Below are 57,671 nucleotides of genomic sequence, written 5' to 3'. Positions count from 1 at the left end.
AATGGCGTGAAACGATGGAATTTGCTTTCTCACAAGAAAACAAAGGTGGATACTATGCTGGTCCATTTGAAGGACTTGGGTCCGTTCATACACCCCATAAATGGCCACTCGGTGATGGACAAGAATTATTGTATGCAGAGCTGATAAATGACGAGCAACGAAAAGAAAATGTGGAAACCAAGCTGAGAAAAACAGTACAATGGGATGGAATGTTCTCTGAAGCTGTGTTTGAGGAAACGGGTGAAGTAGCATCAAGACATTGGTTCTCATGGCCAGGAGCATTTATTTCATACGTCTTCATCATGTTAGAAAACAGCAAATAACATATGAAAATGAAAGGGAGTGCTTCGTATGGGGGACTATACAATTGGCATTGATCTAGGTGGAACGAATCTTCGTGTGGCATTGGTCGATAAACATGGAACCATTCTACAAGAACTAGAGCGCAGCACCGAGCCTGAAAAAGGACCGGAATTTGTGGTCAGTAACATGGTTGAGATGATTCAATCTGTAAAAGGGGACCATCCTGTGGATAGCATTGGAATTGGGTCGCCGGGTCCGTTGAACCCCAAAACAGGTGTCATTATTGAACCACCTAACTTAACAGGTTGGTCTAACGTACATATCGTTGAGATGCTTCAGAAAGCCATAAATATACAAGTAACTCTTGATAATGACGCAAATGCAGCAGCGTTAGCAGAAGCAACAATTGGAGCAGGTGCTGGACATGAAAGTGTCTTTTACATCACGGTTAGTACTGGAATTGGCGGAGGCTATATTATAGAGAATAAAGTAGTCCAAGGTGCACAGGGATATGCAGGAGAGATTGGGAATATGATTGTTGTTCCAAATGGACGAAAGCATTCCAATCTAAACCCTGGAGCACTTGAAGCACTGGCGAGCGGCACAGCAATTGCTCATATTGCTGAAGAAAAAGGAATCAAAGGTGGGACTGCAGAGGTGTTTCGACTTGCTGAAGAAGGAAACAGTAAGGCTCGAGAAATCATCGATGACGCTCTTACCTATCTTGCAATAGGAATAGCAAACCTAGCACATGCTGTTAATCCGGATATATTTGTACTCGGTGGCGGTGTGATGAAATCCGAAAAACAGGTACTTGAACCTCTAAGAGAAAAAGTGGCGAACCTTCTTTACCCGGGATTACGGGATTCTATTAAAATTGTACCGGCTGGATTAGGTTCAAAAGCAGGAGTAGTAGGTGCAGCCCTTTTGCCAAGACAATAATTTCAAACAAGTGGACCAATGCATTGGTCCGCTTATTTGATTATCTGGACTAATATTTGATATAGTTTCTGTGGAGAATGACAATCAAGATCTAATCAGAAGGAAGTGCTCAATTTGAAAGAACCAATCTTTTTAACACCGCTTTTTCAAGAACGAATTTGGGGTGGAACAAAATTACGTACTGAATTTGGATACAATATTGAATCTGATCTAACGGGCGAGTGCTGGGCAGTTTCTGCGCATCCAAATGGACAAAGTGTCGTCAGCAATGGCCAATATAAAGGTAAGACATTAGGTGAACTTTGGGCAGAACATCGCGAGCTTTTCGGTAACCTGGAAGGAGACGTATTCCCTCTCTTAACCAAAATCCTAGACGCAAACAATGATCTATCTGTACAGGTGCATCCGAACGATGAATACGCAGGCAAGCATGAAAATGGTGAGCTTGGTAAAACAGAATGCTGGTATGTGATTGATGCAGAAGAAGGTGCCGAAATCATCTTCGGGCATAACGCGCAAACAAAAGAACAGTTTGCAGAGATGATTGAGCGTGGCGAATGGAATGAACTTTTACGCCGTGTAAAAGTAAAAGCTGGTGATTTCTTCTATGTACCAAGTGGAACAATCCATGCTCTATGTTCAGGAGTATTAATTTTAGAAACTCAACAAAGCTCAGACACTACATACCGTTTGTATGACTATGACCGTACAGACCAAAGCGGCCAAAAACGTGAATTACATATTCAAAAATCAATTGATGTATCAACTGTTCCACACGAGGACTTCCCGGTAGCACCAAAGACTGAAAGTATTGTAGGTGCAACCATCACAACCTTTGTAAAAGAAGAATATTTCTCTGTTTACAAATGGGACGTAACAGGTTCAGCTGAATTTACCCAGGACAAGCCATTCCTAATCGGCAGTGTCTTAAAAGGAGCGGGTGAAATCGTCGTTGAAGGTGAAAGCTTTCCAGTTGAGAAAGGCACACACTTTATCTTACCGAGTAACCTAGGTGAATTCCGCGTTAAAGGTGAGCTAGAATTAATTGTGTCACATCCATAAAAATGAAAGAAGCCAGCTAGTAGTTTAGCTGGCTTTTGCGTTTTAAAAGTGAAATCCCAAATACCACGCCATATTGCATATTTCCCCCATAGATAGTTTACGCTAAGACAAATAGCATTTTTCTTCAAGGCTTCAATAAATCTCATTAGGATGGTATTTACATGAATATAGTTCGTTGGGAAGTAAATCAAGAGAATGATGAAACGATTGTTACGCTTTATCTTGATTCAAATTCTACAGAGTTTGCAGAGGAATTTCTCCATACGAAGAAAGGAGAGCCTGAGAATTTTCAAGAGAAAATTAAAAAGCTAATAAAGAGCAAAATGCCTTCTCTACATCAGGCGACCGTTAAAGTTGTGGTTGGAACGACATTGATTGCAACCCTTGTAAACTTGCCAATCGAAAAGAAAGCATATGCCCATGAGACCGATTTTAATATGTCTTATTTGTATTTCGGAAGTACGAGCTCATTTTTAAAGCAGGTAAATCAGACCCAGGGAAATCTAAGTGTTGCATCTCCGAGTTATTTTGACTTGAATGCGGATGGCTCGTTAAAGCTTACGTATCAATTAGATAATTACTTCGTAAGTCAAATGCATGCGCAGGATATTAAGGTCGTCCCGTTCCTCAGTAATCACTGGGATCGTGAAGTGGGGAGAGCTGCGCTTAATAACCGCGAACAGTTATCCACAGAGATTGCAAATGCTGTTGAAAAGTACAATCTTGATGGGGTAAATGTGGATATTGAAAACGTAAGTGATGTCGACCGTGACAAATACACTGATTTAGTTAGGCTGCTGAGAGAAAAAATTCCAAAGCATAAGGAAGTATCTGTTGCAGTGGCAGCAAATCCGAATGGATGGACAAAAGGCTGGCATGGGTCATACGACTATAAAAAGTTATCTGAGTATAGCGATTATCTTATGATTATGGCCTATGATGAAAGCTACCAAGGTGGGCCAGAGGGGCCGGTAGCAAGCTATCCGTGGGTAAAAAGGTCAATAGAATATGCGATCAACCAGGGAGTTCCGCGAGACAAAATTGTATTAGGTTTACCTTTTTTCGGACGGTATTGGCAGGAAGGAAAGGCAACAGGTGGTCAGGGAATATCCAAGAATCGTGTTGAAGAAATGATCGCGAAATATGAATCAACGGTTATTTACGATGAAAAGGCAAAGTCTCCGAAAGCAATTATCAAAATTAAGGATACCGATGAACCATTTCGTTTTTCAAATACAACGCTTGGCCCAGGAACGTATCATATTTGGTTTGAAAATGAAGAGTCACTGAAAGCGAAAGTTGGACTTGTTCATGAATTTGATATTAAAGGAACAGGCAGCTGGAGTTTAGGGCAGGAAAATCCAGTGATATGGAATGACTTTGGTGTATGGTTGAAAGGACACGGAGCTGTACAAGAAGATAATACAAACATATGGACACCTCCAACTGCTACCACTACTTCCTATACTGTTGTGTCCGGGGACTCACTTTCAAGAATTGCAAAAAATTATTCAACGACTGTGGATTCAATTAAGGCACTCAATAATTTAACCTCAGACACAATATATGTCGGTCAAAAATTGCAGGTGCCTACCCTTAAAACCACTGTGCCAGAATATACTACTCCGGTTAGATCTGAGGCAACCCAAAAAGCGGGCTGGGTCAGAGAGGGAACAAAGTGGTATTTTTATAATGAAAATGGCCAACTGAAAAAGGGCTGGTTACAAAATGCAGGTGCATGGTACTACTTAGACCAAGATACTGGGGCTATGAAAACAGGCTGGCTTTACGATAACGGAAAGTGGTACTTCTTAGAAGATAGCGGTGCAATGAAAAAGGGCTGGCTATTAGACAAAAATAAATGGTATTTCTTAGAAGATAGTGGTGCGATGAAAACAGGCTGGGTGCAGGACCAAAATCAGTGGTATTTCCTTGATGCAAGTGGTGCCATGAAGACAGGTTGGGTGCTTGACCAGAACAAATGGTACTACATGGGATCAGGTGGTACCATGGTAAAAGGCTGGAAAGTGATTAATAACAAGTGGTATTACTTCTACAATAGTGGTGAAATGGCCGCCAACACAACCATCGGAGGGTACAAAATTGGTAGTGATGGAGCATGGATCCGATAACCAAAGTCAAATGCGACTTTGGTTTTTTTTAAATGAAGAAACAAACTCAGAATATCCATATTTTTCAAAAAATAAATCGTCCTTTTTCAACTACATCTGCTATAATCTAGTAGAATATGGAAATCTACTATAGTAAAAGGGGAAACATATATGAAAAAGAGCGCTTTTGGGTATTGGTTGTTTTTAGTAGTTCTGGTAGCTATGATTCTACCTGTTTCATCTGTTGGCGCTGAATTGAGAGATTCACAGCCACAAAAGGTTGCAGGTGTAACAAATGAGGAAAACGTGTATCTCGATGTTATCTACCTAGGAGCTCAGGATACGTTACTTAAAGTATTCATTTATGCAGAAGGTGATTTGGTTGAGACTGAGGATGTTGAGGTTCATATTTTACTAGATGGAGAGCTTTATGACCAATATCCATATAAAGAAGTATTCATGCAACTTTACTATTTTGAAGGTTTAACTCCTGAGACAGAATACGATATAGAAGTACGTATTGTTCGCAATGGGGAGACATTAGCAAGTAAGCAGCTCCAAGAGTTACGTACATATGCAGAACCGACTTATTTTGAGGATGCTGCCTTAGAACATGTCGTGAGACAGTCATATAGTATATATGATCGTCAGATAACGGTTAGTGACTTGCAAAACATAACTGATTTGCATGCATATGATTATGCGATTGCGTCTTTAGCTGGACTTGAAGAGGCAACAAACATGACAACTTTGTATTTAATGAATAATGATATTAGTGACATAACTCCATTGTCGAATCTTACAAGTTTAGAAATAGTAAATTTAGGGACAAATGTAATAAAAGATATAACCCCACTCGAAAATTTAACGAACCTGACGTATCTTGGGTTAGGGGGTAACGCGATTGAAGATTTTTCACCTCTACAAAAATTAACGAATTTAAATCATCTATCTTTAACTAATACAGGTATTTCCGATTTATCGGTATTAACTAATCTTACTAAACTAACTAACCTAGAACTACATTGGAATACAATTTCTGATATATCGATACTTGGTAATTTGAAAGAACTAGAATATCTAGGACTGTACGGAAACAATATTTCGAATATCAATGTATTGCTCTCTTTACCTAAGCTTAATGAGGTTCATTTGCTAGACAATCCCCTCGACGCTTCAGCATCGGAGATAATAAAGAAGTTAAGAGCAAATGGCACACAAGTATTTACTGACGAAGAGAACCTTGATTACACTTGGAAACTAGTAAACGGTAAGTGGTACTACGAGGACCAAAACGGAAACAAGAAAACCGGCTGGGTCGAAGATGGTGCTTGGTACTGGCTAAATAAAGATGGTGTAATGGTAGAAAATGATTGGGCAAACGTAGGTGGCTTATGGTATTACCTAGGTAAAGGCGGGGCTATGGTAACCAATCAATGGGTGCTCGATGACGGTGCCTGGTACTACATTGGTGCAGACGGAGTAATGCTTGAAAACAAATGGGTAAAAAGTGCAGGTGCCTGGTACTTCCTTAGTAAGGGCGGCGCGATGGAAACGAATAATTGGGTTTTTGACAAAGTATGGTACTACATGGACGCTAACGGGGTTATGGTTACTAACAAATGGATTTATAGCAATGGCAATTGGTTTTATCTAGGGAATACAGGCGGAATGCTATCAAATAACTGGTTGTATGACAACGGCTGGTATTACCTTGGCGAACATGGTGACATGAAAAAGGGCTGGAAGCTTGTCTCAAATAAATGGTATTACTTCTATGAAAGTGGAAGAATGGCAGCCAACACAACGATTGGCGGGTACAAGCTAGGCTCTGATGGTGCGTGGATTCAATGATTTAATAGCCAAAGTCGATTTTGACTTTGGTTTTTTCTACTTTTTGCTTTTTCTAAAAATATGGGGGGATACGATGAGAGAACTAGTAAATACAATAAAGCGTATTGGTGTAAAAGCGGGTGTAATTGAAATACATCACGGGATTACTGGAATTGAACCTGTAATAATCCTTGATTTTTATGATGAAGATACAGGTGTTGATTGCGGGCTAGATACTATTTCTTTAGCGGAGTACTCTCCAATTAAAGAATCCTATGTGATTTGGGAATTTAATTTAAGCAGTCTTAAGGGTCATGAAGTCGAGTCTGTAAAAAAGTTAATCTTAAAAAGGAGCAAAGAACTAGAACCAAAGGTAATTACCAGGGCAAACGAACTTGCAAAAGAAATACACGAGCTAACAGGTATACAGGTAAAAGTGAATCCAAGAATCCAAGGCAGACCCGAAGTATATACAGAGTTTGAGCTGAATATGTGGCATGCTGGCGAAGTATTACAAGGGATTGATGATGATTATTAGAGGAAGAAGGTGCCTCCTTTGATCATTGTATTTTTAACGATTTTAGTAGCGGGTCCACTGATTGTCCTGATTCATGAATTAGGACATGCTATTGCAGTTCTGGTATGTTCGAAATCGTTTGCGAGGATATTTATAGGCGATATTTCAAGTAGTATTAAAGAAAATTTCAAAATAGGACGGTTATCCTTTCATTTTCAATGGGCGTATTTTGGGCTTTGTGCGTGGGATAAAGAGTTAAAGAAGTGGCAAAAAATTGTAGCCTTGGCAGGAGGGCCGATTGCATCATTACTAGTAACATGCCTGTTTGCTTGGCTAATGGGAAGAACTCCTGAAGGTGATTTACACAATATGTTACATGTCATTATGATTGGGAATCTTGGGATGTTCTTACTATCGGCATTCCCGATGTTCTATCCAAAAGGATCTGGAGGTATTACCGGAATGCCATCGGATGGATTAAAAATTTGGAAATTAGTAAAAGGTGAAGTACATTGAAGCTGAATCAACAAAATTTATTGCAAAAAATAGTAGTCTACAAAACTAAACGCAAGCGGTGCTTGAGCGAAATAGAGTATTGAAAAAAGCGGACTCAGTAGGGTCCGCTTTTTAGCAGCTAGGAAAGTATAAAATTTTTTCCTAGCTGCATAAGTGCAACTACGGCTCTGATGTCGCCTAAAGGCTCGGCAATCGCCGAGTTTTCTAATACTCTCATTTAGTTTATCCAAGCTCCATCAGATCCTAATTTGTATCCACCAATGGTTGTATTTGTAGCCATTACACCTGAGCTGTATAAATAGTACCATTTACCACCTGTTGAAACCCAACCAGTTTTCATAGCACCATTGCTGTCAAGGAAGTACCATGCCCCAGCGTTTTTCAACCAGCCAGATTTCATCGCGCCACTGCCATCTAGGAAGTACCACGTACCAGCAGATTGAAGCCAACCAGTTTTCATAGCACCACTTCCGTCAAAATAGTACCATGTACCATTTACTTGGGCCCAGCCAGACGTCATAACTCCTTTGTCAGTAAGGTAATACCAAGCGCCGTTTGATTGCAACCAACCTGTTTTCATAGCGCCACTATCAGCCATGAAGTACCACGCCCCAGCGGACTGAACCCAGCCTTTTTGCATGACGCCATCACGGTCAAAGTAATACCATGAGCCGCCTACAAATGCCCATCCGGTTTTCATCGCACCACTATTGTCTAAATAGTACCAAGCTCCTGCAGTTTGTAGCCAACCTTTTTTCATGACACCATTACCATCAAGGAAATACCAAGCGCCATCGGCTAGTACCCAGCCGGTAGCTTTATATCCGCCTTTGTAATAATACCAATTCCCATTTTCATATGCCCAGCCATTTTTAGAAGAACCAGGAGATTCGATGGTAGTAAAGCCATAACCATCTACACTATACACGAGTAGTTGATTTTGATAGATGTCAAAATACCATGTTCCAGTACGTTTATATACGAAATTGCTAGTATAGGAGGTTGGTAGGAGATATCCAAATGCCCAACCGCTTGTAGCACTGTCCCAATGGCCGTACCAAAGGTTTCCGTTTCCATCTACTACTTGATTAAACAATTCGTAGTGTTGCTTCAGTTCAGTTAGTTTGCCATCTTTCATTTGGAATACGCCAGTATACTGCATTCGGTTGGAAGAGTAATCTGCGTAAACGATGTTTCCGTTGATAATTGCAGGTTCGTTAAAACCCATTGCATACTGATTCGAATAGGTAAAAGCTGTTTCATTTCCTTTGCTGTCAATCTTGTTAAAGGAATTCGCTTGTCCATTTTCATTTACGTAATAAAAATTGCCTTCACGGTCGCTGCTGATTCTGCTATCTACTCGACTATCAAAATAAGTAGAGCCACCTGAAGATACTTCAACATCCTCATATGCTTTGACGATTCCAGCACTGTTATGTAAAACGATACTGATACCTGGAACTTCTTTGCTTAACTCATCGTCATATCTTGGACTTTTATGAGCGACAACCCACATTACACTACTATCTTGGTGAGTTGTGAACTCAAAGCTAAATTCTCCTGAAGAGTATCCACCGTTCTCCAGCATTTGATAATAAGGTACATAAAACTCATCAATACTCAACTTTTGATACTGATATGTATCCTTATTTAGTAGAACAACAGTTTCGATATTATAACTGTCTTCGTGGCTGCCAAGAATTAAATGGCTCTTAGTTTCACCAATGATAAAAGGCATATCCGGGTTAGTAGGATTTGTATTAAATACAGATGCAGGAACAACGACTTGTCGGTTAGCGCCATTCGTAACGACAACTTGGACCTGAACATCAGACATATTGCTCTTACGCTCTCCACCTACTAAAAAAGCCTTATCTTTATACATAATTGCTTCAGAAACATAATAGGAATGATTCAATTGAAGCTCTTTTAACTCTGCTGCTCCTACTTGTTTTGTAGGTAGGATAGTAATAACTAGTGCAGCTAGTAGAATGAAAAATAATAATTTTCTCTGTCTGTTCATGCTCGTCCTCCAATATGTAATTTTAACAATTTATTATTATATGAATATATTCTGGAAATTGCTAGAAAAAAGTCTTGGTTAAAACGAGAAGGTAATTCAATCATAGCAGTTTCCTATACAAAATCTGACATACTCACATAAAAACTATTACGTTAACCCCTCGAATTTTGTATAATTTAGTAGATAAATGGAACTAATTCATTTATTTACTAATAGGGGGGCATTATTTTGCAAAAGTTTACGTTTATCAATTTACTAGCAACATTTGCTTTACTTGTAACAGTATTGTTGCCAGTAACATCAGTTGCAGCGGAAAAGAATACTGCTGTAACGAAGCAAGCTGTAATGACAGCAACACAGAAGGTTGAGGCAAGTATGCAGGCTCAATCTGTAAAAGTAAGCAACGCTGTATGTGATAGTAGTGATCCAACATGTGATACATATCAGAAGTATGCGCTCGGAGTGAAACTAAATCATGCATTGGACACTTCTATTAGTGTTGGTGCTTACTATTATTTATACAATGTAGATACGAATGGTATCGAGTTTCATTTTTATTTAAATGGTGTTCTTAAGGGGATTGTTCCTTATGATGAATCCCAGAACGAAGAGGTAAATTACGAGATTAATAATCTACAACCAGAGACTGAATATGATGTAGAAATACGAATGGTTCAAAACGGAGTTGCAATAGAGAGCCAAAGCTTTCCTGTAGCTACAATTGCTTCACCATTATACTTTGAGGATGCAGGGTTAGAACAAGCGGTCAAAGATTCTCTAGGAGTGTATGAACGTCCACTTGAACTAAGTGATATTCAAGGAATAGTAGATTTATATGCAAGCGGATACGGAATTAAATCAATTGATGGACTTGAAGATGCAACAAGCTTATTGCATTTAGATATAGAAGGTAACTTAATTACTGATCTAAGTCCTATCGCGAAGCTTGCGCAACTGCAATACTTATTTGCAAGTTATAATCAAATTACAGATATTTCCCCGATAGATAATCTAGATAACTTAGTGGTTTTACTTTTAAATGGGAATAAGATTGATGACTTTACTCCTATTGCAGCAAAGGAAAAACTAGTTTCTTTAGGAATAAGTACAACAGGTGTGACTGATGTATGGTTTGTTACTCAATTAAAAAATCTACAAACATTATCGGCATGGGGGAATAATATTTGGGATATTTCTTCTATGGTGGAGTTAGACCAATTAGTTCACCTGGATATCTCGGATAACAAAATCTCTGAACTTGCTATATTAACAGCACTATCAAATTTAGATTTCGTTGATATTTCAAACAACCCGTTAAATGAAAATGCTGAGGAAGTTATTAACCAACTGTTAGCCAAAGGGGTAGAGGTTTGGAACTTTGTATATGAAGATGAAGATCCAACCCCAGCACCTTCTGTCTACGACTGGGTATATGAAAATAACAAATGGTATTACGAAGATCAGTATGGAAACAGAAAAACCGGCTGGGTACAAGATGGCGTTTGGTATTACCTAGATAAAAACGGTGCAATGGTTGAAAATGGCTGGGCACAAGACGGTGGTCTATGGTACTACCTAGGTAAAGGCGGCGCAATGGTAACCAACAACTGGGTAAAATCTGGTGCTACATGGTACTATGTTGACGCTAAAGGTGTCATGCTTGAAAACAAATGGGTACAAAGCGGTGGTCTATGGTACTACATGGGCAAAGGTGGCGCAATGGTTACTAACAACTGGGTACAAGATGGTGCTTGGTATTATATGGACGGTAACGGCGTTATGGTAACAAACAAGTGGATCAGTAACGGTGGCAGCTGGTATTTCATGAGTAAATCAGGTATCATGTCAACTGGTTGGTTAAGCAATGGCGGTTCTTGGTATTACTTAACACCTAAGAGTGGAAAAATGGTTACAGGCTGGCAAGTAATCGGTGGTACTTGGTACTACTTCTACTCAAGTGGTAAAATGGCATACAACACAACAATCGGTGGTTATAAACTTAACGCAAGCGGTGCTTGGGTTAGATAATATAGTGAGAAAGCGGACTCGGGTGGGTCCGCTTTTTATGTTGGCTTTTAAAAGAATCAAAGGTTTTTATTTTTTCGATATATAGCACGCAAGACCCACCAGAAATGACTTAAATTTCGACAAAAATTATAAAAAACATTACTATTAACCTAAAAAATTTTGTATAATTTAGTAGATAAATGGAAGTGATCCATTTATTTATAAATAGGGGGGCATTAATTTGCAAAAGTTCAAGTTTATTAATCTATTAGCAACATTTGCGTTACTTGTAACTGTATTGTTGCCAGTAACATCAGTTGCAGCAGAAAAGAATACTGCTGTAACAAAGCAAGCTGTAACTGAAATTGCAGAGAAGGTTGAAACAAATAAGTCAGTCTCAACTGCAAATGTAAGCAGTGCTGCATGTGACAGCTCTGATCCAACTTGTGATACGTATGTGTGGAGTGAATTAAATGCGTATGTTAACTATTCATTAGACACTTCAATTAATATCGCAGCATACTATTATCAATACAATATTGATACGTATGGTATGGAATACCACTTCTATTTAGATGGTGTTCTTAAAGGGAAAGTAGCTTATCAAGAAGGCCAGGAAGAAGATGTTACTTACGAGATTAAAAATCTAAGACCAGATACTAATTACTTAGTAGAAGTACGACTTGTTCAAAAAGGTGTTACAGTTGAAAGTCAGGAATTTTTCGCCTCAACAATTGCAGCTCCATTATATTTTGATGATGCAGGGCTAGAACAAGCGGTTAAAGAGACACTAGATATATATGATCGTCCTCTTGAATTAAATGATATCCAAAGCTTAGATTATTTGTACGCGTACAGTCGTGGAATTAAATCAATAGCAGGTCTTGAGGATGCAACAAACATAACTTCTCTAGGCATTGATGATAACCAAATTACGGATATCAGTCCACTTGCTAATCTAACAAACTTAGTTGATTTACAAGCGGGAGATAACCAAATTACAGATTTAAGTCCGATTACGAATTTAACAAATTTAACAAGTTTATATTTAGCGGATAATAAGTTTACTAATATTGCACCGCTAACAGGACTTACTAACTTAGAATACTTATACTTAAGTGGAAATCAAATAACAAACTTCAATCCTCTTGCAGGACTAACTAACTTGGTTTCTTTAGGGTTAACAGACACAGGTGTAACTAATGTTTCATTTGTTTCTAACTTAACGAATTTAGTAGATTTATCGTTATGGATAAACAATATCTCTGATATTACTCCTTTAGCTGGTTTAGATCAGCTTTATTGGCTAGATATAGCAGATAATAATATCTCTGATATTAGTACATTACTTAGTCTTCCTTCATTATTAACGGTTGATGTTACAAATAATCCGTTAAATGCAGCGGCACAAGGTGTAATTGAACAATTGCTTGCAAACGGAGTAGATGTTTGGAACGGCTACGAAGAAGAAGAACCAGCACCTTCTGTCTACGACTGGGTATATGAAAATAACAAATGGTATTACGAAGATCAATATGGAAACAGAAAAACTGGTTGGGTACAAGATGGCGTTTGGTATTACCTAGATAAAAACGGTGCAATGGTTGAAAATGGCTGGGCACAAGACGGTGGTTTATGGTACTACCTAGGTAAAGGTGGCGCAATGGTTACCAACAACTGGGTAAAATCTGGTGCTACATGGTACTATGTGGATGCAAAAGGTGTAATGCTTGAAAACAAATGGGTTCAAAGCGGTGGCCTTTGGTACTACATGGGTAAAGGTGGCGCAATGGTTACTAACAACTGGGTACAAGATGGTGCTTGGTACTATATGGACGGTAACGGCGTTATGGTAACAAACAAGTGGATCAGCAACGGCGGCAGCTGGTATTACATGAGCAAATCAGGTGTAATGTCAACTGGTTGGTTAAGTAATGGGGGTTCTTGGTATTACTTAACACCTAAGAGTGGAAAAATGGTTACAGGCTGGCAAGTAATCGGTGGTACTTGGTACTACTTCTACCCAAGTGGTAAAATGGCATACAACACAACAATCGGTGGTTACAAACTTAACGCAAGCGGTGCTTGGGTTAGATAATAAGTAATGAAAAAGCGGACTCGGATGAGTCCGCTTTTTTAAAACACATCCGTAAAATACAATTTATTACCATATCGTTATCAGTCTAGTATAATAAAGTAGATTACTAGAATTTATAATCTGAAAAGGGGTAGAGTTTTGCATAAGTTTACATTTATTAATTTAGTAGTAACCTGTACATTGCTTGTAACATTACTAATACCAATAACTACAGTTGGTGCAGAGAGCGCGACTGGTGAACCTAAGATGAATACTGCCAGCCCTGTGGTAACCAAAAACATAAACTGTGACAGCAACGACCCAACTTGTGATACATATCAATGGAACAATCTATATGCGCATACTAACTATGCTTTAGATACATCACTTAGTATCAAATTTGGTCTTATTCAAGAAAATAGTAATACTGATGGATTGGAGTACCATATTTATGTAGACGGAGCTCTTAAGGGGAAAGTACCTTACCAGGATGTTGAAGGTCAGTATTACCAAGTTGATAATCTATCTCCCGAAACAGACTATGAGGTGGAGGTACAGCTTGTAAGGAATGGAGAGGTTGTTGAAAGTGATACGTTTGTAGCAGCAACTGTACCAACTCCATTATATTTTATTGATGCTGGATTGGAACAAGCAGTAAAAGTATCACTCGGGCTGTTTGATCGCCCTCTTGAAAGCAGTGATATCAATGGCATGACAGGTTTGTATGCGAACGGATATGGAATCAAATCAATAGAAGGACTTGAAGAGGCTACAAAATTATACTTCTTGGATTTGAATGATAATCAAATTACAGATGTAAGTCCAATTGAAAATCTAACTACGTTGAACTATCTTTACGCGCAGAATAATCTACTCACAGATATCCAACCAATCAGTGGTTTAACAAACTTACAGTCTCTAAATTTAAATGGAAATCAAATCTCTGATTTTGCTCCTATAGCAGGACTAACGAACCTACAATGGTTAGGATTAGAAGAATCGGGAGTAACTGATCTTACATTTGTTACTCATCTAACGAAACTAGTTACATTAACAGTAACCCATAATCACATTACAGAGCTATCCCCATTGAAAGGATTAGATCAGCTTTATATTCTGAATCTAGGATATAACGATATTTCGGATATTAGTGTGTTGCTGGAAATCCCTTCACTTTCAATGGTTGATCTCTCTTACAACTCATTAAATGAAGCTGCTCAAAATGTGATAAATCAATTAGTTACAAACGGTACACGCGTATATATCGAAGAGGAAGAACCGAATGCCCCTTCTGTCTACAAGTGGGTACAAAAAAGTAATAAATGGTACTATGAAGACCAATACTGTAACAAGAAAACCGGCTGGTTACTAGATGGTCCGTGGTATTTTCTAGACGCAAACGGTGCAATGGTTGAAAACAAATGGGTACAAAGCGGCGGACTATGGTACTACCTAGGTAAAAGTGGCGCAATGGTAACAAACAGCTGGGTGAAATCCGGCGGCACTTGGTACTATGTTGATGCTAAAGGAGTTATGCTTGAAAGCAAATGGATACAAAGCAACGGCCTTTGGTACTTCATGGGCACAGGCGGTGGAATGGTAACCAATAATTGGGTATATGACAAAGCATGGTACTTCATGGACGGCAACGGTGTAATGGTGACGAATAAGTGGTTCAATAACGCCGGCAGCTGGTACTTCATGAGTAAATCAGGTGTCATGTCTACTGGATGGTTTTACGATGGAGGCGCCTGGTATTACCTAACCCCTGGTAACGGTAAAATGGTTACAGGCTGGAAAATAATTGGTGGTACTTGGTACTACTTCTACTCAAATGGGGAAATGGCAGCTAACACAACAATCGGTGGTTATAAACTTAACGCAAGCGGGGCTTGGGTTAGATAATATGTAGTAAAAAAGCGGGCTCGGGTGGGTCCGCTTTTTGTATAGTTAATGTTTAGCATTACTCCTACCATCTTGGTAGGACCCGCCATTATTCTACTCAAATTTGTTGGAGATAAAGCAAATTTTGGTCTAGATTGGAAGGTTAATTTTAGCTAGATTTTTGATATATTGAGTTTAAATCCGGCAAATTGGATAAAAAAACGAGACAATTGCACAGTAAGTTTTAATAATTGCATAATAACTGAGGTAATTGCACAGTAAGTTATGATAATTGCATACTAATCGAGATAATTGCACAAACATTTAATAATTGCATAATAACAAATATAATTGCACACTAAGTTATAATAATTGCATACTAACCGAGATAATTGCACAAACATTTAATAATTGCATAATAACTGAGGTAATTGCACACTAAGTTATAATAATTGCATACTAACCAAGATAATTGCACACTAAATTACATAATTGCACAATAATCCAAGAAATTGAACATTAGCAAATTAACCTCTTTAAAATAGTCTTCTCTGTGTGATTTAGGTGGGGTCACTAGCTCTAGCTTTACCCACTAAGCTATAACACCCAAAAATTCATCCAATCAATTGAGCCTTAATACAATCAAACAAAAAGACGGTTCTACTTGACCAGTACAAACTGGCCAACACTAGAACCGTCCTCTTTCTATTCACTATTTCTGCGTAAACGTCCCAACAGTACCAACGGAACCCTTCTTCTGGCTGCCAAATCGACTAGTACTTTCCTTCTTAGGAGAGTCAGTTTTAGTAGCAAGATAAGAGTAAACCTTGTTCCCTAGCTTTACACTTGAGAGGTCAATGTATTTGTATGACAGATACGATAATGGAAGTAGGATTACAAGTGAACACAAGAACATAATGATAAAGCTCATTTTATACGAGAAGTATGGTAATAGCATTTCAAAAAGAGATGCTGAGAATGAACAAATGATAATTAAATGAAATACATAAAGTGAGAATGAAATCTTTCCAAGAAAGATCATTGGACGATAAGAGAAAAACTTCTGCATCATGTTTGATGCTAGTAAAACATAAACAAGTAAGAAACCGCCAATGATGTGATAAAACTGATAAAATGTCACATTTAAAAAGGCAAATTTTAATTTCTCATAAACTGTATTTTCAATTGGTGGTCCGTATGGATAGGAAGCAAAGAAAATCGCTAATGCAAAGAGTGCAAACAAAGCTACTTTATTCTTGATAAAGTATTTTTGTCCATTTTCCAGATGCTTTAGATCACATAATAAAACACCTAATAAAAATGCTAAATAATACGTTTGGTAGAAAACGAAAAATAGTAAAATGTAAACAATATATCTTTTCTTCATTTTTCCAAAGAACGCTAAGAAGCTAAAGACTAATAATGAACCCAGGAATTCCAAATAAATGGTCCACAGGTTAGTGTTATAGCTGGATTCTCCATATAAGAATACTCGATACAATCCTTGCTTCAGCATTTCAAAGAAGTTTGCGTCGAATGTATAGAAATGAGCAAGCCAATAAGAGTTAGTAAGTTGTCCAACTTCTTGATTTGTAAAAAGTCCAGTAGCTAAAAATAGATACGCTACAAAAATAGACGCAAACACTGGTAAAAGTAATCTAAAATATCGTTTCGTAGTACCTTCAATCAAAACATTATTATCTTTCGTTTTAAAGAATTTATTGCTCAAAACATATCCACTCAAAACGAAGAAAATACAAACTGCAGTATTTCCGTTATATAGGATATTTAACGGTGTCGTTGCTATCGGTTGAGATGATGCGTATGTCGGGTAATAGCCCAGGATATAGTGGTGAATTACAACTATAAAGGCAGCTACTCCTCTTAGTCCATCTAGGTAGTATATCTTCTCTTTCATAGGTGTCTCCTTATTCAGTTTTTTGAACAACTAGAATATCATATATCATCATACAAAAATTGACTATGGAAATTTACTGGTAGTGAGGTAAGCTGTAATTTATCCATACAAACAGATATTGTGTATGGCAATCCAGTAATTATTAGGAAAAACAAAGAGAGCTAATTTTCAGAAAAAAGTATACTCCGTCCAACTCATTGTGGTAAACTAATACAAGGAAAAAATTGTAATTTGGAGGGGGTTCATATACATGTTCTGCACTCAATGTGGAAACGAAGCAGCTGTAACCGCAAACTTCTGTTCAACTTGTGGGCATAGTTTGCGTGAACAACCGATTATGAAAAACGGATATACTACCGCAGAGGCAATTTCACTTGTGGTTGGGGAAAATAACGAATACTACATAAGAAACTGGAATCGAAAAATAAGTTGGAATTGGGCAGGTTTTTTCTTATCTTATGCATGGTTAGGGTACAGAAAAATGTACCTGCATATTGTTATCTTATTAGGAACGCTATTGTTTATAAACATAATTGACATGCTTTTGTTTAGAGGAAGTTTTACACTACCATCATTTGCTTTCAGCGCAAGTGTCATGGCAGGTATGATGGGTAATGTACTATATAAAAGTCACATTCAGAGGCAAATAAAAAAAGCGGACTTAATTGACACTACCGAGAGACGTAAATGGGAACACCTTCAGGAATCCGGTGGAACTAGTATCGGCGGTGTAGTCTTCGGGCTAGCCGCAGTTGCTGCATATGTCTACTTATCCCAGAGTGTACCAATATATCTTTATGAACTTATCTACTAAAGGGCAGCAGAGCAACTATTTGTAGTTGCTCTGTTTTGTTATCTGCTATAAGTTTGTGTGAAAAGCTTCAATGTATTGAGTGGACACCGATAATTAGTTATTTTTCGCTCTCTTTCTTCTCACAATAAAAGGTGCAATTAGAATACAGCTGAACCCTATAACTTTCATAACTATATGTCCCGTATCTCCTAACTGATCAATAGTTAATGAAAAAAGAATAGCTCCGATAAAAATAAGTGCTATTGCGAACATCCATTTCATGAGATTCTCCTCCTGGAGCTATTTAAAAAGTTCAACAATCTAAAATCTACTTCATCTATATATCCAATCTGCTCTTTCAAATCCCAAAGGTGAATACAAGAGGTTTCATTGTTTTGTATAAAGGGTTGCAGTGTATCGATAACTGCAAAATATACCGGGTTATACTTTATGTTTCCATTTGAAACGTTTCTTACCTTCAGTAATCCTTTGAAATGCATATCGGTTACAGATTGTCCTGTTTCTTCATATAATTCTCTGATGGCACATTCCTTTGCTGTCTCATTTGCTTCTCTCCTCCCAGCTGGTATCTCCCATTGTGATCTCATGGTGTTATAGCAAAGTAAGTAGTTGCCTTCACATTGAATGACTGCATACGAACCGGCAAGTGAACTGAAATCTATCAGCTCATCTTCCCTAACTATAAATTCAATGAACTCAAAACCATTGTTTTTCGTATTAACCAAAAAAGCACCACCAATCGATAACCTTCAATAAAATATAGTTCAACAAAAAAGACGCCAATCCTTCTTTGGGATTAGCGCCTTGCTCTTTTATTTCAATACAAAATTTGGATCAGATGCTTCTTCTGTATCTTCTTCTACAAACTCTTCGACACCGACAGCTCCTTCTTGGAACCCTATAAAACGAATTACTCGTGAAGTGACTTTCTGTCCACTTCCCTTTAGACCAACGTTAACTCCTTCGCCGCTAACGTCAACACCAACAGAACCTTTGCCCTTTCCATCAAAATACTCTTCTATTTCAACCTTATATGCTGTTCGAATTCTTTCAGAAATCGCAAGTTCCTGTTCGATCTTAGCCTGTTGCATTTTTAACTTATGTATAAATTCTTCTTTCTTCATTTCTTCTTCTAGTTCATTTACGCTACTTTTATAAACTTTTTCAATAGCCTTTTCTGTTAAATCCCACGTATAACCGCCGAATGGCATCGTGTATTTTGCAATTGTCTTTGCTGTTTCTTTGTTAATCATTATCTCACCCTTAAAATAGTTTTCATTATATATATCGGTTACAGACCTGAATCGTGTAAACCTAATCTAATCCCCAATATTCCTTCCATCCCACATACCAGGCTTCATCCAAGAACGCATTCCATTCAAGTGTGAATCCACTCGCTTTAATGGATATCTCGCAAAAACCTGAGAACCCACTTATATGTAAAAGTCATTTTTTCTTCCTTCTATATAATAGTAATTAATTCTACCATATCCTGTTATAGTTCCTTTCGCAATGAAAAAAACCGAAGCACCCAATCGCTCCGGCCAACCAATATATAAGTCAACGACTCACTCTAACTCCACACTCGTCTCAAACTTTTGCACATAATTACAACCTCTACAGGCTCGTCCAATTTGCTTGTTGGTTTCGGGGTTGAGATAGTAAATCTCACTGTCTCCACATATGGAACATTCCATGTCATGGAGGATCTTTCTTGGTCCAAATACGGCATCAAGCAAGATTTCGAAGTACATATGCCCACCACTTTCATAAAGGTTTGTTTGAAATATACCATAGCCTCACTAAAAACATAGATGAACCTTGTCAGCTGTAAAAAAGTTTATCGACATCCTAAATAGGAAAATAGTTCTACAATTTTAAATCGAATCTTGTCAAACCGTGTCGAAAGGAACAAAAAGGTATTAATTTTTTCGTGGATATTGTAGATATTTGTAAATAGCTTGTTTATAATTACAGTTGTGCTTATAAAGAAATTCGACACAAGTTATGGGGGCTACACATGGAAGAGACAATTAGTTTGCGAGAATTATTTCAAACGCTGCGCAAGCGATTTTGGTTAATTACACTTATTGCATTCGTATCGGTTGTAACAAGCGGAGTGGTTAGTTACTTCTTTTTAACTCCAGTTTATCAATCTTCGACTCAAATTCTAGTCAATCAAAAAACTTCGGACCAACCATATTTAAACCAAAATGATATCCGAACTAATCTTGAATTAATCAATACGTATAACGTAATTATTAAAACTCCAGCGATTCTTGATCTTGTAAAAGAAGAATTAGACATTGAAGAATCGTTAAGCGACTTAATTACAGTAGGTAGTGAAAATAACTCACAGGTTGTAAAACTTACAGTAAAACATACAGATCCTAAAGTTGCTGTTGATATCGCGAACACAACTGCGAATGTGTTCAAAGAGCAAATCATCACAATCATGAATGTGGATAATGTAAGTATTCTGTCACCAGCTGAGCTATCAGACAATCCATCTCCAGTTAAGCCTAATAAGATGCTGAACATGGCGATTGCGCTTGTAGTTGGACTTATGGCTGGGGTGGGATTAGCATTTTTACTAGAATTCCTGGACAATACAGTTAAGACAGAACAAGATATTGAGAGATTACTAGAGCTTCCTGTTTTAGGGGCAATTGCAAGCATTGATATGGAAGCAGAAGCTAACTCAAGTAACAGCAGTACTGGAAGAGGTGAATCACTTGGCGCGTAAAAAGTTCCAAATTCAAAGTAGAAGTATAGTTGCGGCAACAAACCCGAAATCTCCAATTTCGGAGCAGTACCGTACAATTCGTACAAACATTCAGTTCTCAACTGTTGATGAAGAGGTTAAAACAATTATGGTTACGTCAGCGGGACCTGCTGAAGGTAAATCAACAACAACAAATAACCTGGCTGTCGTATTTGCACAGCAAGGAAAAAGAGTATTGTTAGTTGATGCGGATTTACGTAAGCCGACGGCTCACTATTCCTTCCGTGTAGAAAATATTACTGGCTTAACAAATGTGTTAACAAAGCAAGCAACCCTTGAAAAAGCAGTTCAAAAAACAGAACAAGAAGACTTGTATATCTTAACAAGTGGACCGATTCCACCAAATCCTGCAGAACTGTTAGGTTCAAAAGCGATGGTTGAACTACTAGAAAAAGCGAAAGAGCAGTTTGACTTAATCGTGTTTGATACACCACCTGTACTTGCTGTAACAGATGCACAGGTTTTAGCGAATAAGAGTGATGGTGTGGTTCTTGTTGTTAGTAGTGGAAAAACACAAAATGATGCAGCAGTAAAAGCGAAGGAACAGTTGATGAATGCAAAAGCAAAGCTGTTAGGCGTGGTTCTTAACAATAAAAAGAAAACAGAGACACAATATTACTATTATTACGGTAAAAGGTAATATATCTTGTAACAAAGTGGGAAATTTGTCACAAAACACAGAAGAAATTGTTGCCAATCTATCATTTCGACTTGTTTCGACATTTTTCCCCCGTTTCACCCTAATTTATTCTGTGTTACTATTACATTATTGTAAGTGTAAGCATTATAATAGAATAATTTGTCGAAAAGAATTAAAAAAAGGGTGCGATTACTATGATTGATGTACATTGTCACATACTCCCATGCGTTGATGATGGGGCTAAAGACCTAAATGAAAGTATTGAAATGGCAAAAGCTGCGGTAAACGAAGGAATAACAAAAATAATCGCAACTCCTCATTATAAAAAGAGAGAATATGAGAATTCTAAAGTAAAAATTCTACAGAATGTTGAGAGTTTAAATAGAAAATTATCTCAACTAAACATCCCCATTACAATCTTACCAGGACAAGAGCCACGGATCGATGGCGATATTCTAGACGACTTAAACAAAGGAGAAATTGTCACACTCGCGAATGGTGGAAGATATCTTTTTATTGAGTTTCCGAGTGGGCATGTTCCGCGATATACGGAACAGCTTCTATTTGATATCCAATTGAATGGAATCACACCGGTTATTGTGCATCCGGAACGAAATGCAGAGCTACTAGAAAACCCTGATCTTTTGTACAAACTTGTGAAAAATGGCGCATGTACACAGATAACGGCATCTAGTGTGACTGGACATTTTGGTAAAAAAATTAAAAAGTTTTCAAAACAACTAGTAGAATACAATTTAACTCATCTTTTAGCCTCAGATGCTCACAATCTATCAACCCGACCATTTCGGATGAGAGAGGCATATGCAGAGTTAGTGAAAGACTACGGAGTTGGAGTTGAATACTTCTTCAAGGAAAATGCAGAACTTCTAGTAGAAGGTAAAACGGTCATTAAAGATACCCCAGAACGTATCAAACAGAAGAAGTTATTCGGTTTGTTTGGTTAATAAAAGTTAATTGTGAAATGAGATTTTATTTATATAACATGTTAAAGTGTTACTTTCTCAATATATCTTATAGGTATATACCACCAACATTATCATAAAACATGTTCTTAGATATGTCGTTCCATCCGGAATGGTCTGCGGAGCGGTCTGTGATACTGATCACAGCTAAATTACCGATATATACCATTTCTGTTAAATGGTCATATTTATTGACTTTATATCGTTAGCAACACTAAATGTTAGTGATGCTAAATGTCGGTACTAACTCCAGTTTTTGAACAGCTAAATATTCAAAAGATTTGAGTAAGCACTTATAAGAAAAATACATAGGTGTAAGTAAAAAGGGGGCGAATGGCCTTGACCTATCGAAAGAGGTTGGGCTCGTTAGTTTTTGTCGATTCCATCATTGTGTTAACTGCAATTTATATTAGTTATTTTACACTTCATCCATATTTTAAAATCTTTACATTTCCTACTTTGCTAATTAGTTCGATCACTCTACTATTAGCTCATCACTTGTTTGCCTATGTGTATCGCTTATACAAGAGAGCATGGGAGTATGCAAGCATTGGAGAGTTAATCAGTATTGGTAAGGCGGTTTCCTTCTCTGTTCTAACGTTAGCTGTTGTACAGTTACTGGTATTTGGGAACGTATATGTCAGAGTCCTTATGCTTACATGGATGATGCATATTTTATTCATCGGTGGATCTCGTTTCTCTTGGAGAATATTCCGTGACTCCTTTATAAAAGGGGCAGATAACAGGAAACGAACATTAATTGTCGGTGCTGGAGCAGCAGGAACGATGCTAGTAAGACAGTTAAAGCATAGCCCTGATGTTGATTTGTACCCTGTCGCATATGTAGATGATGACAGTAAAAAGCAGCATCTTCAGATTTACGGTGTCCCAGTATTGGGTGGATCTGAAAAGATTGAAGAGATTGTAAAGAAAAAGAATATCGAAAATATCGTCATTGCAATTCCTTCTTTAAGTAAAAAAGAATTGAATAACATCTACCAAGAATGTAGTAAAACAAGTGCTAAGACACAAATTATGCCGATGATTGAGGATGTTATGCTTGGTAAGGTTACGGTTAATAGCTTCCGCGATGTTCAAGTTGAGGACTTACTAGGAAGAGAAACTGTGAAGTTAAATATCGAAAGTATCTCTGACTATTTGACAGATAAAACGATCTTAGTTACAGGTGCCGGTGGTTCAATTGGTTCTGAAATTTGCCGTCAGGTTTCAAATTTCAATCCGAAGAAGCTTGTGTTAGTCGGTCATGGTGAAAATAGTATCTATTTAATTGATATGGAACTGCGTAATCAATACCAACAGCAAATTGAAATTATTCCTGTGATTGGTGATGTACAGGACCGAGATAGAATGTTTGAAGTGATGGAGACACATAGACCAGATGTTGTGTATCATGCTGCTGCCCATAAACATGTGCCTTTGATGGAGTATAACCCGAAAGAGGCTGTGAAGAATAATGTGATTGGTACGAAGAATGTGGCTGAAGCGGCTGAAGCGTTTGGTGTTAAGAACTTCGTTCTTATTTCTTCGGATAAGGCAGTTAATCCAACGAACGTAATGGGTGCGACTAAGCGTGTTGCGGAAATGGTGATTCAGCAACTGGCGATTGGAGCTAAGACGAAGTTTGTTGCGGTTCGATTCGGAAACGTGCTTGGTAGTCGTGGAAGTGTAATTCCTTTGTTTAAGAAACAAATTCAAGCTGGTGGACCAGTGACGGTTACTCATCCGGATATGACGCGTTATTTTATGACGATTCCGGAAGCATCGAGATTAGTACTTCAAGCTGGTGCTTTAGCGCAAGGTGGAGAGATTTTTGTGCTTGATATGGGTGAGCCGGTTAAGATAGTGGATCTTGCTAGGAACTTAATAACCCTTTCGGGTTATAAGGAAGATGAGATTGGAATTGCGTTCTCAGGTCTTCGACCTGGGGAGAAGATGTTTGAGGAGCTTCTGAATGAAAATGAGATAGATTTGGATCAAGGGCAGGTTTATCCTAAGATTTATGTTGGTAAGACTTCGAATCTTTATGTTGAGGAAGTTAAAGAAATTGTTGTGAGTGGGCTTGAGCTTGAGGCGGATGTGTTGAGTAAGAGGTTGATAGATTTGGCTAATAATCGGGTTGAGCCAAAGGGAGTTAAGGTTTCGGTGGCGAATTAAGTTGAAATCTGTTGTTTGGGAGAGTTTGATAAAACTTTTTTAATTAACTCTTTCGAGTTGATTAGTAGATATGAAGAAAATAAGTGATTGGGGATATAAGGTTATAAGGCTCTTCGAGCTTTGGATAAAAGAACAAAAGATTAGTTCTTATGAGCTAAGGTATTTAGGGGGCTTTGTGATATGAAGGTTAGAAAGGCAATAATACCAGCGGCTGGTCTGGGTACTCGTTTTCTTCCAGCGACAAAAGCGATGCCGAAGGAAATGTTACCGATTGTTGATAAGCCTACGATTCAATATATTGTGGAAGAAGCAGTTGAATCGGGGATAGAAGATATCATTATTGTTACTGGTAAAGGAAAACGTGCAATAGAGGACCACTTCGATAACTCGTTTGAGTTGGAACAGAATCTGTTGGAAAAAGGTAAGCTTGCGTTACTAGAAGAAGTTCAGAAGTCATCAAAGGTAGATATACATTATATTCGCCAAAAGGAACCTAAAGGGTTAGGGCATGCGGTTTGGAGTGCACGTAAGTTTATTGGGAATGAGCCGTTTGCTGTGTTACTTGGTGATGACATTGTTCAGGCGGAGAAGCCTTGTTTACGTCAGTTGATGGATGAGTATGAGAATACTTTTTCCTCCGTTATTGGAGTTCAGACTGTTCCTTCGGACCAGACTCATCGTTATGGGATTGTTGAACCTTCGGTTCAAGTTGATAGAAGGTACCAGGTTACTAATTTTGTAGAGAAGCCAGCTCCTGGCACTGCACCGTCAAATCTAGCGATTATGGGTAGGTATATTTTAACTCCTGAAATTTTTATGTTCTTGGAAAAGCAGGAGACTGGTACTGGTGGAGAGATTCAGTTGACGGATGCAATTTCGCAGTTAAATGAGATTCAGAGAGTTTTTGCGTATGATTTTGAGGGTACACGTTATGATGTTGGGGAGAAGATTGGGTTTATTAAGACTCAGGTGGAGTTTGCACTGAAAAATGAGGATCTGAGAGAAGAGATTTTGGAGTATTTGGTTGGGGTTGTTGAGGGTAGTAAGGAATTGATTAAATAATTATTTTGTTGTAGATTGGGAAAGATTATTATGCAAAAGAAAGTTTAGATGAAAGAATTTTTTCAGTAGGTTATTAGTAGTTACGGTTTAAAAGACTCTGCGAGCCTTTTGTAATGAGAGTAAATACACAGGTGATGCCTTCTTACCTTTATCAATGAAGACTCTCGGCTATGATGTTGGTCAATGTTACCTTAGACACGATTAGTTATCGGTAATATGGTATGAGGTGGGGTTAGATGCCATTGTAAGTAGTATATTTAATACAACCTAGTGGTTGGTGAAATTAGTATCAACTACTGGGTTACTGTTATTGTTAGTGTTTTAGGTTGAATTGGTTATTGAATGAATATCTAGTTTGTATTTGGTTGGAAAATGATAGATACGAGGTGGATATTAGATATAGTTCGACTTAGTAGGTTAGTAGTTGGTTGGAAGAGGGTATTCCAATTAAGTCCTAGCCAACTAAAAAGCCGATATGGCCATATTTATAGATTATAAGATTTGAAATTTTAAAAAGTGAGGTTAAATCATATGTCTTATTTAGTTGTTGTTGCACATCCAGATGATGAGGTTTTAGGTGCAGGCGCTACAATGTATAAGCTCGCCCGAGAAGGGCATTCAGTAAATGTCTGCATTTTATCAGGAGAAGTTAATGCTAGGAACTTCCGTCCTACTACTGAAGAGCTTAATGAAGATGTCAACAACTCTATGAATATATTAGGTGTTGATAGAGTTATCACTGGTAACTTTCCAAATATAGAGTTTAACAATGCAGGTCATTTAAAACTTGTTCAGTTTATTGAAGGAGCAATTCTTGAAACAAATGCTGATGTTGTATTTACTCACCATCCAGCTGACTTAAATAATGACCACTTGCACACTTCTATGGCATGCCAAGCAGCAGTGAGGTTATTCCAAAGAAGAAATGATGTAGCCCCTCTTAAAGAACTACTTTTCATGGAAGTGCCATCCTCTACTGAATGGGGATTAAATAAAGCCATGAACCAGTTTTCACCTAATACATTTCTTGAAGTTGGTGAGTTGAGCGTGGATAAAAAAATAGAAGCTCTCGCACAATATCGTGGAGTTATGAGAGATTATCCTCATCCTAGAAGTAAGGAAGCTATCAAAGGATTAGCAGCTTATCGTGGTGGACAATCAGGAATGGTTTATGCAGAAGCTTTTGAGAGTGTATTTAGACGTGGCTTTTAGAAAATAGAGAGGATGGTATACGTTGAAGAAGAGAATTGCATTTGCAACTTGCGTTCAATTGGGGCTAAGTTGTATTGAAGAAATCTATCGTATTGGTGGGAATTTAGATTTGCTTATTACACTAAAAGATGAAAAAGCAAAGAATAAGTCTGGCAGAATCTATTTAGATGATATAGCAAATGAACATAATGCACCTCTAATGAAGATTAATAATATCAACGATAAAGAGGTTATTTCAGCCTTAAAGGAATACCAGATTGATTGGTTGTTTATTATTGGTTGGTCGCAAATAGCAAAGAAACATGTACTTGAAACACCTACCTATGGTTGTATCGGTATGCACCCAACTTTATTGCCAGTTGGTAGAGGAAGAGCGGCAATACCATGGGCAATTATAAAGGGGTTAGAGGAAACTGGTGTAACTATGTTTAAGTTGGATGAAGGTGTTGATACCGGCGATATTATCGGTCAGGGGGTTATCAAATTAGACCAGAACACAACAGCAACACAACTTTATCAAAAAGTCGATGATATGCACATTACACTAATTTCAAAGTACTGGGAAGATATTGTTAATAACAATATTACACTTACCAAGCAAAGTGAAGTTGATGCTACTGAGTGGCCAGGTAGAAAGCCAGAGGACGGTGAGATAATAAGTGGCATGACTATGGATGAAGCGGATAAGTTAGTGAGGGCTGTTACTCATCCGTATCCGGGTGCTTTTTATAATAATGGAGAAAAGAAAATAAGAATATGGTTAGCTAAGACAAACGTAAACGATGGTGAAATAAAGCTTAATGATGGATTTTTAATTCCTATTGATTATGAGATTGAGGGGTAGTCATGGAAGATAAAAAGTTTCAAAAGGGTATTAAACGATTATTTGATGTAGCTGTTTCTTTAATGGTACTTATATTATTACTTCCTTTATGGGTGGGGGTTGCTATATTAATTAAGACCACTTCAGAAGGCCCAATATTCTTCTTACAAGAAAGGCCGGGGTACCGCAGGAAGATATTTAAGGTCTATAAATTTCGAACTATGCGACCTGGATCAGAAAAAATGGTCAAAGGCCAAGAAGTAATGAAGGATGATGATAGAGTTACTTCTATTGGGAAACTTTTAAGAAGAAGTAAAATAGATGAAATACCCCAAATCCTAAATGTCTTAAAAGGTGAAATGAGTCTTGTGGGACCAAGACCAGAGCGAGTGGCATCCCTTAAAGACTATACGGATGAAGTTTCAAAGAGGCTGAATATGAAACCAGGATTAACAGGGCTAGCCCAAGTCAGTGGTAATATATATCTTTCTTTGCAAGATAGATATAGATTTGATGTTTACTATGTAGAGAATTTTAGCATTCTTCTTGATGTGAAAATAATTTTTAGGACTGTAGGTGTTGTTTTGTTTGGAGAGGATAGGTATGTGAGTAAAACATTGGTAGGACCCAATGACAAGAAGATAACAATGAAACAAAACGGGAAATCGCTAGATTTATAAAGGTATGAGGTGCTATGGATGATGAAAAAAAAACTAGTACTATATTATAACACTATAAAGTATCTCAAACCTAAACAAGTATACTACAGGCTTTTTAATAGATTTAAACGTGAATTGTATAAAAGAAACCTAGTAACAATTAAACTAAAATTAAATGATACGAAAAAGAACAAAAAACAAGGCACTTTTATTATTCCTGAATTAGACTTTAATGAAAGCTACTTGGAAAGATTTAATATTGAAGATGTTTTAAATGATAAATATACATTTATTAATATAACCCATCAAGTAGAATTAAAAAATGCATGGAATAACAAAGACTTGCAACATTTATGGAGATATAACCTACATTATTTCGAGTATTTATATAAACTAGCTTATGAGTATTCAAAAAAAGAAAATGCAACTATATTTTATGAAAAGTATAAGAGTTTAATAAATAATTGGATAGATAATAATAGATTTGCTTATGGAGATGGGTGGCATCCGTATACCATATCGTTAAGAATTACGAATTGGATCTCAACTTATCAAATGTTCGAAGAAAGATTAGAACAGGATGTTGAATTTAATAAAAGATTTAAGGTGTCTATTTATGAACAATATAAGTATTTGCAATCCAACCTTGAGAAGGATGTATTAGGAAATCATTATTTTGAAAATATTAAGGCACTAATTATCGGAAGCGTATTTTTTGAAGATATAAGGGTAAAAGAGAAGTTCAAAAAGGAATTACTATATCAATTAGATGAACAAATACTAGATGATGGAATGCATTTCGAGTTAAGTCCAATGTATCACAAAATTATATTAGAAGATCTTATTAAAATTACTTACTGGCTAAAAGACGATATTATATATAGAAGTCTAATAAGTTACATTCAAAAGATGTTAGATGTTCTTTATAGTTTAGAAGATAGCTTTGGGAAGACCCCAGCTTTCAATGATAGTGCTGATGGTATCAGTAGAGACCTTAACTGTCTATTAGAGGTTTGTAAGACAGTATTTAATTTAGAACCACAATTCAAGAAGACACTTGGGAATAGTGGTTATTACATCGTTAAAGATCATTATAAAAAGCTCATCTTTGATACTGGGGATATTTGTCCATCATATTTACCTGCTCATGGTCATTGTGATGCTTTAAGTTTTGAGCTTTCTATCAATACTAAACCATTTATTGTGAATTCGGGAACATTTAGATATGAAAATGGTAAGTGGAGAGATTATTTTAGAAGTACTAAAGCTCATAATACTGTAACCATATCTGAACAAGAGCAATCACAATTATGGGGTAACTTTAGAGTGGCTAAGCGGATAAAAAGTGTTAGAAGAAAACATTTTATTTATAATAATATACCATTCTATTCAGGTGCTTATACATCATACCAAGGTGCAGAACATAAAAGGTATATTGGTAATATTGATTCAGATAAGTTAATCGTTTTAGATTATGTTACAACAAAGTCGAAAGGTAAAGTTAAAAGTTATTTACACTTTGTTCCAGGCACCAAACTAGAGAAAGTCAATAATTCAATCCACATTTTAAATACGAAGAGAGAAAGAATGGAAATCAATTTCATTGGAACTAGGGAAGTAGATTTTGAACATGGTTGGTATTCTCAAGAATTTAATGTGAAAGAAGAAAATTGCACAGTAATATGTAATAAAGATGAAAGTAAAGATGTATTTGGGTATCTAATACAGATTAACCCTTATAATATACAGCAATATAAAATTTATCAATCTGAAACTGAAATAAAATTAATTAGTGATACAGATGAAATAAAAATAAATATTAAAGAGTTGGGGGGGGTTCTATGAAAATAGTTCTATTATGTCATTATTTTCCGCCTGAAATAGGAGCACCTTCCGCAAGGCTATATGAAATGGCTAGACATTGGGTTGAATTAGGTAACGATGTACATGTAGTAACATGTTTTCCTAATCATCCAACGGGAATTATTCCAGATGAATATCAAGGCTTAAAATATAAGCATGAAATAATGGATGGCATTAACGTTCATAGGAACTACGTATATGCTACTCCAAATAAAGGTTTTATAAAGAAGACAATCGGACACATATCTTTTATGTTTTCTTCTGTTTTCATTTCAATGAGGAAAATTAAAAATCCAGATGTAGTAGTGACTAGTTCACCTACTTTTTTTTCGATTTTTTCAGGCTATTGGTATAGCTTAAGAAAAAGAGTACCTTTCGTTTTGGAAGTTAGAGACTTGTGGCCTGCTGCAATGATTGAACTAGGTGTTATGAAGCGAGGATTTTTAACAAACATTTTAGAAAAAATGGAAATGTTCTTTTATAGAAAAAGTAAGAAATTGATAATGGTAACAAAATCTTTTAAAGAAAATGTAGTTAGTAGAGGAATTGAAAGCGAAAAGGTTCATGTAATTACAAATGGTGTGAATCAGGATATGTTTTATCCAAAGGGGAAAAATAGTAATTTAATCAATAAATATGATTTGGAAAACAAATTTGTTATCTCTTACGTAGGTGCACATGGAATATCTCAGAACCTTAGCTCAGTTTTAAAAGTAGCAGAGTGCTTACAAGAATATAATGACATTCAATTTTTATTTGTTGGGGAGGGTGCTGAAAAAGAAAAATTAAAAAATATTACTAGGGACCAAAAAATTAAAAATGTGATATTCATTGACTCACAACCCAAAGAAAGTATCCCTGAATTTTATAACACATCTGATATATGTTTAATACCATTGAAAAATATAGAACTATTTAAGACGTTTATCCCATCAAAGATGTTTGAAATAATGGCGTGTGGAGTCCCTATTGTTGCAAGTGTGGATGGGGAGGCAGCAAATATTTTAAAAGAGTCAAAGGGAGCAGAGGTTGTTAAACCAGACAATGTAAATGAAATTAAAGATGCGATACTTAAACTAAAAAACGATAAAATTTTATATGAAAAAAGAAAAGAAAATGGGCCAACTTTTGTTGAGCAGAACTTTACTAGGAAAAAGCTTGCAGAGAAATATTTAGAAATATTAAAGAGTATATAGAGGGAGATTTATATGATTCTTTTAACTGGGGCAACGGGGTTTTTGGGAGAATTTGTATTAAAAGAGCTAGTTCAGAGGGGCTATGATGTAACTTGTTTCGTTAGAAAAACTAGCAAACTTGATACTATAAGACAAATGAATGTTAACTATATTTATGGTGAATTGGATGACTATAATTCTATTTGTAAAGCATTGAAAGGCAAAGATGCATTAATTAACATTTCATCGCTAGGGTTCGGTCATGCACCAAATATAGTAAAAGCGTGTGAGAAAGTGGATGTTAAAAGAACGATTTTTGTCAGTACTACTGGAATATATACAAAATTAAATCCTCAGAGTAAAGGAATTAGATTAGAGGCTGAAAGGCTAATTAAAGAAAGTAAATTAGATTATACAATTATCAGACCTACTATGATTTATGGAACTTCTAGAGACCGCAATATGTGGAGGCTAGTATCGTACTTAAAAAAATTACGAGTGCTTCCTATTCTTGGTGCTGGCACACACTTACAACAACCCATACATGTAAAGGATTTAGCTAATGTAATTGTTAATGCTTATGAAAGGTCTATAAGTATTAAGAAGGAATATAATGTCTCCGGTGCTAAACCACTTACTTATAATGAAGTGGTTGATATTACGGGTCAAGTTCTAGGTAGGAAGGTAATAAAAATTCATATCCCAATGAAACTAAGCTACAACTTGTTAAAACTGTATGAAAAGTTATCAACAAATCCTAAGTTAAAGGCTGAACAGGTATTAAGGCTTAATGAAAACAAAGATTTCTCATATGAAGAAGCAGAGAAGGATTTAGGTTTTAAACCATTAAGCTTTGAAGAGGGAATTAAACTGGAAATAGAAGGAAAGTAATTAACTGGAAGAAGGTATTTTTTATGATTAATGTTATAGGTTTAGGTTATATCGGCTTACCAACAGCCCTTATGTTTGCAAAATCGGGGATAAAGGTAATTGGCACAGATTTGAATGAAGAATTAGTTTCCACCCTAGAGCAAGGTAAACTTACATTTGAAGAAAAAGGACTAGAGGAGCTTTTCCAAGAAGCTTTTGAAAATGGGGTTGAATTTACAACGGAATATCAGAAGACTCACACTTACATTGTTGCAGTTCCAACTCCCTTCCTAAAAGATAGTAAGAAACTTGATCCGAAGTATGTTATCTCAGCGGTTAATAACATTCTTGATGTTTGTGAAACGGGAGCAGCATTAATTATTGAATCAACTATTTCTCCCGGCACAATAGATAAATATATTCGTCCTGAAATAGAAAAGAGAGGATATATAATTGGAGAAGATATTCACTTATTACATGCTCCAGAAAGAATAATCCCTGGAAATATGATTTATGAGCTTGAGCATAATGCAAGAACTATTGGTGCAGATAATCCAGAATTAGGAGAGAAAGTAAAAGGTTTATATTCAAATTTCTGTAAGGCCGAAATTGTTGTAACGGATATAAGGTCTGCTGAGATGTCTAAGGTTGTTGAAAATACCTATAGAGATATTAATATTGCATTTGCTAACGAATTAGCTAAAATCTGCCGTACAGACAATATGGATGTATATGAGATTATTAGAATCGCTAATATGCATCCTAGAGTAAATATTTTACAACCTGGTCCAGGGGTTGGAGGACATTGTATTTCAGTAGATCCATGGTTTTTAGTAGGTGATTATCCCGACTTAACCAACTTGATTTTAACGGCACGTAAGATAAATGACTCTATGCCAAGACATGTATTAGGACGTATTAGAGATATTATGAGAGAGCATGAGATTAAAGATATATCCAAAGTTGGTCTTTACGGATTAGCTTATAAAGAAAATGTTGATGATACAAGAGAGAGTCCAACACTTCAACTATTAGAACGTATGGATGAACATTTAGCATTTGGTGTTAAGGTATTTGATCCATTTGTTAAGGAAAGAATTGTTGATCATCAATTTATGAATTTTGAGGACTTTTTAAATGAGATAGAAATTCTTGTAGTTATGGTCGGACATGAACATATTAAAAACAACATGGATCTAATAAAGACTAAGTTAGTCCTTGATACTAAGAATATTTGTACATTTAAGGAGTCCTATAAATTATAATGCAAAGATGGTGAGTAGATTGAGTAAGAAAATAATGGTGGTTTTTGGGACTAGACCGGAAGCAATTAAGATGTGTCCATTGGTTAAAGAGCTAAAAACAAGAAAAAGCTTAAAAACTATTGTTTGTGTTACAGGCCAACATAGAGAAATGTTAGATCAAGTCTTGGATGCGTTTAATGTTGTTCCAGATATTGACCTTTCAATTATGAAAGCAAAACAGACACTGTTTGATGTTACTATAAATATTTTAGAAAAAATGAAGAGTGTACTAGAAGAAGTTAAGCCAGATGTAGTACTAGTTCATGGTGATACTTCCACAACATTTGTAACATCTTTAGCTTGTTTCTACTTACAAGTTCCTGTTGGCCATGTTGAGGCTGGACTAAGAACATATGATATTTACTCGCCTTATCCAGAGGAATTTAATCGTCAAGCCGTTGGGATAGTTGCAAAATATAATTTTGCACCAACAGATGTTTCTAAAGAGAACCTGATAAATGAAGGAAAAGATCCTTCTACCATTTATGTGACTGGTAATACAGCTATTGATGCTTTACAAACAACAGTCAGAGAAGATTACACTCATGAGCATTTAGACTGGGCAGCCGATAGCAGATTAATTATGATAACTGCACATAGAAGAGAAAATCTTGGGGAACCAATGAAAAATATGTTTAGAGCTATCAAAAGAACTATAGATGAGCAACCTGATATTAAAGCAATATATCCAATTCACATGAATCCAGTAGTAAGAGAAGCAGCTAACGATATCTTAGGGAATTGTGACAGAGTAAGAATTATTGAACCTCTCGAAGTCTTAGATTTTCATAACTTTCTCTCACGATCCCATTTAATCTTGACCGACAGTGGAGGCATTCAAGAAGAAGCCCCTAGCTTAGGAAAGCCAGTTTTGGTTATGCGAGATACAACCGAGCGTCCTGAAGGAGTAGCAGCCGGCACATTGAAATTAGTAGGAACGGATGAAGAAGTTATTTACAAGACTTTTAAAATGTTACTAGAAGAAAAAGAAGAATACGAGAAAATGAGTCGGGCAAGTAACCCTTATGGAGATGGGTGCGCAAGTAAAAGGATAACGGATATTATAGAGAGTTAACATTTGAAATAGGTTTATCATTTAATATAAAAAGATGGGAAGTTTATTTAATGAACGCGATAAAACTATATAGAGTAGGAAATTGGTGTTATAAGCATAAAATCCCTATTCTACCATTTATCACAAAGGTATTAACCTTTAGTCTTTTTAATTCAGTCATTCCATATACTACAGAAATTGGTAAACATAGCAAGTTTGCTTACGGTGGAATTGGTGTTGTAATTCACGCAAGGTCAAAAATTGGGAGTAAGGTATTAATTGGTCAAAATGTGACGATCGGAAGGGCACTTGATCCTGAAAGTATCCCTGAGATAGGAAATAATGTTTATATATCCGCAGGAGCAAGGATAATTGGTAAGATAAAAGTAGGAGATAATGTTATTATTGGCGCGAATGCAGTTGTTACAAAAGATGTACCAAATAATAGTATTGTTGCAGGCATCCCTGCTAAAACAATAAGAACTGTTGATGTCGATATATACTCATTACTAAAAAACATTTATTAATTTAAAGAAAAGGAAGTAATTTATGGATTTTGTTTTTGTAATATCTCACGTTCCAAATCCTAGAATGAATAAGCGATTACAGGTAGCTAAAAATGTTGGACAGACAGCATTAATCTTTTGGGATAGAGGAGGGAGAGTTAACATATGGGATGTTTATCATTCGGATATCGAAAACATTAAGATAAATGTTACAGCAGATTATACTAATCCATTAAAAAGGATATTTCCTACAGTGAGATTTGGATTTAAAGCACTGAAGGAAATTAGACGTTTAAAGCCAAAAAGCCTTTATGTCGCGAACATAGATATGTTGATAATTGCAAGCTTGTACTCATTAGGCAGGAAAGAAAAACCTAAAATTATTTATGAAATTGCTGATTTAAATAAGTTAATCATAGATGATCAAAATAGAGGTATTAAGAAATATGCAAGAAAGCTTCTTGTAAAACTTGAAAAAAAACTATGTAAAAATATAAATACCTTAGTTGTTACATCAAAGAAATTTTATGAAAATTATTATTCTAATTTCGTGCCAAAATCAAAACTCTTATTCATGCCTAATATGCCAAACTTGAATGCATTTAAAGACTTTTCTAGAAAAAGGACAGATAAATTTACAGTTGGTTTTATAGGGGCAATTAGATATAAAGAACAGATGAAAATGTTAATTGAAGCTGCAGAAAAAAGTAATGTAGATTTATTGTTTGCAGGAGCAGGCTTAGACGATGAGATCGAACAAATTTGTAAGAATAAGAGTTTTATAAAGTATATAGGTAAATATAAGTATGAAACAGAAATTTCTCAGTTATACGGAAAAGTTGATTGTGTTTATTCAGTCTATGATGCAGACTTAAATAATGTTAAGTTTGCTTTGCCAAATAAATTATATGAGTCAATTTATTGCAAATTACCAATTATTGTGTCTAAAGACACGTATTTGGGAGAAGTTGTTGAAAGTAAGGGCGTAGGAGTGTCCGTAAGTCATAAAAATGTAAGTGAGCTTGAATTGGTATTAAGAAAAATGGCTACAGATAGTAAATACTATAATAAATTTGTGAATGCTTGTTATAAGTTAGAAGATGAAATTGATATCAATGTTTATAATAATAAGCTAATAAAAAGATTAGAAAATATTAATTAAAAGGTAATACCTTTTAATTTACTAAAAAAGCAATCTGAGATGGTATTGTTAAATAATCCAATTTTTCATGAGGTATTAAAATGAGGAAAAATATTGTTATCATATCCCAAAATACACATTCATTTTTAAGAAATGAAATAAGATATGCAGCGGATATCTTTCAGCGGGTTGTAGTTATTTGTCCGTATGATAGTAAATTTAAAGAAGTGGTTTCGAAAATTCCTAATGTTGAAATGTTATTTTATAACAAAAAGGAGTTATATTTAAATGGGATGTTCTCAATATATAGAATGTTTGAAAAAGAAAAAAGAATAGAGTTGGTTGATGGTATAAAAAGTAAGAAATTATCGGCAGGGTATATAAAATTCTATATTTTTTACTTGGCATTAGCAAGACTGTTTGAAAAATGTTTAGCTAATAACCTAAAATTAACAATAAATGACTCACAAGAGTGGGTTTTTTATTCCGCTTGGTATGATGGAACTGCATTTGCAGTAACTGAAGCAAAAAAGAAATATAAGTATGCAAAAGCCGTATCATTAGCACATTCATTTGAAGTAGATGAAATAAAAAACAAATTTACTAAAGTGTTATTTCGAAAGAATTATCATAGTAGGTTAGATATTGTTAGTTTTATAAGCAAAAATGTTTATAATAGTTACAAAAAGGAAATTGCAAAAAAGTTAAACTTATCACTTGAAAATACTGAAGTGAGATATCTTGGCGCAAAGAAACTAGGTCAGGATAAAAATAAGCCTTCAAGTGACGGAGTATTCAGGATACTATCATGCTCTCATGTTGTTCCAGTAAAGAGAATTGATTTGATATTTAAAACTCTTGACGCAGTAAATGTAGAGCTGCCTATTGAGTGGACTCATATTGGTGATGGTAAAGAGATGGAAAATATCAAAAGATTAGTTAGCAAAAAGAAAAATAAAAATCTAAATATAAATTTGCTTGGAGCCATTGAAAACACAAGAATTCACGATTTCTATTCAGCAAATCCTATTGACTTATTTGTAAATTTAAGTGCCTCTGAAGGTATACCGGTATCGATAATGGAGGCAATCTCATATGGTATCCCAGTTCTGGCAACAGATGTTGGGGGCAACTCTGAAATTGTAAGAAAAGAATTTGGAACAATAGTTGCTACTAAACCAACAATATCTGAAACTAATGCAGCAATTTTAGAATTTATTAATTTATCAACACATGAGAAAGAAGATATGCGGAAATATGCTATGGAGTTCTTTGAAAATTACTTTAATGCAGAAACTTTAAGAAAAGACTTTTTTAAGATGCTTAATGAAAATGTAAATGAGGTAATATAATGTTAGAAATTTATGAAGTTTGTGTAATAATAATTTCTATTATATTAGCCATAAACTCTATAAAGAAAACTGTTAAGGTTGATAAAACTATTTATCTCGTACATTTATTATTTTTCTTTGTCTTTGTTTTACCACTAATAATGGACTATGTATTTGGCTTTCCAAGTTATAGTAGTTTGTTTTATGGATTTAATATATCATACAACGATGCACCTACTAGATACGTATATGCAACTTATATTTTACTATCACAAATCATAATGCTTATTGTTGGTAACAATAGATTTAGGTTTAGTAATAAAAAGTACAGGAGTATGCATGATTTACCTAGAGTAAATAATATTAAAAATCTACATTCATCATCCAACAGTATGTCTGATTTTTTGATGTTTGGTGCATCAATAATTACAGTAGTTTTAGTAGTAGTTTTTCCAATGTCTAAAGAAATATTATGGAACTTTGGTTGGAGAGATTTAGGAGTTTCTATTGTAGGTCAAAAATATTATTCAACAGTTGAGAAATTATCATATATTAGTATTGTTTCAGCAATTATATTTTTATTTAAAAAACAGAGAAAAATTATTACTAAAGTATTTTTTATAACAATAATTACTATGTCTATTTGTGTTCAAGCTAAAAGATCAATTATATTTTTTGCTGGGGTCTTAATAATATCATATTTACTTTTTAATACAAAAATGAGTAATAGAAAGTGGATATATCTACTAGGTACATTTATTATTATTACATTCTTATTATATAGTATCTATGTAAAAATAACTTATAGAGATTATATTGGATTTGAGAGTATTTATACAACTCTTCGAATAGATTTCTTTAGAGACGACACTGTTAAAATGGTCATACATTCTTTATTATACCCAAATACTTGGCAAGTACTAGAGTATCCTGGCCAAAGTATTATAACTCAAATAGGTTCCCTTTTTCCTCTACAATTCTTGCATGTACCCTCTATGGGATACAACTCATATTTGACATCTGCATTAATAGGTGTACCTGTGGAGAAAAGTATAAATTGGATGACAACATCTATATTCGATGAAATGATTGCAAATTTTGGATTTTTAGGATTTTGGATTGCACCTACAATATTGGGTATTTTTGCAAAAATAGCAGATAGGCAAAATAACCGTCTTATTCCAATAACTATTGCTGTAATTATGCTGTTAATGATGTACTCACCAAGTTATATAATGTGGTTTATTCAATTTTGGTTGCTAATTGTAATTGTTGAAAGAGTATTTAGGGCAAAGAGGAGAGTAGGATCTTCCAGTAGCAATTAACTTGCCTTAAAATAATGGTAGTAACATAAGTAATGGAGGATTTTTTATGGAAAAAAAAATAGCAATTTTTAATTATTCGGGTATATGTAAGAATACTGGAGGTCCAAGTGGATATTTATATAATTTGTTTGAAGGATTGAAGGAAGCTTCGACGACGATACCATTATTTTCAGTTGTGCAGACTAATAAACAGCAAGGTGGTTCTACAACCCCAAAAATAAATAGTCCATTTGTACAGGAGATAAGATCTTTACTCTACTTAATCAAGAAAGGTATTAATTGCTCCAAAAAAGTAAGCAAAGAAATTCATGAATATGACATAATTCATACTCATAGTTGCGAGGATGTGTTTTATTTACGAAGATTTATAAAATATAATGGTAAAATTATTCTTACTTCGCATAGGCCACAACCACTAGAAGATGAATCGGTTATACCTCTAAAACTAAAATTGGGTACAAAATGGAACTTCCCCTTTTTTCGTTTTATAATAACACAAATTGAAAAGTACGGTTATAAGGAATGCTCTGGATTTATTTTTCCTAGTGAAGGAGCAATGAAGATATATAATGATTTTCCTGGATTTAAAAAGTTTTCAAAAAATAAGCCTATAAATTATGTTTTCACTGGTGCTAAAATTGAAAATCCAACAATTCCAACAAAAGATTATAGGGAGAAATTATCTTTATCTAAACATGATAAAGTTATATGTTATATTGGACGGCATAATTATATTAAAGGTTATGATCTTCTTGTATCACTTGCAGATCGTTTAGAGAAAGAAGATATAAAAGTAATATGTGCTGGTGCCATAAGTGGAATACCTGTGCCAAAAAACAAAAATTGGATTGAATTGGGGCATATATCAGATCCTAGTAATTTAATAAATGCATCAGATATTGTCGTTATACCTAATCGAAATACCTATTTCGATTTAATAATTGTAGAAATTCTATCTCTTGGCAAAATGATAGTAACATCAAAAACAGGTGGAAACATTGATATTGCAAAGCAAACTAAAGGGTTACGGCTGTTTAAAAGTGGAGATAGTGAGAACTTATATCAAACTATTATCGATAGTTTTAACCTCCCAGCTGAAGAAAAGGAAAAATTATCTGATGAGAACCTTGACTTTTACAACCAAAATTGCACTATTAATAAATTCACAAAAAACTATATGGTTGCGTTAAACAAGGTTTGTTCAAAGTTATGTTCTTGAAATTATTAATCTAAATCATTTAAATGTTTTGTAGTTATTTTTAATTACTACAATTTTTTATGTTTAATATGTATTAAGTGTAATTGGATCTTATAACGTCATTTTAATAAGGGTGGTAATTTTGCCTGGTTTTTTTATAAGTACATTAAATGGAAACAGTGAACCATTGGATAACTTTTATAACAACAATAAAAGCATTAAAGAATGTATAGAAAACAAATCATACTCAATCAAACGCAATACTTTAAATAAATTCTTAGATGATAAAATATTCAGTGAGGATAATAGATATATCGTTATTATAGAAGGAGTGGTTTTAAATAAGGTAGAACTAATTAATAAATACGGAAAACGGAATTTCTTTGATACTATTGTACACCAGATAGATCGAGGGATTGATGATTTCTTTAAGGAATTTAAGGGGAGTTTTTCAGGAGCGGTTTACAAGAAGGGTATCAATGAATGGATAATATTTACCAATCATATTGGAGACAACCAAGTATTTTATTACTCTGATAAAGGGAATTTTATTATTGGAAATGAAGTTAACTATATAGTTGATACTTTAAATAACCACAATATTAAATATAGATTAGATGAACAAGCAGTTTATGCTACACTAACCTTTTCGTTTCAAATAGATAATAAAACCTATATAAAAGAAATAGAGAAACTTGAAAATGGATGTTATCTAAAAATAAGCAAAGGGAAGTTAGTTAAGATACCTTATTATCAGTTAACAAATGACAAGTATGATTTGAAGAATTTGAATGAAGATGAATTGATTGAGCAAATAGATATGAAATTTAGAAAAGCAATAACACTAGAATATAATAAGGATCTAGAGTATGGTTACACCCATTTTGCAGAACTAAGTGGGGGGTTAGATTCTAGAATGAATGTATGGGTTGCATCCGATTTAGGATACAAGAATATTCTAGCCTTAAGTTATTCAAAATCTGGATACTTTGATGCAAGGATTGCCGAGCAAGTATCAACAGATTTAAATATTAACTGGATATTTAAATCACTAGATTCTCCAGAAATGATTTATGATATTGAAGAGATTGTTAAAATGAATTTTGGACTGGATGGTTATTTTAATGTAACAAAGTCTAATACATCCTATAAACATCTTAATATAAATAATATTGGGCTCTGTCATACAGGACAATTAGGTGGAGCTATTTTAGGCAGTTATCTAAAAAATAATAACGGTAACACTTTTAATAAGTTCAAGTATGGATATTCAAACAAACTTGCAAATCAATTAAAATTTGATAAATCGGTTCAATATGAAAATGAAGAAATGTTTGCTATGAATGTAAGAGGATTTAGAGGTATTTTAAATTCACATTCAGTACGACGAAATTATTTTGAGACTGTTTCTCCTTTTTTAGATATTGATATGCTTGAATTTTGTTTGAGTATCCCTATAGAATTACGTAAAAATCGAACTATATACAAAAAATGGATATTAAAAAAGTATCCAAAGGCTGCAGAATATAAATGGGAAAAAACAGGAGCCAAAATGTCATTAAACAGTTATACAGAACTTATGCATAAAATTCGTAGGCGTGGATGGCAAAAATTATCAAGTCTAATAGGGCTAGAAACAAAGGCAAAGGCCGATAGTATGAACCCGTATCAATATTGGTATGAAAATAGTATTCAAATACGTGATTTTATGGATGAGTATTTTAATCAATTTAGTAATCACCCTAAAATCAGTGCTGAACTTAAAAATGATATTAATAAGCTATACCACAATGGAACAGCTCTTGAAAAATCACAAGTGTTAACGGCCTTGGCTACAATTAAAATTTATTTTTAAAGTTTGGTATTCTTACTTTGATTATTCGGAAAATATAGTTAACAGTATAGAGTATTAACACATTATAGGAACAAGAAAAATATGATTAGAGATGATAGAAACATATGGGTGAAAAAAAGTCGATTGCAAAAAACTTTTTATACAATACTCTACTTAGAATTTTAAATATTGTATTCCCTTTGATAACCTTTCCTTATGTAGCTAGAATTTTATCTGCAGAAGGAATTGGAAAAGTCGATTTCTCTTTATCGGTTATACACTATTTTATTATAATAGCACAATTTGGAATACCTACTTATGCAATTAGAGAGTGTGCTAAGTACAGGGATAATAAAGAAGAGCTTACTAAAAAGGTACAAGAAATATTAATGATAAACATAGTGATGGTAATTGTGTCTTATATATTTTTGACAATAGTACTGGTTAGTGTGGATATGTTTCATGATTATAAAACTTTACTTATCATTATGAGTATTAATATTTTATCAACTAGTATTGGAATTGAGTGGTTTTATCAATCTATTGAAGAGTATCGCTTAATTACGATTAGAAGTTTTTTTGTTAAATTACTATCCTTAATTTTAGTATTTGTTTTAATTAAAGAAGAAAGTGACTTTAATCTTTACGGTTTTATAATTACTTTATCTCTTGCGTTAGGTCACATATATAATTTCATACATGTGAACAAATATATTAGCTTATTTAAACGATATTCAAATTACAATTTTAAAAAGCATATAAAACCAATTCTTTTATTATTTGCAATGAGCATATCTGTTAGTATTTATGTTCACTTAGATAAAGTCATGCTGGGAGTTATTTCCGGTGATAAATACGTTGGTTTATACTCTTCCGCTAGTAGAATTGTAAAAATAATATTAACCCTAGTCACGTCATTGGCTGTAGTTTTATTACCTAGAATGTCATATTACATTAAAATGAAACAAGAAGAAGATATTAAAAGATTAATAAAAAAGTCAATCGATTTTATACTAATGATTTCTATTCCAGCGACGGTTGGTATTATTATTCTAGCTAAGCCTATAATATTAATCTTTGCTGGTCCTGGATATTTGGAGGCTGTAAATACTATAAGAATTATAAGTCCAATCTTAATTATTATTGGTCTTAGTAATTTAATTGGGATCCAGATATTAGTATCAAATGGTAAAGAAAAAATAACCCTTTTTGCTACCATTATAGGGGCGGCTATTAATTTCTCGCTGAATCTAATATTAATCCCTAAACTTCAGCATAATGGGGCAGCAGTAGCAACAATACTTGCAGAAACAGCTGTTACCGTTACTCTGTTCTATTTTGCTTATACGTACATTAAAGGAAATATTAATTTTAAAAACCTCCTTAGTTACTTAATAGGAGTACTTTTTATGTCCATATTATGCATTGGAATAAATCATCTCATTCCTGGGTTAGTATTCAGTACGCTGCTGTCTGTTATTAGTGCAATTATTATATATATTTCAATATTATTCTTATTTAAGAATGAATTAATGGTTGAAATTTCAACTAAACTAACAAGAAAGTTCAAGCTAAGATAGAGGAGGATATACTATGTCAGGAACATATGACTACTTAGTTGTAGGAGCAGGTTTATTTGGAGCAACTTTCGCTTATGAGGCAAATAATAAAGGAAAAAAGTGTCTAGTGATTGACCGCCGAAATCATATTGGTGGAAATGTTTATACTGAAAACATAGAGGGAATTAATGTTCATAGATATGGTGCACATATATTTCATACAAATAACAAGAAAATATGGGATTATGTTAACAGTTTTACAGAGTTTAACAGATATACAAACTCTCCTGTTGCAAATTATAAAGGGAAAATCTATAATTTGCCATTCAATATGAATACTTTTAATAGGTTATGGGGTGTTATTACTCCAGAAGAAGCAAGGGCTAAAATAGAAGAACAAAAGATGGAAGCCGGGATTTCAGAACCAAAGAATTTAGAGGAACAGGCTATTTCTTTAGTCGGTACAGACATTTATGAAAGACTAATTAAAGGCTATACAGAGAAACAGTGGGGAAGATCTACTAAAGAATTACCAGCATTTATAATCAAGAGGTTACCAGTTAGGTTTACTTATGATAATAATTACTTTAATGACAAGTATCAAGGTATTCCGATCGGAGGATATAACGTAATAATTGAAAAAATGCTTAAAGATGTAGATGTGCAATTAAATACGGACTACTTTAAAAATAGAGATGAATTAGAAGGAAAAGCTAAGAAAATAGTATTTACAGGTATGATTGATGAATTTTATGATTATCGATTTGGGCAATTAGACTATAGAAGTTTAAAATTTGAGAATGAAGTACTTGATATAGAAAATTATCAAGGAAATGCAGTTGTTAATTATACTGATAGGGAAACGCCGTATACCCGAATTATAGAACATAAACATTTTGAATTCGGTACCCAAGAAAAAACTGTAATAACGAAAGAATATCCAAAAGAGTGGGAGAAGGGTGATGAGCCATATTATCCAATAAATGATAATAAGAATAATCAAATGTATGCAAAATATAAAGAACTAGCTGACAAGGAAGATGACGTTATCTTTGGAGGAAGATTGGCTACTTATAAATACTATGATATGCATCAAGTAATCGGGGCAGCACTTGTAGCAGTTGATAGGGAGTTTTCTTAACAAGTTGATATATATAATAAAACTTTTAAGCAAAGTTTACTTTTTGAGTGACAGTAATTCCAGAAGGACGGTGAGGCAACTGTGTCTATATTAATAACTAGTGTAGCGGGATACATAGATCCCATACAGTAAGATATTTTTTAGGTCAGAATGAAGATATTGTGGTTTTTGATAATATACAGAGTGGTCATAGGGAATCAGTTGATGTAGAGCATTTTTATCAAATCAATCTTAGAGATAAAGATGATTGATTTTGGGGCCTGCCACCACCCGGATTTTCTTGTTTCACAGATTTGTTTCACATGGAGAGAGTCCAACTATTATTGTTGGGACTCTCTTTTGTGTGGTTTTTTAACTGATTTTGGGTGCCTGTCACCACCCGAAGTTTCTTGTTTCACAGATTTGTTTCACAGATTTGTTTCACATAGAGAGAGTTCTACTATTTTTGTTTGGGACTCTCTTTTTGTTCTGTTTTTTGAGTCTTTTAATAGTGTTTCAGAATGGGTTATTTAATAGTTCTATCTGTGAACAATCGACTTTTTGTTCTAATTTTGAACAATTATCTAAGTGTAATTGACATAGTTTGTTAATTGGTTTAATTTATAAAAAAACGAACATATATTCTAGCTTAGGAGAGTGAGTTATGGCTACTGTTGTTACTAGTATTGGGCTTCAGGGGTTGGAAGGGTATAAGGTGAGTGTTGAGGTACAGATTATACCTGGTAAAGATAGTGTGAGTATTGTAGGATTACCGGATGCGTGCGTAAAGGAGTCGAAAGACCGTGTACTAGCAGCTTTGTACTCTATTAACTGCCAGTTTCCTGAGAAGAAGATAGTCATTAATCTGTCGCCAACTGAACAAAAGAAAAACAGTCCCTTGTTTGATGTGGCGATGGCAGTTGGATTAATGAAAGAGATGAATTATTTTCAAGATAAAATTCCACCGAATTCTGCTTTTCTGGGTGTATTGTCGCTAAATGGTGAGATCAGGGCAGTGAGAGGGATGTTACCAGCTATTCTAGCAGCTAAGAAACACCACATTAAAATATTGTATCTTCTTTATATAGAAGATTTACCATTCTCGGAAATAGAGGGAATCGAACTTCGCTTTGTACATTCAATACAGGAGGTCATTCAGTCATTTTCTGGTCAAGTTATTGCCTCATTACCTTCCTCTAGTAAAAGCCCACAAATCCCTATCAATTCAACTGCTAAATCAAACATTTCAGAGAAGAATTTTAAACATATTATTGGTCATAAACAAGCGAAGCGGGCATTAGAGATTGCAGTCGCAGGTGCTCATAATGTATTGCAATTTGGCCGCTTTGATGTGGCAACTACTCTCTATGTTCGGGAATAACTCACCTAAATTACTAAGTTTATCATTACAACTCATACATAATATGGTACTATTTTCCTGAGGAAATGCTAAATGTTAAGAGTAATTAACCGAGGGGTTCCTAAAGCTTTGTAAAAACAAATGTGTAAGAGGTAAATATTATGAACATTAATTTCGAAACCAAAGAAAAGCTAGAAAAAACAATTGAAAGACTACAAAAAGCATTTGAATACAATGATGAAGAGTATATTAGTGAATTGGTTGAAGACCTTGCGGAGTTTGCTTTTTTTGCAGGATATAAAGAGGCAGAGTTAAAGAAAAATAACTCACATGATAAAAAAACTAATGGGATAAAATTCAGTACATTATCTTCTGATACCATTGAAGCTCAAGTTTCAAAGCTCCTTTTTAATTTTGGTATCCCTACACACATTAAAGGTTACCGATACCTTATTGATGCTATAACTCAAACATATAAGGAACCTACTCTTATTTCTAGAATAACAGAAGAGTTGTATCCGTATATTGCAAAAAAGTACAATACCACAGCTAGTCGTGTGGACCGTGCTATACGTCACACAATTGATAGTGCATGGAGTAGAGGAAACCTTGAAATGTTATCTCTTATCCGAGGAAACCATTTAAATACGTCTAATGCTAAGCCTACAAATAGCGAGTACATACAACTCCTTGCTGATTTTATTCATAAAAAGAATAATATTGGTCAGGTTACATTAAACCGCTCAATAGAGACGCAACAAAGCGATAACATGATAAGTCAAACACCTTCCAATGAAGATGCCTGCCTAAGTTCGTCAGGATTTTCAAAAGAAACTAGTAATATACGATCAAAAGCAGATAAGAAATTGGGAACTGATGAGGTAATAACTAAGGAAATAACCGAAACATTGCTCCAATTAGATTTCAATGAGAGTATGTCTCACTTTCCACTTCTGCGTGAATTAATCTATCTCTCTATTAAAAATCCAAAAATAATCAATGATGAAATTGAACTTCAAAATCAGCTAGCCACTAGGTTTAATATTACCAAAAAGAGAGTGAGTAGAATTACTCAAGATGCTCTATCCATGAGGTTTCCTGTACTTAAACAAACATTACAATATCAAGGTTCAAATCCAATGAAACTCTCAGTCTTTAGTGAGTTAGTTATCAAAAAATTTAATTTGAACTGATAAGAATCCTTTCGTTCGCTAATGAGAAGAAATAGTACTAGTAGATGGATAACCAATGATTATTATTCGCGAAAAAAGGGTGTATTCTATTTGTTGAATCGATGATATCACCTATCTTTTACAATTAGTGTAACTGTATGTTTATCGATCCAAAAACTAGCCTAGGTAAAGACCGTAGGCTAGTTTTTTTCGATTATTAATACGAATTTAAAATAGAGTATAGAGAACCATCAAAGAAATTCTAGTAGATTATGTACTTTTGTGGTAACCAAGTAAAAGAATCAGGGAGCTGTATACTAGATAATCATCCAATGTATAGCCTTTTTAAGAGAGTGAGAGGCTGGAATAAGTTAGGGTTTACGATAACTAAGTATGACATGACAAATCAAAAACAGGATAAGCTCAATCCTTTTAAAAAGGATTGAGCTTATAATATGTCTATTTCCTTTGGAGATATCGTAGACGCAGATAAATGCATTCCACTTCAAACGCAGGAATACGATAAAAATCATTTTTCCTATTTTGATAATAGGATTTGATTTTATCTAGTTCCTTATGAATGATCGACGGTTTAACTTCCTTTCCGTCAGCCTGAAGAGATCCTTGGATACATTCAAAAGCTTCACTACGGTTAAAAAAAGTATCACTATCAACGGAAACAGTCATAATAGCACCTCCTTTAAAGTAATTAAAGGGAGCTATAAGGTAATGTCTAAAGCAACTCCTTCTAATGACTTTAAAAACCGGTAGCCTGTTATTAATATATATATGAATGTGTTGATAAAACATTACTAGAAGATCTTATTTTCTATAAGTCTGAAATGCTTAGTCGGATTCCTAATATTGAATTATTCACTGATTGTCACTTTGCTGAACAGACCACAAATTTTGGATGAAATAGCTACATCAGTTTTATAAACAGGTATAACAGCCCTACAAGAACTCCTACTCTTCGTCTAAACATAATAAAATGAATTTCTTCGCTGTTGCTTTACCCGATAATATCAAATCGAAATCTCATATTCGGCTTCAATGGAAAGGTTCCTTTCTTATCTATTACAGAACAAAGGACGAGTCTTGTAGTCTTACAATTACTATCAATATCATGAAATAAGTGCGCAATCCATACATACAACCTTTTGAGTTTCTTCTTCAGAGTACCCTACAATTTCATTACATTCCTTGCATTTTACTGAGTATATTTTCTCGGACACTTGTACATTTTTCAAATTTATCTTCCTCTCCATATATAATCAGAGGGACGGCTCACCCCTCCAAGATCACCCGTAATAGGGATAAATGCTAGTTATCTCGTGAACGATATTTCCCTTTAAAAATAACTTTATAGGAAAGACCTCTACACGCTACCTTTTTCACTACCTACCACTGATCTGTGTGGCAGTTTAAACTATTAAAGATTAAACCTCCTTCATTATTGTTATAGTAGTTTAGGGGTGAAAAAGGGGCATGGGTTGTGAAATTTTTTTTGAGTGCCTGTCACCAGCTGGGAATTTTTCTTTATGTTTCACAAAAGGATAGACTAGCTAATTTTGATAACTTTCCTTAGGAGTAGCAGATTAGTAGTGATTAATTGTTTTATGTAGTGAAATACGAGGTGCACTAGGAATTATCAAAAGTTGATTGGTTATATAATTGTTATCTGTGAATAATGTCGATATTTGTCGATATATAAATTATAATTATTCAAAGAGGTGACATGAAATATGATAATTAAATATTGGCATCTTTATAGAATGAAATATTATGCGCATCTATCTAAAGATGCCAGAGATCCTAAACTTAAAGAAAAAATGTTAAATAAGATGGACTACCACAGCAAGAAATATAAAGAAGAAGTAAGAAAATGATAGGTGGATGCAGCAAACGCCATCCTAAAAATTAACGTCGATTTTAAAGCCATTAATTGAGACTAGGATTGAAGTAAGGGGTATTTATTAGTTTTCACGTGCATCTATGCCTTCTCAACACTTTTTTTATAACCTACTCATACAGAATGGCAAATATAAAGAGGATAGCTAAAATACTATCCTCTTTGAAGGCTCCTATTTCCCGTACTCTAGTCACAATAACCCCATCAACATTATTTCCAGAACCTCATAGTCGGTTAATATTGGTTCTACCAAATCCAACGTTTCCGAAACAGGCTGATATGTAATGAAGTATTCTTTATCGTTAATCGTTGTTGTCACCGTCTTTTCCTTTTTCAGAAAGTCTATATATTCCTCCAACACGAAGTTCTTCTCCTTCATAATCGCATGGTTTGTTTGTTTTTACTGCAATGTTTATGAGGACTGTCAAATTTTGAATAGTAGATTTCTAATGTTTTAGACACATTTTTAAAAGTTTTATACAGATACCTCTTTATAATTCGAAAGTCGAAAAATTTTCATGTAAACGGTAGGATGAGAATTGGTATGATACTTGCACATATATATTGGCGCAGGATAGATTTCTTTTCTTGCAATCTACATAGAAGGGAGGAGTATGCTTTCATTTGTACATAACTAGCATTTGTTTCAAGGAGCCAAGGGGCAGATAAGAGCGCAGTAATGACATTGAAGAGGAAACAACACACTTTGTAATCAATTATCATCCAGATTTATAGAATCATCAGATGGATACTTTACTATGAAAAGGGAGTATGTAGATGTATAAAAAATTATGGAAACTGATATTGGTGACAGTAGTAATTTCTAACCTTTTTGTTTTTACCTCTTACGCAAAAACGAATCCGAATGGACCATGGGTAACACCTAACCAACATGTGAGTCTAGAAAGAATGTACACTCCAGAAGAACTGGAAAAAGAACTGAAGAATATTGAAGCAAGATCAAATGGTAGAATGACGTTGGAGGTAGCAGGAACAACACAATCTGGTTATCCAATTTACGTTGCGAAAATTGGTGATAATGACCCGAACAAAAAAGGAGTTCTCATCCAATCAACTATGCATGGCGATGAGGAGTTAGGGGTCATTTCTTCGGTTGAATTAATTAAAACATTGGTATCTAGCAATAATCCGGAAGTACAGAAGATGCGTGATAACCTTTCAGTTTGGGTTGTCCCAATGTTAAACCCTGAAGGGGTGGTAGGACATGTAGTGGATGGAGTGGGAAAACCACTACGATACAACCGACAAGCTTGGACGCCGGGTGAATGGGGATTAGAGGAATCACAGGTTAAACCATGGTATCATCGTGCAACAGGTTATGATATTAACCGTGACTTTAATCCGGATTTAGAATTTGAACTAAACCCTTCAACAGCTCATTTATTACCAGGCCAATCAGTATCAGGCTGGAGAGGGAGTGTCGGTTTCTTTGTAACTCCGGAGGCGCGTGCGATGGTAGACTTATATGAGGCGCTTGAACCTGAGTTATTCATTGATCTTCACCACACATACCCGACATACACGGTTTCTGAAGATAGTGATGAAATGTCAACATTAGCGATACTAAATGTCCCAATTGCGGAAGAGGGATATACTGATAGAGAAGATAACTTCTGGAAAGTAGATGATGAAGTCGTTGATCTTTCAAAAAGAATTGGGTCACTAGTCTATCAAAAACTCCAAGTCGGTAACTCACATTTTGGTAATGTATCACGTTATGAGGAATTGAATGTTCCAGCTATGGCCATTTCAACCTTTGCCTTAAATGGAACACCAACCATGCTTTATGAAATTCGTGGTGGTTCAAACTATGATACAGGTCAAAAAGCAAGTGGAATGATGATTAAACAAACATATGATGGACTCTATGAAACATTAAAGGGATTTGTGACAGGAGAAGTATATCAGGCAGACCCTGCGGTTTACGATAGCATCCCAGTTTTTGGACCGGTAGTAGATAATCCGCATGAGCATTAAGAGGTAGTTGTTAAGGTAAAAGCTGTTAGTACTATTAGGAAGGGATGGACATTTGTTCATCCCTTTTGGTGTTATTAGAAGCTGGACACTGTTTGGATAATATATCAAATACTCTAAGTTTAGAGCGTTCACTACCAGTACGAGTGCTGATTTATTTTTTTCACAATCGTTTCAATAGATCTATGAAATTCTTACATATTGAAACGTTCTTAGTATTATTACGTCTATAATGAAAAGGAGCCTTTAAAGGGGTGGTCAAGATGAAGAAATTCAACTTGTTTTGTGTAAGTGTTTTGGTAATGATGTTGGCCTTGTTTGGCTGTAGTGCAGGTTCTTCGGAATCCTCCGAATCAGCTGGTGATAAAGCTGCAGGGGGAGACATGGCGTATGAACCCGAAATATCAGAAGTTGCAGAGGACTCTTCTGGTGATGAAGGAAAGGCAGAAAGAGAAACCGCAAATTCAATTAAAGAGAATACGGACCTTACTAACACAAGCAGAATGGTTATTTACAATGCAATGATTGAGATGGAAGTAAAGAACTATAAAAATGCACAAGAATCGATTCAAACGCTAATTGAGGATATGAACGGGTATATCGTTGAGTCAGAAAGTTATAATGATGGTTCCGAACAATCTAGTGGTCATCTTACTGCACGTGTACCTAGTGACCATTTTCAACGATTCATTGATAAGGTAGAAGCGATAGGTACCAAGGTTCATAATAAGAATGTCACAGGTGAAGATGTTACTGAGGAATATAAAGACTTAGAATCAAGACTAAAGGCAAAACGGGCTGTTGAAGAAAGATTACTACAGTTTATGAAAGATGCAAAAACAACTAAGGACTTATTAGAAATATCCAATGATTTAGCTGCTGTTCAAGAAGAAATTGAAATTATAACTGGGCGAATGAAATATTTAGAAAACCAAACGAACTTATCCACTGTAACGATCCACTTCTATGAGAATAATGTAATCATTCCTGAATTAGAGAATAGCGAGCTAAACACATGGGAGAAAACCAAAAAACAATTTATGGATAGCATTAACTTTTTACTTGCTGCAGGATCTGGAATACTTATATTTTTAATAGGGAATTCCCCAATTCTTATTCTATTAGTGGGTGTTGGTTTTGGAATTTACTTAATATTGAGGAAGAAAATGAAGCGTAATGAAAATAAAGGTATTGATCAGTAGGTTTTTTAGGGGGATTAAATGAGAGTGTGAAGTTTCTATTGTGATTTATAACTATTAAATCGAAGAAAACCCGTTTGGCTTTAGTTGTGTAAGTGGATTTACTTTTCATATATGTATCTAGCGCATCTAATTTTTATATAACTGATGTTAAATTGAGCATCGATATAAAACATTTGCAATGATTATACCCATTACCAATAAAAAAAGAAGTAATGTACCTGACACTTCATCGGAAGAATTGGGCACATTACTTCTTCTTATAATGCTCACTCTAACAAAAGTGAGACTTATACCTTATTTACTTGCTGTTTATTTACATATTTAGACGCTGAAGAACCCGCAAGTTTACCAAAAACTGCACCAGACATTAATCCTGAACCGCCTGGATAATTGTTATAAAATAATCCTCCAACCATCTCACCAGCTGCATATAACCCTGAGATCGGATTCTCATCCATATCTAACAATTCTCCATTGATCAAATCAATAAATTTACAAAAAAAGGTCCCTATAAATAGGCACCTTTCATAAAATAAAAGAATTTTTTAATTATGATACCTGATCATAATTCTTAGGAGTTACAATACCTTTAACAAGTCGGAGTTTTAAAGACTTATGTACTTTTTTCTTAGTTTCATAACTTACCAATGGACTACCGTAAATGTAAGTATACGCCTCTCGCATACGAGAGAAATATTTTGTAGTATAAGGAATCCAAAGAACTGTACGCATACTATTGAGGAACTTTAAAGCATCCTCCTCAGTAATTTGTTCTGTTCTTCTTAGTTTGGACAATGCCAGCTTAATTTTTATCGCAAAGACGATTTGAAGAGGTATAAATAAAATTAATAAAAGACTAATAAGTGCAACAATTGTTTGTTCCATGATTCATTCCCTCCTTTCTATATGTATTTTATCGACAAAAATCGGTAATTTTTAACATAATTCGCAAAATTTCATGCTTGTTTTTTTATCAAAACAAGGGACGGTTCCTATTAGATACAATTTCAAACTTATACCAGGAAACATTAGAATAAAAGCACAGGACTTATCCAACATTTGTTATCCACACTACTGATATCTTGTTATGATAATTCCATCTATATTATTCCCAGAAACCTCATAGTCGGCCAAAATTGGTTCTACCAATTCCAACGTTTCCAAAACTGGCTGATATGTAATGAAGTATTCTTTATCGTTAACCGTTGTTGTCACCGTCTTTTCCTTTTTCAGATAGTCTATATATTCCTCTAACACGAGGTTCTTCTCCTTCATAATCGCACTATGTGGCAAACCTACATAACGAAAGTGCCAAGGCTCATATTCGATACCGGTAATATCTGTTTTGTCCTTTGGATATCTCAGTATAAATCCGTACTTCCAGGAGTTTTCGGCCATCCATTTTCCTTCAGGTGCACTTTCCATTTTCATTAAAGTCGAACCAACATCGAGTGATAAACCAAGATTATGTTCACTATACCCAGGTGGTAACGCGTAACTAGGTCCCATTTCTTTATAAAGTCTTTCCTGCTCTTTAAAACCACGGAAACCACTATTCACGGAAAAGTTTTGCAGTCCATCTTTTGAAGCATCCTCTATCAGCTTTGAGAACGCAAGCGCTGCCTCCTTAGAAATAGAGATATCATCTATGCTAGACCCGAATTGTTTCTTCAATTCTTCTATTGTAGATAGTGGAGCGATATCTTCTTTGATACTTATCTCTTTGATAGGAATGTCATTATTAACTAATAGCAAGTCCCCTTGAAAGACGTCGCTTTCGTTTAAAACCATGGTTTTAACTTTCTGTACGGGAGGTTCTCTTTTATCCAAGTCGGAAACTATTCTTATTTCAGACCCGGTCTCTTTATCACTCTGGAATAAAGGTCTCGTAACCACAAAAATAACACCAATAACCATAGTCAAAACTACTAATACTATCGCCTTGTTTATTCTCCTCAATTTTTAACACCTCCAAGTAGCCAGGTTCTGAACAGATTTATATTTTACTAGGTGAAACTATAATAGCACATATTACTTTGATAATTTTACAGGGCAGGGTTGATTTTTTCCATAAAGAAAGAGAGTCAATATTCGACTCTCTTAGTCTGTTCACATTTAAATTAAAGCTACTTATTAATTAGTAAGTAACCCTTTAAGATTTTTATAAGAAAGCATTGCACACTCTTTTTTATCCTGGTGAAAAGCTGTACCAACTATATCCTCTTTGTCTGGATGAGAATACCTGGCAAATCCTTCGAAGCCGTTAGGTACCTTAAAGATTTCTATTATGATCGAGTGATCTTGAGATACAGTTATTTCTAAAATTTCAAAGTCCTTTGTAATTTCCTTTGATATAAGGTTCATTGGTATCTCCTAATTAAATATAGTCTATTTACGATTACCTGTTACTCTATCTATTGCCCCAAGTTGTATGAGTGTATGTTTTAAAATATCTTCATGTACTGCAATCGGTCTATCTTTTAATAGATCAATGATTGTAGTAAGTGCTTCAGAGTTTTCAATAGCACTTAATTCTTCCGCTTTAGATAAGAGATGTGAAGTAGGTATATTGAGTGCATTCGCAATCCTAACCAGCACATCTAATGAAGCCGACTTTTCCGCTCGTTCAATTTCTCCCATATACGTTTCAGAAATACCCGCCTCTTCTGCTAACTTTTGCTGAGACCATTTTTTCTCATTTCGAAGCCTGCGAATTCTATGTCCTACTACTTCTACTGTAGACATAAGAGATCACCCCTAGCTTAAGTAAATCCTAGAGGAAATCAAAAACGAATAAACTATAGTTGGTATTTATGTTTCAAGGAGCGCTATAGTTGGTTTTTTGACGAATTACTTCAAGAAATTATTTTTGCTCAAATGGTAGACTATGTCTACCTACGAATTCTATAGAGGATTAAAATTAGTAATTTCACTAAATTTTTAGGATATAAGGCATGGTGCTAGTAGACTATATTGTAATGCTAGCTTATTATAATCTCAATAAGTAATACCAAAAATTGTAATACTATAAATATTTATAGTTGCTAAAAGGAGATATTACTATGATATTTTTAAAGATAATTGGTATTATGCTAGTGCTTTTTATCATGCTAGTAATAATTGTTACACTTTTACAGAAGTATAGGGAATGGAAAGATTTTAAAGAAAATCTTAAAAAATATTATAATTCAAAGCGTTATCCTTTCTTTAAGAGATGGAAGATGAAACGTATACATAAAAAAGTGCTTAAGGAATTTAATAGAGATTATATTAGACATAATCATTACATTTATTTCAGTAAAAGATTTATATTAGAAGACCATCCAAAGACAGTAGATTTCTCCCTCGAAAAACAGCTTAGTGAAAGGCGCGGCTATTATCAGAAACTAAGAATTGTTAATGAGGCACTTGAACAAATCAATAAATGTTTAGAGGTTATCTTTATAATACACTCAATTGTAGAGTATTTTGAGAAACACATAGATCTTGCACATAAGACTTTAGAAGAAATAGATAAAGAAAGTTATAAGTTTTATTACCCTGAACTATATAAGGATCGTCACAATGAGTTAGTTATGTTCATAGCGCATATGAAGAAAATTAACAAGAATTTAAAAGAGGATAGACTGGAATTTTATGAAGAAGCCATTCGTGAATTAAAAGCAATAAAGAAAAGGCCCTTAATAGAAAGGGCCGGGAAAATCGCATGGAATATACTGACTGCTCCTGTACGCCGGGTTGTTAGCGTTTTTGAAGGAATATCTGAAGGGGATCGAGTAAAGGTCGGAAAAAGCACAGCAATTCTGCTACTAGGCATAGCGGGAGTGAGTTTGTTAGATGCGATAGATGCATTTGATGGAATTGATGGGCTTAGCGTTGGCTCCAATATAGACCTGCCGGAGCTTGACCTTCCTACAGTTATAGATGTTGGTTTAGTTGAAACATCAGATTTGCATTTTGTAAACCCTCATGAAGTAAGTGGCTATATAACTGAAGATGGTACAGTTGTTGAGGGGTATTTTAGGGATGGTGATGGGGATACTTCATTCGACAGGGCTGTTGATGATGGAGGAGGCTATCTTGCTACCAATCCGGATGGTGTAACTAGTAATAATTTGAATGGTTAATAACGTATGAACTACATGACGTTCTAGATTTAGAGCTGTAAAACAATTCAAGAATTAGAGGTGAATAAAGAGATGGGGATACCGAGACAAGAGGATTTTATGAATGAAATAAAGATGCTCAAAATAGATGCTCGTGAAGCTGGTGAGCAGTACATTGATATCTGCAGTGGGACTTTACACAAAATGATGGGGGACCATAAAGGAAAGAATGCTAGAATGTATTCTTGTTGTAGGGCAATGTATAAAAGTATGAATTCAGAAGATGAAATAATTCAGCTGCCAAAACCTGTTGCGGGTAATACAGAAACAAAAGGTTATGGAGCTAGATTAATAATTAGGTATTATTTGTAGGAAAGAATGGAGAAAGAGGCTAGAGGTGGCTGTAAAAATTCAGACTACAATTCTATCACTAATCTGTGGTGGGATAATGCCCTTCACTTTTTAAGGAAGATAATTACCTTTGTCAGTTATCGAATCCGTTTGCATAGCACTGATAGATAAAAAAGTATTCTCTAACCTATAGAGTCCACAAGGTGTACCTATAATGTATAAGATTCCAACCAAAAGGGAGCATTGAAATACAGTGCTACCTTACTCTTCTAGTTTTTTCTTTTTGTATCTTGCTCGACATATACTACTGTTGCCAATCTACCATTCTGTTCATTACCAGATTGATATTTTGCCTGTGATTCATAACCACTGTTCGCCGTATCACCATTAGCGCTCTCTGTTGCTGCTGCTTGTTGATGATAAGATAAATTATTAGTTGGATCACCGTCTGGAACAGTACGGAAATGCCCTTTTACCACTTGCATATCCTGCATATTTGGCGGCTTTGCATCAGGGCCATTATAGGACAGGTTATTGGTTGGGTCACCGTCTGGTGCTGTTCGAACGTAAGATTCCACATAGGTTGTTCTTGGGTGCGAAGTGGTTTCAGTTACGTTCGTATATTTGTTTACATAAGGCTCTGAAGTAAAATGCTTTGCCTCAGCATAAGTCTCCCCAAACGCATCCAGGCTTACATGCATTTTTAAGAAAGGGAGAACGAAGGAAATAATAATTAACGGCACACTTCCCATAATTCCCAGAGCGGAGGAACTACTATATCCATGGCGATACAACCATCTGAGTAAAAAATGCATGGATACGCCACTTAGTACTGCCATCAAAACTGGCTCTGTTAACGAATAGCCCCAATACATATATTCCTGTGCCCGCCCCCATAAATAGAAAGAACTGCCATAGACAGTTAACCCGGAAACAAACGGCCTCCA

50 protein-coding genes and 1 pseudogene (1 of these 51 running past the window's edge) are annotated in these 57,671 nt (G+C 35.0%); 38 read left to right on the top strand and 13 right to left on the bottom strand.

Annotation, left to right across the window (positions count from 1 at the left end; genetic code table 11):
- The 7 genes from AB3M96_RS18020 to AB3M96_RS17990 all read left to right on the top strand — a co-directional run.
- Nucleotides 1-323, top strand: partial view of a glycoside hydrolase family 125 protein gene (locus AB3M96_RS18020; RefSeq protein WP_412969023.1) — the 3' end only. It extends 1,600 nt beyond the left edge of the window; the window shows 323 of its 1,923 coding nt (coding positions 1,601-1,923); its start codon lies beyond the left edge, outside the window; its stop codon occupies nucleotides 321-323.
- Between the two features lie 28 nt (nucleotides 324-351).
- The gene (locus AB3M96_RS18015; protein WP_412969022.1) at nucleotides 352-1,245 is read left to right on the top strand and encodes an ROK family protein; all 894 of its coding nucleotides are present in this window, start codon (nucleotides 352-354) and stop codon (nucleotides 1,243-1,245) included.
- Between the two features lie 114 nt (nucleotides 1,246-1,359).
- Entirely contained in the window at nucleotides 1,360-2,307 is a 948-nt protein-coding gene (gene manA, locus AB3M96_RS18010; protein ID WP_412969021.1) for a mannose-6-phosphate isomerase, class I, read from the top strand.
- Nucleotides 2,308-2,468: 161 nt separating this feature from the next.
- The gene (locus AB3M96_RS18005) at nucleotides 2,469-4,439 is read left to right on the top strand and encodes a glycosyl hydrolase family 18 protein (RefSeq protein ID WP_412969020.1); all 1,971 of its coding nucleotides are present in this window, start codon (nucleotides 2,469-2,471) and stop codon (nucleotides 4,437-4,439) included.
- Between the two features lie 150 nt (nucleotides 4,440-4,589).
- Nucleotides 4,590-6,272 carry a leucine-rich repeat domain-containing protein gene (locus AB3M96_RS18000; protein ID WP_412969019.1) on the top strand — a complete coding sequence of 561 codons (1,683 nt, stop codon included), beginning with the start codon at nucleotides 4,590-4,592 and terminating at the stop codon, nucleotides 6,270-6,272.
- Between the two features lie 73 nt (nucleotides 6,273-6,345).
- Nucleotides 6,346-6,789, top strand: coding sequence for a hypothetical protein (locus tag AB3M96_RS17995; RefSeq protein WP_412969018.1), 444 nt, complete (start codon nucleotides 6,346-6,348; stop codon nucleotides 6,787-6,789).
- A gap of 18 nt (nucleotides 6,790-6,807) precedes the next feature.
- On the top strand, nucleotides 6,808-7,284 hold the full coding sequence (locus tag AB3M96_RS17990; protein WP_412969017.1) for a hypothetical protein: 477 nt from the start codon (nucleotides 6,808-6,810) through the stop codon (nucleotides 7,282-7,284).
- A gap of 217 nt (nucleotides 7,285-7,501) precedes the next feature.
- On the opposite strand, the gene AB3M96_RS17985 is transcribed toward AB3M96_RS17990, so the two are convergent.
- Complete coding sequence (locus tag AB3M96_RS17985; RefSeq protein WP_412969016.1) at nucleotides 7,502-9,307, bottom strand: hypothetical protein; 1,806 nt, start codon at nucleotides 9,305-9,307, stop codon at nucleotides 7,502-7,504.
- Nucleotides 9,308-9,535: 228 nt separating this feature from the next.
- Between AB3M96_RS17985 and AB3M96_RS17980 the strand changes: the two genes are divergently transcribed.
- From AB3M96_RS17980 to AB3M96_RS17970, 3 genes are all read left to right on the top strand, one after another.
- A complete protein-coding gene (locus tag AB3M96_RS17980) occupies nucleotides 9,536-11,335 on the top strand; it encodes a leucine-rich repeat domain-containing protein (protein WP_412969015.1) in 1,800 nt (599 codons plus the stop codon).
- A 220-nt stretch (nucleotides 11,336-11,555) separates the two neighbouring features.
- The gene (locus AB3M96_RS17975) at nucleotides 11,556-13,412 is read left to right on the top strand and encodes a leucine-rich repeat domain-containing protein (protein WP_412969014.1); all 1,857 of its coding nucleotides are present in this window, start codon (nucleotides 11,556-11,558) and stop codon (nucleotides 13,410-13,412) included.
- A gap of 138 nt (nucleotides 13,413-13,550) precedes the next feature.
- Entirely contained in the window at nucleotides 13,551-15,296 is a 1,746-nt protein-coding gene (locus AB3M96_RS17970; RefSeq protein WP_412969013.1) for a leucine-rich repeat domain-containing protein, read from the top strand.
- Between the two features lie 691 nt (nucleotides 15,297-15,987).
- Here the strand turns inward: AB3M96_RS17970 and AB3M96_RS17965 are convergent.
- Nucleotides 15,988-17,193 (bottom strand): acyltransferase family protein, encoded by a 1,206-nt coding sequence (locus AB3M96_RS17965; RefSeq protein ID WP_412969012.1) that lies wholly within the window; start codon nucleotides 17,191-17,193, stop codon nucleotides 15,988-15,990.
- 250 nt (nucleotides 17,194-17,443) lie between these two features.
- On the opposite strand from AB3M96_RS17965, the gene AB3M96_RS17960 reads away from it, so the two are divergent.
- Nucleotides 17,444-18,007, top strand: coding sequence for a DUF2628 domain-containing protein (locus AB3M96_RS17960; RefSeq protein ID WP_412969011.1), 564 nt, complete (start codon nucleotides 17,444-17,446; stop codon nucleotides 18,005-18,007).
- Nucleotides 18,008-18,100: 93 nt separating this feature from the next.
- Here AB3M96_RS17960 and AB3M96_RS17955 read toward each other — a convergent pair whose 3' ends face one another.
- From AB3M96_RS17955 to AB3M96_RS17945, 3 genes are all read right to left on the bottom strand, one after another.
- Nucleotides 18,101-18,268 carry a hypothetical protein gene (locus AB3M96_RS17955; protein WP_412969010.1) on the bottom strand — a complete coding sequence of 56 codons (168 nt, stop codon included), beginning with the start codon at nucleotides 18,266-18,268 and terminating at the stop codon, nucleotides 18,101-18,103.
- Complete coding sequence (locus AB3M96_RS17950) at nucleotides 18,265-18,732, bottom strand: NUDIX domain-containing protein (protein ID WP_412969009.1); 468 nt, start codon at nucleotides 18,730-18,732, stop codon at nucleotides 18,265-18,267. The genes AB3M96_RS17955 and AB3M96_RS17950 overlap by 4 nt, the downstream gene beginning before the upstream one ends.
- 87 nt (nucleotides 18,733-18,819) lie before the next feature.
- On the bottom strand, nucleotides 18,820-19,260 hold the full coding sequence (locus AB3M96_RS17945) for a hypothetical protein (RefSeq protein WP_412969008.1): 441 nt from the start codon (nucleotides 19,258-19,260) through the stop codon (nucleotides 18,820-18,822).
- 767 nt (nucleotides 19,261-20,027) lie between these two features.
- On the opposite strand from AB3M96_RS17945, the gene AB3M96_RS17940 reads away from it, so the two are divergent.
- From AB3M96_RS17940 to AB3M96_RS17830, 23 genes are all read left to right on the top strand, one after another.
- Nucleotides 20,028-20,753 (top strand): YveK family protein, encoded by a 726-nt coding sequence (locus AB3M96_RS17940; RefSeq protein WP_412969007.1) that lies wholly within the window; start codon nucleotides 20,028-20,030, stop codon nucleotides 20,751-20,753.
- The gene (locus tag AB3M96_RS17935) at nucleotides 20,743-21,432 is read left to right on the top strand and encodes a CpsD/CapB family tyrosine-protein kinase (RefSeq protein ID WP_412969067.1); all 690 of its coding nucleotides are present in this window, start codon (nucleotides 20,743-20,745) and stop codon (nucleotides 21,430-21,432) included. The genes AB3M96_RS17940 and AB3M96_RS17935 overlap by 11 nt, the downstream gene beginning before the upstream one ends.
- Nucleotides 21,433-21,626: 194 nt before the next feature.
- Complete coding sequence (locus AB3M96_RS17930; RefSeq protein ID WP_412969006.1) at nucleotides 21,627-22,397, top strand: tyrosine-protein phosphatase; 771 nt, start codon at nucleotides 21,627-21,629, stop codon at nucleotides 22,395-22,397.
- Between the two features lie 357 nt (nucleotides 22,398-22,754).
- Nucleotides 22,755-24,590, top strand: a complete 1,836-nt coding sequence (locus AB3M96_RS17925; protein ID WP_412969005.1) for a polysaccharide biosynthesis protein — start codon at nucleotides 22,755-22,757, stop codon at nucleotides 24,588-24,590.
- A 180-nt stretch (nucleotides 24,591-24,770) separates the two neighbouring features.
- Entirely contained in the window at nucleotides 24,771-25,652 is an 882-nt protein-coding gene (galU, locus tag AB3M96_RS17920; protein ID WP_412969004.1) for a UTP--glucose-1-phosphate uridylyltransferase GalU, read from the top strand.
- A gap of 531 nt (nucleotides 25,653-26,183) precedes the next feature.
- The gene (locus tag AB3M96_RS17915) at nucleotides 26,184-26,864 is read left to right on the top strand and encodes a PIG-L deacetylase family protein (protein ID WP_412969003.1); all 681 of its coding nucleotides are present in this window, start codon (nucleotides 26,184-26,186) and stop codon (nucleotides 26,862-26,864) included.
- A gap of 22 nt (nucleotides 26,865-26,886) precedes the next feature.
- Nucleotides 26,887-27,708, top strand: a complete 822-nt coding sequence (locus AB3M96_RS17910; RefSeq protein WP_412969002.1) for a formyltransferase family protein — start codon at nucleotides 26,887-26,889, stop codon at nucleotides 27,706-27,708.
- 2 nt (nucleotides 27,709-27,710) lie between these two features.
- The gene (locus AB3M96_RS17905) at nucleotides 27,711-28,367 is read left to right on the top strand and encodes a sugar transferase (RefSeq protein WP_412969001.1); all 657 of its coding nucleotides are present in this window, start codon (nucleotides 27,711-27,713) and stop codon (nucleotides 28,365-28,367) included.
- Nucleotides 28,368-28,388: 21 nt separating this feature from the next.
- On the top strand, nucleotides 28,389-30,191 hold the full coding sequence (locus AB3M96_RS17900; protein WP_412969000.1) for a heparinase II/III family protein: 1,803 nt from the start codon (nucleotides 28,389-28,391) through the stop codon (nucleotides 30,189-30,191).
- Nucleotides 30,188-31,405 carry a glycosyltransferase family 4 protein gene (locus AB3M96_RS17895; protein ID WP_412968999.1) on the top strand — a complete coding sequence of 406 codons (1,218 nt, stop codon included), beginning with the start codon at nucleotides 30,188-30,190 and terminating at the stop codon, nucleotides 31,403-31,405. The genes AB3M96_RS17900 and AB3M96_RS17895 overlap by 4 nt, the downstream gene beginning before the upstream one ends.
- Before the next feature lie 12 nt (nucleotides 31,406-31,417).
- Nucleotides 31,418-32,275: an NAD-dependent epimerase/dehydratase family protein gene (locus AB3M96_RS17890; RefSeq protein ID WP_412968998.1), complete on the top strand. Its 858-nt coding sequence runs from the start codon at nucleotides 31,418-31,420 to the stop codon at nucleotides 32,273-32,275.
- 23 nt (nucleotides 32,276-32,298) lie between these two features.
- On the top strand, nucleotides 32,299-33,519 hold the full coding sequence (locus AB3M96_RS17885) for a nucleotide sugar dehydrogenase (RefSeq protein ID WP_412968997.1): 1,221 nt from the start codon (nucleotides 32,299-32,301) through the stop codon (nucleotides 33,517-33,519).
- 34 nt (nucleotides 33,520-33,553) lie between these two features.
- Nucleotides 33,554-34,633 (top strand): non-hydrolyzing UDP-N-acetylglucosamine 2-epimerase, encoded by a 1,080-nt coding sequence (gene wecB / locus AB3M96_RS17880; protein ID WP_412969066.1) that lies wholly within the window; start codon nucleotides 33,554-33,556, stop codon nucleotides 34,631-34,633.
- Between the two features lie 50 nt (nucleotides 34,634-34,683).
- The gene (locus AB3M96_RS17875) at nucleotides 34,684-35,139 is read left to right on the top strand and encodes a serine O-acetyltransferase (RefSeq protein ID WP_412968996.1); all 456 of its coding nucleotides are present in this window, start codon (nucleotides 34,684-34,686) and stop codon (nucleotides 35,137-35,139) included.
- A 22-nt stretch (nucleotides 35,140-35,161) separates the two neighbouring features.
- Nucleotides 35,162-36,280: a glycosyltransferase gene (locus AB3M96_RS17870; RefSeq protein ID WP_412968995.1), complete on the top strand. Its 1,119-nt coding sequence runs from the start codon at nucleotides 35,162-35,164 to the stop codon at nucleotides 36,278-36,280.
- Between the two features lie 80 nt (nucleotides 36,281-36,360).
- Nucleotides 36,361-37,611 (top strand): glycosyltransferase, encoded by a 1,251-nt coding sequence (locus tag AB3M96_RS17865; RefSeq protein ID WP_412968994.1) that lies wholly within the window; start codon nucleotides 36,361-36,363, stop codon nucleotides 37,609-37,611.
- Nucleotides 37,611-38,915, top strand: a complete 1,305-nt coding sequence (locus AB3M96_RS17860) for an O-antigen polymerase (RefSeq protein ID WP_412968993.1) — start codon at nucleotides 37,611-37,613, stop codon at nucleotides 38,913-38,915. The genes AB3M96_RS17865 and AB3M96_RS17860 overlap by 1 nt, the downstream gene beginning before the upstream one ends.
- 46 nt (nucleotides 38,916-38,961) lie before the next feature.
- Nucleotides 38,962-40,134 carry a glycosyltransferase family 4 protein gene (locus tag AB3M96_RS17855; RefSeq protein WP_412968992.1) on the top strand — a complete coding sequence of 391 codons (1,173 nt, stop codon included), beginning with the start codon at nucleotides 38,962-38,964 and terminating at the stop codon, nucleotides 40,132-40,134.
- 121 nt (nucleotides 40,135-40,255) lie between these two features.
- Nucleotides 40,256-41,968, top strand: coding sequence for an asparagine synthetase B family protein (locus AB3M96_RS17850; RefSeq protein ID WP_412968991.1), 1,713 nt, complete (start codon nucleotides 40,256-40,258; stop codon nucleotides 41,966-41,968).
- 104 nt (nucleotides 41,969-42,072) lie between these two features.
- Nucleotides 42,073-43,527, top strand: a complete 1,455-nt coding sequence (locus AB3M96_RS17845; RefSeq protein WP_412968990.1) for a flippase — start codon at nucleotides 42,073-42,075, stop codon at nucleotides 43,525-43,527.
- A 13-nt stretch (nucleotides 43,528-43,540) separates the two neighbouring features.
- Nucleotides 43,541-44,647: a UDP-galactopyranose mutase gene (gene glf / locus AB3M96_RS17840; protein ID WP_412968989.1), complete on the top strand. Its 1,107-nt coding sequence runs from the start codon at nucleotides 43,541-43,543 to the stop codon at nucleotides 44,645-44,647.
- Nucleotides 44,648-45,290: 643 nt separating this feature from the next.
- Nucleotides 45,291-46,007 carry a magnesium chelatase domain-containing protein gene (locus AB3M96_RS17835; protein ID WP_412968988.1) on the top strand — a complete coding sequence of 239 codons (717 nt, stop codon included), beginning with the start codon at nucleotides 45,291-45,293 and terminating at the stop codon, nucleotides 46,005-46,007.
- Nucleotides 46,008-46,147: 140 nt separating this feature from the next.
- Complete coding sequence (locus AB3M96_RS17830; protein ID WP_412968987.1) at nucleotides 46,148-47,179, top strand: sporulation initiation factor Spo0A C-terminal domain-containing protein; 1,032 nt, start codon at nucleotides 46,148-46,150, stop codon at nucleotides 47,177-47,179.
- 438 nt (nucleotides 47,180-47,617) lie between these two features.
- Here the strand turns inward: AB3M96_RS17830 and AB3M96_RS17825 are convergent, their stop codons facing one another.
- Both AB3M96_RS17825 and AB3M96_RS17820 read right to left on the bottom strand, forming a co-directional pair.
- Nucleotides 47,618-47,845 (bottom strand): hypothetical protein, encoded by a 228-nt coding sequence (locus tag AB3M96_RS17825; RefSeq protein WP_412968986.1) that lies wholly within the window; start codon nucleotides 47,843-47,845, stop codon nucleotides 47,618-47,620.
- A gap of 1,415 nt (nucleotides 47,846-49,260) precedes the next feature.
- Nucleotides 49,261-49,449: a hypothetical protein gene (locus AB3M96_RS17820; protein ID WP_412968985.1), complete on the bottom strand. Its 189-nt coding sequence runs from the start codon at nucleotides 49,447-49,449 to the stop codon at nucleotides 49,261-49,263.
- Nucleotides 49,450-49,847: 398 nt separating this feature from the next.
- Between AB3M96_RS17820 and AB3M96_RS17815 the strand changes: the two genes are divergently transcribed.
- On the top strand, nucleotides 49,848-51,068 hold the full coding sequence (locus tag AB3M96_RS17815) for a M14 family zinc carboxypeptidase (protein ID WP_412968984.1): 1,221 nt from the start codon (nucleotides 49,848-49,850) through the stop codon (nucleotides 51,066-51,068).
- A 260-nt stretch (nucleotides 51,069-51,328) separates the two neighbouring features.
- A complete protein-coding gene (locus tag AB3M96_RS17810; RefSeq protein ID WP_412968983.1) occupies nucleotides 51,329-52,267 on the top strand; it encodes a DUF4349 domain-containing protein in 939 nt (312 codons plus the stop codon).
- A gap of 287 nt (nucleotides 52,268-52,554) precedes the next feature.
- On the opposite strand, the pseudogene AB3M96_RS17805 reads toward AB3M96_RS17810, so the two are convergent.
- The 5 genes and pseudogenes from AB3M96_RS17805 to AB3M96_RS17785 form a co-directional block, all read right to left on the bottom strand.
- Nucleotides 52,555-52,740, bottom strand: a pseudogene (locus AB3M96_RS17805) (FAD-dependent tricarballylate dehydrogenase TcuA); the annotation flags it as partial.
- Nucleotides 52,741-52,816: 76 nt separating this feature from the next.
- Nucleotides 52,817-53,152, bottom strand: coding sequence for a hypothetical protein (locus AB3M96_RS17800; RefSeq protein ID WP_412968982.1), 336 nt, complete (start codon nucleotides 53,150-53,152; stop codon nucleotides 52,817-52,819).
- Nucleotides 53,153-53,338: 186 nt separating this feature from the next.
- On the bottom strand, nucleotides 53,339-54,217 hold the full coding sequence (locus AB3M96_RS17795; protein WP_412969065.1) for a M15 family metallopeptidase: 879 nt from the start codon (nucleotides 54,215-54,217) through the stop codon (nucleotides 53,339-53,341).
- Nucleotides 54,218-54,400: 183 nt separating this feature from the next.
- Nucleotides 54,401-54,631, bottom strand: a complete 231-nt coding sequence (locus AB3M96_RS17790; RefSeq protein ID WP_412968981.1) for a hypothetical protein — start codon at nucleotides 54,629-54,631, stop codon at nucleotides 54,401-54,403.
- Between the two features lie 24 nt (nucleotides 54,632-54,655).
- A complete protein-coding gene (locus tag AB3M96_RS17785; protein ID WP_412968980.1) occupies nucleotides 54,656-55,012 on the bottom strand; it encodes a helix-turn-helix domain-containing protein in 357 nt (118 codons plus the stop codon).
- Nucleotides 55,013-55,329: 317 nt separating this feature from the next.
- On the opposite strand from AB3M96_RS17785, the gene AB3M96_RS17780 reads away from it, so the two are divergent.
- Complete coding sequence (locus tag AB3M96_RS17780) at nucleotides 55,330-56,394, top strand: hypothetical protein (protein WP_412968979.1); 1,065 nt, start codon at nucleotides 55,330-55,332, stop codon at nucleotides 56,392-56,394.
- A gap of 72 nt (nucleotides 56,395-56,466) precedes the next feature.
- Complete coding sequence (locus AB3M96_RS17775; protein ID WP_412968978.1) at nucleotides 56,467-56,745, top strand: hypothetical protein; 279 nt, start codon at nucleotides 56,467-56,469, stop codon at nucleotides 56,743-56,745.
- 248 nt (nucleotides 56,746-56,993) lie between these two features.
- Here the strand turns inward: AB3M96_RS17775 and AB3M96_RS17770 are convergent.
- Nucleotides 56,994-57,671: hypothetical protein (locus tag AB3M96_RS17770; protein ID WP_412968977.1), on the bottom strand; the 678-nt coding region annotated here is incomplete at its 5' end.

The sequence above is a fragment of the Ferdinandcohnia jepli genome, assembly GCF_047246645.1.
Lineage (GTDB): Bacteria > Bacillota > Bacilli > Bacillales > Bacillaceae_L > Ferdinandcohnia.
Note: the sequence above shows the minus strand (reverse complement) of the source record. Positions and strands in the feature narration are given on the sequence as shown.

Coding starts and splice junctions, on each gene's coding strand:
- AB3M96_RS17905 (WP_412969001.1), top strand. CDS start 27,711: ATGGAAGATAAAAAGTTTCAAAAGGGTATTAAACGATTATTTGATGTA.
- AB3M96_RS17845 (WP_412968990.1), top strand. CDS start 42,073: ATGGGTGAAAAAAAGTCGATTGCAAAAAACTTTTTATACAATACTCTA.
- AB3M96_RS17775 (WP_412968978.1), top strand. CDS start 56,467: ATGGGGATACCGAGACAAGAGGATTTTATGAATGAAATAAAGATGCTC.
- AB3M96_RS17945 (WP_412969008.1), bottom strand. CDS start 19,260: ATGATTAACAAAGAAACAGCAAAGACAATTGCAAAATACACGATGCCA.
- AB3M96_RS17800 (WP_412968982.1), bottom strand. CDS start 53,152: ATGGAACAAACAATTGTTGCACTTATTAGTCTTTTATTAATTTTATTT.
- AB3M96_RS17995 (WP_412969018.1), top strand. CDS start 6,346: ATGAGAGAACTAGTAAATACAATAAAGCGTATTGGTGTAAAAGCGGGT.
- AB3M96_RS17890 (WP_412968998.1), top strand. CDS start 31,418: ATGATTCTTTTAACTGGGGCAACGGGGTTTTTGGGAGAATTTGTATTA.
- AB3M96_RS17960 (WP_412969011.1), top strand. CDS start 17,444: ATGTTCTGCACTCAATGTGGAAACGAAGCAGCTGTAACCGCAAACTTC.
- AB3M96_RS17930 (WP_412969006.1), top strand. CDS start 21,627: ATGATTGATGTACATTGTCACATACTCCCATGCGTTGATGATGGGGCT.
- AB3M96_RS17870 (WP_412968995.1), top strand. CDS start 35,162: ATGGATTTTGTTTTTGTAATATCTCACGTTCCAAATCCTAGAATGAAT.
- AB3M96_RS17985 (WP_412969016.1), bottom strand. CDS start 9,307: ATGAACAGACAGAGAAAATTATTATTTTTCATTCTACTAGCTGCACTA.
- AB3M96_RS18005 (WP_412969020.1), top strand. CDS start 2,469: ATGAATATAGTTCGTTGGGAAGTAAATCAAGAGAATGATGAAACGATT.
- glf (WP_412968989.1), top strand. CDS start 43,541: ATGTCAGGAACATATGACTACTTAGTTGTAGGAGCAGGTTTATTTGGA.
- AB3M96_RS17965 (WP_412969012.1), bottom strand. CDS start 17,193: ATGAAAGAGAAGATATACTACCTAGATGGACTAAGAGGAGTAGCTGCC.
- AB3M96_RS17855 (WP_412968992.1), top strand. CDS start 38,962: ATGGAAAAAAAAATAGCAATTTTTAATTATTCGGGTATATGTAAGAAT.
- AB3M96_RS17835 (WP_412968988.1), top strand. CDS start 45,291: ATGGCTACTGTTGTTACTAGTATTGGGCTTCAGGGGTTGGAAGGGTAT.
- AB3M96_RS17875 (WP_412968996.1), top strand. CDS start 34,684: ATGAACGCGATAAAACTATATAGAGTAGGAAATTGGTGTTATAAGCAT.
- AB3M96_RS17915 (WP_412969003.1), top strand. CDS start 26,184: ATGTCTTATTTAGTTGTTGTTGCACATCCAGATGATGAGGTTTTAGGT.
- AB3M96_RS17815 (WP_412968984.1), top strand. CDS start 49,848: ATGTATAAAAAATTATGGAAACTGATATTGGTGACAGTAGTAATTTCT.
- AB3M96_RS17885 (WP_412968997.1), top strand. CDS start 32,299: ATGATTAATGTTATAGGTTTAGGTTATATCGGCTTACCAACAGCCCTT.
- AB3M96_RS17780 (WP_412968979.1), top strand. CDS start 55,330: ATGATATTTTTAAAGATAATTGGTATTATGCTAGTGCTTTTTATCATG.
- AB3M96_RS18015 (WP_412969022.1), top strand. CDS start 352: ATGGGGGACTATACAATTGGCATTGATCTAGGTGGAACGAATCTTCGT.
- wecB (WP_412969066.1), top strand. CDS start 33,554: ATGGTGGTTTTTGGGACTAGACCGGAAGCAATTAAGATGTGTCCATTG.
- AB3M96_RS17785 (WP_412968980.1), bottom strand. CDS start 55,012: ATGTCTACAGTAGAAGTAGTAGGACATAGAATTCGCAGGCTTCGAAAT.
- AB3M96_RS17900 (WP_412969000.1), top strand. CDS start 28,389: ATGAAAAAAAAACTAGTACTATATTATAACACTATAAAGTATCTCAAA.
- galU (WP_412969004.1), top strand. CDS start 24,771: ATGAAGGTTAGAAAGGCAATAATACCAGCGGCTGGTCTGGGTACTCGT.
- AB3M96_RS17790 (WP_412968981.1), bottom strand. CDS start 54,631: ATGAACCTTATATCAAAGGAAATTACAAAGGACTTTGAAATTTTAGAA.
- AB3M96_RS18000 (WP_412969019.1), top strand. CDS start 4,590: ATGAAAAAGAGCGCTTTTGGGTATTGGTTGTTTTTAGTAGTTCTGGTA.
- AB3M96_RS17825 (WP_412968986.1), bottom strand. CDS start 47,845: ATGACTGTTTCCGTTGATAGTGATACTTTTTTTAACCGTAGTGAAGCT.
- AB3M96_RS17810 (WP_412968983.1), top strand. CDS start 51,329: ATGAAGAAATTCAACTTGTTTTGTGTAAGTGTTTTGGTAATGATGTTG.
- AB3M96_RS17820 (WP_412968985.1), bottom strand. CDS start 49,449: ATGAAGGAGAAGAACTTCGTGTTGGAGGAATATATAGACTTTCTGAAA.
- AB3M96_RS17830 (WP_412968987.1), top strand. CDS start 46,148: ATGAACATTAATTTCGAAACCAAAGAAAAGCTAGAAAAAACAATTGAA.
- AB3M96_RS17940 (WP_412969007.1), top strand. CDS start 20,028: ATGGAAGAGACAATTAGTTTGCGAGAATTATTTCAAACGCTGCGCAAG.
- AB3M96_RS17865 (WP_412968994.1), top strand. CDS start 36,361: ATGAGGAAAAATATTGTTATCATATCCCAAAATACACATTCATTTTTA.
- AB3M96_RS17955 (WP_412969010.1), bottom strand. CDS start 18,268: ATGAAATGGATGTTCGCAATAGCACTTATTTTTATCGGAGCTATTCTT.
- AB3M96_RS17895 (WP_412968999.1), top strand. CDS start 30,188: ATGAAAATAGTTCTATTATGTCATTATTTTCCGCCTGAAATAGGAGCA.
- AB3M96_RS17860 (WP_412968993.1), top strand. CDS start 37,611: ATGTTAGAAATTTATGAAGTTTGTGTAATAATAATTTCTATTATATTA.